Origin of the sequence: Desulfosporosinus sp. Sb-LF, from assembly GCF_004766055.1 — a bacterium.
Taxonomy (GTDB): Bacteria; Bacillota; Desulfitobacteriia; order Desulfitobacteriales; family Desulfitobacteriaceae; genus Desulfosporosinus.
Genome location: NZ_SPQR01000001.1, coordinates 1 through 57,671, shown reverse-complemented (window position 1 = coordinate 57,671; position 57,671 = coordinate 1). Strand labels below are relative to the sequence as shown.

Annotated in this window: 58 protein-coding genes, 1 rRNA gene and 1 pseudogene (1 of these 60 running past the window's edge); 6 read left to right on the top strand and 54 right to left on the bottom strand. The window is 44.3% G+C overall.

Annotation, left to right across the window (positions count from 1 at the left end; all coding sequences use genetic code 11):
• Window positions 1-965, top strand: the 3' portion of a protein-coding gene (locus E4K68_RS00300; RefSeq protein ID WP_135376767.1) for a cell wall-binding repeat-containing protein. It extends 904 nt beyond the left edge of the window; the window shows 965 of its 1,869 coding nt (coding positions 905-1,869); the start codon falls outside the window, past its left edge; its stop codon occupies window positions 963-965.
• A gap of 367 nt (window positions 966-1,332) precedes the next feature.
• On the opposite strand, the gene E4K68_RS00295 is transcribed toward E4K68_RS00300, so the two are convergent.
• From E4K68_RS00295 to E4K68_RS00215, 17 genes are all read right to left on the bottom strand, one after another.
• The gene (locus tag E4K68_RS00295; RefSeq protein ID WP_135376766.1) at window positions 1,333-1,587 is read right to left on the bottom strand and encodes a DUF4911 domain-containing protein; all 255 of its coding nucleotides are present in this window, start codon (window positions 1,585-1,587) and stop codon (window positions 1,333-1,335) included.
• A gap of 75 nt (window positions 1,588-1,662) precedes the next feature.
• Window positions 1,663-1,923 (bottom strand): DUF4911 domain-containing protein, encoded by a 261-nt coding sequence (locus E4K68_RS00290; protein WP_135376765.1) that lies wholly within the window; start codon window positions 1,921-1,923, stop codon window positions 1,663-1,665.
• Window positions 1,924-1,967: 44 nt separating this feature from the next.
• Window positions 1,968-3,230 carry a U32 family peptidase gene (locus tag E4K68_RS00285; protein WP_135376764.1) on the bottom strand — a complete coding sequence of 421 codons (1,263 nt, stop codon included), beginning with the start codon at window positions 3,228-3,230 and terminating at the stop codon, window positions 1,968-1,970.
• Window positions 3,231-3,309: 79 nt separating this feature from the next.
• Window positions 3,310-4,329: an endolytic transglycosylase MltG gene (gene mltG, locus E4K68_RS00280; RefSeq protein ID WP_243450192.1), complete on the bottom strand. Its 1,020-nt coding sequence runs from the start codon at window positions 4,327-4,329 to the stop codon at window positions 3,310-3,312.
• Between the two features lie 20 nt (window positions 4,330-4,349).
• The gene (locus tag E4K68_RS00275) at window positions 4,350-5,705 is read right to left on the bottom strand and encodes a VanW family protein (RefSeq protein ID WP_135377211.1); all 1,356 of its coding nucleotides are present in this window, start codon (window positions 5,703-5,705) and stop codon (window positions 4,350-4,352) included.
• A gap of 185 nt (window positions 5,706-5,890) precedes the next feature.
• Window positions 5,891-6,208 carry a DUF1292 domain-containing protein gene (locus E4K68_RS00270; protein ID WP_135376763.1) on the bottom strand — a complete coding sequence of 106 codons (318 nt, stop codon included), beginning with the start codon at window positions 6,206-6,208 and terminating at the stop codon, window positions 5,891-5,893.
• 62 nt (window positions 6,209-6,270) lie between these two features.
• Complete coding sequence (ruvX, locus tag E4K68_RS00265; RefSeq protein WP_135376762.1) at window positions 6,271-6,693, bottom strand: Holliday junction resolvase RuvX; 423 nt, start codon at window positions 6,691-6,693, stop codon at window positions 6,271-6,273.
• Window positions 6,694-6,855: 162 nt separating this feature from the next.
• Window positions 6,856-7,800, bottom strand: coding sequence for an aldo/keto reductase (locus E4K68_RS00260; RefSeq protein ID WP_135376761.1), 945 nt, complete (start codon window positions 7,798-7,800; stop codon window positions 6,856-6,858).
• 204 nt (window positions 7,801-8,004) lie between these two features.
• Complete coding sequence (locus tag E4K68_RS00255) at window positions 8,005-8,259, bottom strand: IreB family regulatory phosphoprotein (RefSeq protein ID WP_135376760.1); 255 nt, start codon at window positions 8,257-8,259, stop codon at window positions 8,005-8,007.
• Between the two features lie 77 nt (window positions 8,260-8,336).
• Entirely contained in the window at window positions 8,337-10,970 is a 2,634-nt protein-coding gene (gene alaS / locus E4K68_RS00250; RefSeq protein WP_135376759.1) for an alanine--tRNA ligase, read from the bottom strand.
• 228 nt (window positions 10,971-11,198) lie between these two features.
• On the bottom strand, window positions 11,199-12,230 hold the full coding sequence (locus E4K68_RS00245) for an AI-2E family transporter (protein ID WP_135376758.1): 1,032 nt from the start codon (window positions 12,228-12,230) through the stop codon (window positions 11,199-11,201).
• 174 nt (window positions 12,231-12,404) lie between these two features.
• A complete protein-coding gene (locus E4K68_RS00240; RefSeq protein WP_135376757.1) occupies window positions 12,405-12,599 on the bottom strand; it encodes a hypothetical protein in 195 nt (64 codons plus the stop codon).
• Complete coding sequence (locus tag E4K68_RS00235; protein WP_135376756.1) at window positions 12,596-13,090, bottom strand: PRC-barrel domain-containing protein; 495 nt, start codon at window positions 13,088-13,090, stop codon at window positions 12,596-12,598. Before E4K68_RS00235 ends, E4K68_RS00240 begins: the two co-directional genes overlap by 4 nt.
• Before the next feature lie 118 nt (window positions 13,091-13,208).
• On the bottom strand, window positions 13,209-14,318 hold the full coding sequence (gene mnmA / locus E4K68_RS00230; protein ID WP_135376755.1) for a tRNA 2-thiouridine(34) synthase MnmA: 1,110 nt from the start codon (window positions 14,316-14,318) through the stop codon (window positions 13,209-13,211).
• Window positions 14,319-14,325: 7 nt separating this feature from the next.
• On the bottom strand, window positions 14,326-14,703 hold the full coding sequence (gene nifU, locus E4K68_RS00225) for a Fe-S cluster assembly scaffold protein NifU (protein WP_135376754.1): 378 nt from the start codon (window positions 14,701-14,703) through the stop codon (window positions 14,326-14,328).
• A 13-nt stretch (window positions 14,704-14,716) separates the two neighbouring features.
• The gene (gene nifS, locus E4K68_RS00220) at window positions 14,717-15,904 is read right to left on the bottom strand and encodes a cysteine desulfurase NifS (protein WP_135376753.1); all 1,188 of its coding nucleotides are present in this window, start codon (window positions 15,902-15,904) and stop codon (window positions 14,717-14,719) included.
• Between the two features lie 48 nt (window positions 15,905-15,952).
• Window positions 15,953-16,405 carry an Rrf2 family transcriptional regulator gene (locus tag E4K68_RS00215; RefSeq protein WP_135377210.1) on the bottom strand — a complete coding sequence of 151 codons (453 nt, stop codon included), beginning with the start codon at window positions 16,403-16,405 and terminating at the stop codon, window positions 15,953-15,955.
• Window positions 16,406-16,806: 401 nt separating this feature from the next.
• Here E4K68_RS00215 and E4K68_RS00210 point away from each other — a divergent pair, with 401 nt between their 5' ends.
• On the top strand, window positions 16,807-18,153 hold the full coding sequence (locus E4K68_RS00210) for a replication-associated recombination protein A (protein ID WP_135376752.1): 1,347 nt from the start codon (window positions 16,807-16,809) through the stop codon (window positions 18,151-18,153).
• Here E4K68_RS00210 and ltaE read toward each other — a convergent pair.
• The 33 genes and pseudogenes from ltaE to hypF all read right to left on the bottom strand — a co-directional run bounded on the left by ltaE (window position 18,140) and on the right by hypF (window position 52,286).
• Window positions 18,140-19,189, bottom strand: a complete 1,050-nt coding sequence (ltaE, locus tag E4K68_RS00205) for a low-specificity L-threonine aldolase (protein ID WP_135376751.1) — start codon at window positions 19,187-19,189, stop codon at window positions 18,140-18,142. The two genes, E4K68_RS00210 and ltaE, sit on opposite strands and share 14 nt — an antisense overlap.
• A 180-nt stretch (window positions 19,190-19,369) precedes the next feature.
• Window positions 19,370-19,699: a thioredoxin gene (gene trxA / locus E4K68_RS00200; protein WP_135376750.1), complete on the bottom strand. Its 330-nt coding sequence runs from the start codon at window positions 19,697-19,699 to the stop codon at window positions 19,370-19,372.
• Between the two features lie 21 nt (window positions 19,700-19,720).
• Window positions 19,721-20,002 carry a metal-sensitive transcriptional regulator gene (locus tag E4K68_RS00195; protein ID WP_135377209.1) on the bottom strand — a complete coding sequence of 94 codons (282 nt, stop codon included), beginning with the start codon at window positions 20,000-20,002 and terminating at the stop codon, window positions 19,721-19,723.
• A gap of 177 nt (window positions 20,003-20,179) precedes the next feature.
• Window positions 20,180-21,961: an aspartate--tRNA ligase gene (aspS, locus tag E4K68_RS00190; RefSeq protein WP_135376749.1), complete on the bottom strand. Its 1,782-nt coding sequence runs from the start codon at window positions 21,959-21,961 to the stop codon at window positions 20,180-20,182.
• Between the two features lies 1 nt (window position 21,962).
• Window positions 21,963-23,234 carry a histidine--tRNA ligase gene (gene hisS, locus E4K68_RS00185; protein WP_135376748.1) on the bottom strand — a complete coding sequence of 424 codons (1,272 nt, stop codon included), beginning with the start codon at window positions 23,232-23,234 and terminating at the stop codon, window positions 21,963-21,965.
• Between the two features lie 432 nt (window positions 23,235-23,666).
• Window positions 23,667-24,287, bottom strand: a complete 621-nt coding sequence (locus E4K68_RS00180; protein WP_135376747.1) for an MBL fold metallo-hydrolase — start codon at window positions 24,285-24,287, stop codon at window positions 23,667-23,669.
• Window positions 24,288-24,302: 15 nt separating this feature from the next.
• Window positions 24,303-24,752, bottom strand: a complete 450-nt coding sequence (dtd, locus tag E4K68_RS00175; RefSeq protein WP_135376746.1) for a D-aminoacyl-tRNA deacylase — start codon at window positions 24,750-24,752, stop codon at window positions 24,303-24,305.
• 1 nt (window position 24,753) lies between these two features.
• Window positions 24,754-26,973, bottom strand: a complete 2,220-nt coding sequence (locus E4K68_RS00170) for a bifunctional (p)ppGpp synthetase/guanosine-3',5'-bis(diphosphate) 3'-pyrophosphohydrolase (protein ID WP_135376745.1) — start codon at window positions 26,971-26,973, stop codon at window positions 24,754-24,756.
• A 67-nt stretch (window positions 26,974-27,040) separates the two neighbouring features.
• Window positions 27,041-27,553 (bottom strand): adenine phosphoribosyltransferase, encoded by a 513-nt coding sequence (locus tag E4K68_RS00165; protein ID WP_135376744.1) that lies wholly within the window; start codon window positions 27,551-27,553, stop codon window positions 27,041-27,043.
• Between the two features lie 17 nt (window positions 27,554-27,570).
• Window positions 27,571-30,012, bottom strand: a complete 2,442-nt coding sequence (recJ, locus tag E4K68_RS00160; RefSeq protein ID WP_135376743.1) for a single-stranded-DNA-specific exonuclease RecJ — start codon at window positions 30,010-30,012, stop codon at window positions 27,571-27,573.
• 78 nt (window positions 30,013-30,090) lie between these two features.
• Window positions 30,091-31,047 (bottom strand): cation diffusion facilitator family transporter, encoded by a 957-nt coding sequence (locus E4K68_RS00155; protein WP_135376742.1) that lies wholly within the window; start codon window positions 31,045-31,047, stop codon window positions 30,091-30,093.
• A 192-nt stretch (window positions 31,048-31,239) separates the two neighbouring features.
• Window positions 31,240-31,686 (bottom strand): hypothetical protein, encoded by a 447-nt coding sequence (locus E4K68_RS00150; RefSeq protein ID WP_135376741.1) that lies wholly within the window; start codon window positions 31,684-31,686, stop codon window positions 31,240-31,242.
• A gap of 1,068 nt (window positions 31,687-32,754) precedes the next feature.
• A complete protein-coding gene (locus tag E4K68_RS21295; RefSeq protein WP_282432945.1) occupies window positions 32,755-32,883 on the bottom strand; it encodes a hypothetical protein in 129 nt (42 codons plus the stop codon).
• Between the two features lie 999 nt (window positions 32,884-33,882).
• Window positions 33,883-34,767 (bottom strand): polysaccharide deacetylase family protein, encoded by an 885-nt coding sequence (locus tag E4K68_RS00145; RefSeq protein ID WP_135376740.1) that lies wholly within the window; start codon window positions 34,765-34,767, stop codon window positions 33,883-33,885.
• 206 nt (window positions 34,768-34,973) lie between these two features.
• Complete coding sequence (secF, locus tag E4K68_RS00140) at window positions 34,974-35,924, bottom strand: protein translocase subunit SecF (RefSeq protein ID WP_135376739.1); 951 nt, start codon at window positions 35,922-35,924, stop codon at window positions 34,974-34,976.
• Window positions 35,924-37,156, bottom strand: a complete 1,233-nt coding sequence (gene secD / locus E4K68_RS00135) for a protein translocase subunit SecD (protein ID WP_135376738.1) — start codon at window positions 37,154-37,156, stop codon at window positions 35,924-35,926. Before secD ends, secF begins: the two co-directional genes overlap by 1 nt.
• A gap of 98 nt (window positions 37,157-37,254) precedes the next feature.
• On the bottom strand, window positions 37,255-37,917 hold the full coding sequence (locus tag E4K68_RS00130; RefSeq protein WP_135376737.1) for an HD domain-containing protein: 663 nt from the start codon (window positions 37,915-37,917) through the stop codon (window positions 37,255-37,257).
• Window positions 37,889-38,290 (bottom strand): annotated as a pseudogene (locus E4K68_RS00125) (EcsC family protein); the annotation flags it as partial. The pseudogene E4K68_RS00125 and the gene E4K68_RS00130, both read right to left, overlap by 29 nt.
• Window positions 38,291-38,440: 150 nt before the next feature.
• A complete protein-coding gene (gene yajC / locus E4K68_RS00120) occupies window positions 38,441-38,797 on the bottom strand; it encodes a preprotein translocase subunit YajC (RefSeq protein WP_135376736.1) in 357 nt (118 codons plus the stop codon).
• Window positions 38,798-38,887: 90 nt separating this feature from the next.
• Window positions 38,888-40,012, bottom strand: a complete 1,125-nt coding sequence (gene tgt, locus E4K68_RS00115) for a tRNA guanosine(34) transglycosylase Tgt (RefSeq protein ID WP_135376735.1) — start codon at window positions 40,010-40,012, stop codon at window positions 38,888-38,890.
• A 44-nt stretch (window positions 40,013-40,056) separates the two neighbouring features.
• Complete coding sequence (queA, locus tag E4K68_RS00110) at window positions 40,057-41,079, bottom strand: tRNA preQ1(34) S-adenosylmethionine ribosyltransferase-isomerase QueA (RefSeq protein ID WP_135376734.1); 1,023 nt, start codon at window positions 41,077-41,079, stop codon at window positions 40,057-40,059.
• Window positions 41,080-41,163: 84 nt separating this feature from the next.
• The gene (locus tag E4K68_RS00105; RefSeq protein ID WP_135376733.1) at window positions 41,164-42,498 is read right to left on the bottom strand and encodes a SpoIID/LytB domain-containing protein; all 1,335 of its coding nucleotides are present in this window, start codon (window positions 42,496-42,498) and stop codon (window positions 41,164-41,166) included.
• A gap of 173 nt (window positions 42,499-42,671) precedes the next feature.
• Window positions 42,672-43,706, bottom strand: coding sequence for a Holliday junction branch migration DNA helicase RuvB (gene ruvB, locus E4K68_RS00100; protein WP_135376732.1), 1,035 nt, complete (start codon window positions 43,704-43,706; stop codon window positions 42,672-42,674).
• A gap of 43 nt (window positions 43,707-43,749) precedes the next feature.
• On the bottom strand, window positions 43,750-44,349 hold the full coding sequence (ruvA, locus tag E4K68_RS00095) for a Holliday junction branch migration protein RuvA (RefSeq protein WP_135376731.1): 600 nt from the start codon (window positions 44,347-44,349) through the stop codon (window positions 43,750-43,752).
• On the bottom strand, window positions 44,346-44,843 hold the full coding sequence (gene ruvC / locus E4K68_RS00090; RefSeq protein ID WP_135377208.1) for a crossover junction endodeoxyribonuclease RuvC: 498 nt from the start codon (window positions 44,841-44,843) through the stop codon (window positions 44,346-44,348). Before ruvC ends, ruvA begins: the two co-directional genes overlap by 4 nt.
• Window positions 44,844-44,912: 69 nt before the next feature.
• On the bottom strand, window positions 44,913-45,275 hold the full coding sequence (locus E4K68_RS00085) for a hypothetical protein (protein WP_135376730.1): 363 nt from the start codon (window positions 45,273-45,275) through the stop codon (window positions 44,913-44,915).
• Window positions 45,276-45,371: 96 nt separating this feature from the next.
• Window positions 45,372-46,124, bottom strand: a complete 753-nt coding sequence (locus tag E4K68_RS00080) for a YebC/PmpR family DNA-binding transcriptional regulator (protein ID WP_135376729.1) — start codon at window positions 46,122-46,124, stop codon at window positions 45,372-45,374.
• A gap of 109 nt (window positions 46,125-46,233) precedes the next feature.
• A complete protein-coding gene (cysK, locus tag E4K68_RS00075) occupies window positions 46,234-47,160 on the bottom strand; it encodes a cysteine synthase A (protein ID WP_135376728.1) in 927 nt (308 codons plus the stop codon).
• Window positions 47,161-47,258: 98 nt separating this feature from the next.
• Complete coding sequence (locus tag E4K68_RS00070) at window positions 47,259-47,669, bottom strand: DUF3842 family protein (RefSeq protein ID WP_135376727.1); 411 nt, start codon at window positions 47,667-47,669, stop codon at window positions 47,259-47,261.
• 20 nt (window positions 47,670-47,689) lie between these two features.
• Complete coding sequence (gene hypE / locus E4K68_RS00065; RefSeq protein WP_135376726.1) at window positions 47,690-48,682, bottom strand: hydrogenase expression/formation protein HypE; 993 nt, start codon at window positions 48,680-48,682, stop codon at window positions 47,690-47,692.
• Window positions 48,682-49,779, bottom strand: a complete 1,098-nt coding sequence (gene hypD / locus E4K68_RS00060) for a hydrogenase formation protein HypD (RefSeq protein ID WP_199241654.1) — start codon at window positions 49,777-49,779, stop codon at window positions 48,682-48,684. Before hypD ends, hypE begins: the two co-directional genes overlap by 1 nt.
• A complete protein-coding gene (locus E4K68_RS00055) occupies window positions 49,757-49,987 on the bottom strand; it encodes a HypC/HybG/HupF family hydrogenase formation chaperone (RefSeq protein ID WP_135376725.1) in 231 nt (76 codons plus the stop codon). Before E4K68_RS00055 ends, hypD begins: the two co-directional genes overlap by 23 nt.
• A gap of 1 nt (window position 49,988) precedes the next feature.
• Window positions 49,989-52,286, bottom strand: a complete 2,298-nt coding sequence (gene hypF, locus E4K68_RS00050) for a carbamoyltransferase HypF (RefSeq protein ID WP_135376724.1) — start codon at window positions 52,284-52,286, stop codon at window positions 49,989-49,991.
• A 326-nt stretch (window positions 52,287-52,612) separates the two neighbouring features.
• On the opposite strand from hypF, the gene E4K68_RS00045 reads away from it, so the two are divergent.
• From E4K68_RS00045 to E4K68_RS00030, 4 genes are all read left to right on the top strand, one after another.
• Entirely contained in the window at window positions 52,613-53,110 is a 498-nt protein-coding gene (locus tag E4K68_RS00045) for a HyaD/HybD family hydrogenase maturation endopeptidase (RefSeq protein ID WP_135376723.1), read from the top strand.
• A 125-nt stretch (window positions 53,111-53,235) separates the two neighbouring features.
• Window positions 53,236-53,577 carry a hydrogenase maturation nickel metallochaperone HypA gene (hypA, locus tag E4K68_RS00040; RefSeq protein WP_135376722.1) on the top strand — a complete coding sequence of 114 codons (342 nt, stop codon included), beginning with the start codon at window positions 53,236-53,238 and terminating at the stop codon, window positions 53,575-53,577.
• Window positions 53,578-54,258 carry a hydrogenase nickel incorporation protein HypB gene (gene hypB, locus E4K68_RS00035; RefSeq protein WP_135376721.1) on the top strand — a complete coding sequence of 227 codons (681 nt, stop codon included), beginning with the start codon at window positions 53,578-53,580 and terminating at the stop codon, window positions 54,256-54,258.
• Window positions 54,259-54,382: 124 nt separating this feature from the next.
• Entirely contained in the window at window positions 54,383-54,604 is a 222-nt protein-coding gene (locus E4K68_RS00030; RefSeq protein WP_135376720.1) for an alpha/beta-type small acid-soluble spore protein, read from the top strand.
• 165 nt (window positions 54,605-54,769) lie between these two features.
• Here the strand turns inward: E4K68_RS00030 and larA are convergent, their stop codons facing one another.
• From larA to rrf, 4 genes are all read right to left on the bottom strand, one after another.
• Entirely contained in the window at window positions 54,770-56,032 is a 1,263-nt protein-coding gene (gene larA, locus E4K68_RS00025) for a nickel-dependent lactate racemase (protein ID WP_135376719.1), read from the bottom strand.
• An 82-nt stretch (window positions 56,033-56,114) separates the two neighbouring features.
• The gene (locus E4K68_RS21290) at window positions 56,115-56,978 is read right to left on the bottom strand and encodes a methyl-accepting chemotaxis protein (protein ID WP_135377206.1); all 864 of its coding nucleotides are present in this window, start codon (window positions 56,976-56,978) and stop codon (window positions 56,115-56,117) included.
• A gap of 123 nt (window positions 56,979-57,101) precedes the next feature.
• Window positions 57,102-57,332 (bottom strand): hypothetical protein, encoded by a 231-nt coding sequence (locus E4K68_RS00015; RefSeq protein ID WP_135376718.1) that lies wholly within the window; start codon window positions 57,330-57,332, stop codon window positions 57,102-57,104.
• Between the two features lie 40 nt (window positions 57,333-57,372).
• Window positions 57,373-57,489, bottom strand: a 5S ribosomal RNA gene (rrf, locus tag E4K68_RS00010).
• Window positions 57,490-57,671 lie beyond the last annotated feature (182 nt).

Below are 57,671 nucleotides of genomic sequence, written 5' to 3'. Positions count from 1 at the left end.
TTTACATCATGGGAGGCAACAGTGTTATCAGTGCTTTAACTGAATCATCACTCGTAACACAGCCCCCTCATATTGCCTCAGTTGCTGATATCATTGACAGTGTCCAAGAAGGAGACCAATACGTACCGCCAAAAACCGTCACTGTAACCACAACAAACGGGTTAACAGAGGAGGTTCCGGTAACTTGGAGTATGACCTCTATTTATTCATTAAGATCAGGAGTTTATGAATTTGAAGGAAAGATTAAGAACTATAGCACAATAGTTCACCTTAGTTTGACCGTTACTCCGGTTTGGAACAAAATTACAGCTGAAACCGTTCGAAATGGATACTTCAATTTTCCACAGACCGTTGAGGTACCTATGAGTAATAATACTGTCAAGTCGCTTCCCGTTACCTGGAATATTAATCTTATTAATATCAATAATATAGGTACTTACACCTTTGAAGGAACGGTTAAAGACTTAACCCAAACCGTTACCTTAACGCTTAAAGTTTCCGAAGACAGTCAAATCTATTTCCCAGATCTCGCTCTTAAAACTGCGGTTTGCCGGACATTAGGAAAACCCACAGACGCCACAATTTATAAGAGTGATGTCCTTAATATTAGTTCGTTATATTACAACAATTCTGGGATTACAGATTTAACCGGGTTAGAGTATTTTACGAATTTGAAAACTCTTTATCTTGGCGGTAATAACCTTACATTAACAACTCCACTGATAACGCTAACTAATCTAAAATGCTTAGAGTTAAGGAACTGTGGACTTAAGGATCTTAACTCTTTAACTGGATTAACCTCCCTAACCTATCTGGACGTAGCATCGAATAATATTAATGACTTTTCTCCTTTAAGACAATTAACTAATCTTACCTCGCTGTATCTAAGTAATAATAAAACGTTAGATTACAGCCCTGTCAGGTCATATTATAAGAACCTCATTGGAAGGGATTTCCTTCTCTAACCTATGACTCCCTTGATTTTACTCTACCCGATAAATTCCCGTTCGGTTAGCCTTCCTCCGCGTCCCAACAACGCTAAACTAGTCTGCAGATAATTAAAATGGAGTTCTACTGAGAAGTAGAGCTCCATTTTAATTAAGTCTATCGCTTCTTTCCGACAAGGCGATAATATTTCAATTAATAATTCTAGTTTCTAACCCTTTCATAACCGTACCAACTTCGTCACAACAATAGACTACAACGCTTGTATAAAATGTCGCCATTTTGTAAGAGTTGTAACCTTTATCCGATGGCCAAGACTAGATTTCATGTGAATTGTCATATGACACGAATAAAAGAGAAGGAACGCGAGGTTCCTTCTCTAGAGTATCATATAAATTCTATCTCAATCGGCATCTTCTCAATTAACTTTTTCAACTCCACCCAGCAATCCTTCGTCGTTTGAATCATCACTTCGCCCAACTCTTTGTTCGTCGTTGTCACAATGCCCAGATGGCCTAAACCTTCAACGAGTTTACATAACATTTGGATCTCAGACCGATCTATGCGGGCTTTGATAACAAGGTCAGTATTTGCATATATAGAATCTACATTAAGGTTCTTCTGTACTTCCGGAAAATTCATCAGCTATGCTCCCTTAATCTCAACTATTTCTTAGTTTTATCAGATGTAAAAGTTCAAAAGATAATTCCTCTAAATTCACCCAAAAAACTCTATCTCAAACGGCATGGCCTCTATGGCCATCTTTAAATCTGGCCAACAATGCTTTGTAGTTTGGATCATAACTTCTCCTAATGCCTTGTTAGTTGTTGTCACGATGCCTAGATGACCTAAGCCCTCGACAAGCTTATCTAACATTTGCATGTCCACCCGTTCTAAGCGCGCTTTAACGATAATATCGGCATCTGAAAACAGAGAGCTTGCTTGAGGTTCCCTCTTAACCATGGAAATAGAATCCATCCACTCGTCCACCTTCAATTTCAACAGTTTAGCTTTTATCCTGCCTATTTTTTCTCGTTTTTTGCCCGTCTCAAAATGCTATACGGGAGGATCTCCTCTGGTACCGTTAGCCTGATCTTTTGTTGTGCATGACGCGCAACGTCAAGAGGTTCTCCCTCAGCATCCCACATCTCCGCAACTTCGAATGACCAAGAAATCCCATGCGGAGTTAGAACTTCCAACACTTCTCCCCGTTTAAAGTGGTTTCGCTGCTCAATCCAAGTCGTTTTTTTATCTGTAGCGTCTGCGGAATAGTTTGCAGTTACCTCGTCATCCAAACTTACCCCTACGAAATCATAATCCCGGACATAATGGGAGGACTCTAAATTATGTGACTTTGCCCCTGGCTTTCCAAAGAGGAACCCTGCCGAATAATCCCGGTGGCTGACTTTATCCATCTCTTCCAACCACCGAGGGAGTTTTGCTTGAAAAGCTTTTTCTCCTTCATCCCACAGAGTATCGATCGCTTCCCGATACACCTTGACAGTGCTTGCGACGTATTGAACGCTTTTCATTCGCCCTTCAATCTTAAAGCTATCAAGGTTGATAGGCTTTAACAGGGGCAGATGCGGCAAAAGGCATAAATCATGCGAGTTAAAGACATAGGTCCCTCGCTCATCTTCTTCAATCGGAAAAACTTCCCCTGGCCGTTTCTCCTCAACTAGGGCATATCCCCAACGACAGGGCTGAGTACATTCTCCACGGTTGGCATCCCGCCCTGTCAAATAGTTACTCAGTAAACACCGCCCAGAATAGGACATGCACATCGCTCCGTGGATAAAGATTTCCAGCCCTCCCTCCACTTTGGAACGCATATCCCGTAGTTCCTCAAGCGTCAACTCCCGAGCAAGGACGACCCTTTCTATCCCTTGCTTTAGCCAAAAACGAACCGAATACGAATTCGTGTTATTAGCCTGGGTGCTTAAATGCAGGGGCAAACCGGGAGCCACTTCCATCGCTATTGCAATAACGCCCGGATCAGAGACAATAGCACCGTCCACACCTAGCTCTTCTAGCTGTTTAAGATAAGCTGGAAGTTCCTCAAAATCCGCTTCGTGGGCGAAGATATTCACAGTGATATAAATCTTTTTCCCCAGCCCATGTGTCCATGCAACCGCCTTCTCCATTTCCTCAAAGCCAAAATTCCCAGCATATGCCCTCAGACCAAAGGCCTGACCACCCATATAAACTGCATCCGCTCCATAAGCTAACGCATATCTTAACTTTTCCCAATCTCCAGCAGGAGCCAATAACTCAGGTTTTTTCATGACAATTCCCCTAACTTTTTAACTTTCGCAAACAACTTTATACTATCACAAACCTTGCTGTTCCCCAAAGCAGAGATGGTTACTGATAAAGTTTTACGTTTTTCAAATGTTCAGCATACGTTTTGGCGAATGCATGATAGCCGTCGCTTTTCGCTACAAAGTACAACAAATCCGTTTGGGCAGGGTGCAAGGCGGCTTGCAGTGAGGCATGTCCGGGATTTGCAATCGGCCCTGGCGGCAATCCTGGGTGAAGATAGGTATTATACGGGGACGGGATCTGAAGATCCTTATCATAGAGTTTTGACTTGGGTGTGCCGAGCAGGAACTGTATTGTTGCACATGATTGAAGAGGTTGTTTTATTTTTAATCGGTTCATAAACACTGAAGCAATTAGTGGTCGATCCGATTCCATCTTCGCTTCCTTTTCAACTAGTGAACCCAAGGTTACCCACTGTGAGACGGTAAGCTTCATAGTATCGAGGTTTTTCTGAACCTCCGGTGTAAGTTCTTTCGCGAATTGTTGTAGAAACAAATTAAGGGCTGCATGGGGGCTTGTTTTTGTATCAATGGCATAGGTACTCGGAAATAAAAACCCTTCCAAACGGTGAATGCCTGGGGGTGCGTTTTTGAGGAATTCGTACGGGAACTCATCTTCCTCAACAACTTTTTCAAGCTCTGCTTTGCTTCCAATTCCCTTCTGTACCAGAAGATCGATGATTTGTTCTGTGCTGTACCCTTCTGGAATGGTCACAAGATTATTGGCCATCGGCGTCGCACCTTTAATCAAACGACTAATCATTTCATTAGGAGTCATTTGTGGAGCTAACTGATAATCGCCAGCATATAGTTTAAAATTTGCCTGCAGTGAACGTGCTAAATACTTAAACATCCACGCGCTGCGTATAAGATGACGCTGTTGTAATTCCTCGGCCAGTTGAGTTGCCGTTGTTCCAGGGGAAATGGTGATTTTTTCACTAACGCCTGTAGAAGAGTAGGGCTTTGTCGCCCAAGTCCACCAGGACATAAATCCTAAGCCCCCGACTAAGAGAACAAGAATAATCTTTATTAGCATGCCCACGGTCTTTTTTTTCCTGGACACATTCACACTCTCTCTTTCCACTACGTTTCAGAAAGTCCTCGACTCCCTACACGTAAAATACGATTAGCTGGAGCATACAAATCACGACCCAGAAACTGCTTAGTCTCATTACCATTCCCATCACGAATGACTCTCCAGGTGTTGACGACAACTCCCTTCGATCCTTTTTGTTCTTGTACAATACGACCTGCAGGTAGCTTACGATCAGTACGTTTCTCAGTCTTGTAGTTCATTATTTTTTCAACTTGACGTTCAATGCGTACGGATTTGCCCAACTTTTTGCCCCAAATCTGAAGGGTTAAAACACCAGATTTTACATTTGACCGTAGATAAAGTAAGTTTGAGGTATCATTATTAAATTTAAAGTCAATATTAGGATAATTAACGGTTGCATCTTGACCGGGTAGAACATAACTCACGGCTACCGCATGTGGCATCCGTTCCACGATTTTTAGATTGCTCAGTAATACGGCATTATATAGGGTCGATGACACCTGGCAAACGCCCCCTCCAGTGCCTTTGACATACTCCCCATTAATAATCACGTAGGCCTCTTTGTACCCTGTCTCAGGCTCGCGTGGACCCACTGTATCGTTAAAGGAAAATGTTTCTCCCGGGCGAATGACTTTTCGATCTAAGGCTTTAGCAGCCGCTGTCAAATTCGCAGATCGATTTCCTTCGCTTACAGAAAACTTAGTCGTAGACTCACCAATGACCGTATCGAACGCTAAGGTATTAATAGACTCTGTGGTGACTGATGCAGGGACCTCTACCACTGGGATGTCTAAACGTTTCGGCACATCACTAAGAGAGATTTTTTGAATGTCTCTAATCAACCGATCGATCACAACTGTACGGCCGCTCTCTGCCGGATTGATGACAAATTTATCATTTTCTATCTTATATGACGCATCTTTGGCTGGTCGAGCAATTTTTACTAATTTTTCCTGAAGTGTTTGATTAGCTTTTAATGAATCTGCTTTAAGAACGCTGGGCAATGTCTGTCCGGGAGTATTCTCTACCTCTTCCATCGTCTTCTGATGATCCACATCAATACCTAGATCTTTTAACGTAATCGGAATCTCAGTATTATTGTACAACAGTACTCGCGTTTCTTCCAGCTTGTCCTTTGCCCATTCCTCTAGTTTCAGAGACGCTTCTGGGACTACCATACCGCTTAAATCCAAATCATCGACTTTTGTTCCTTCTGGTAGAACTCCACCTGAAGCCCCACCTTCATTCGCTAACGCTTGTGGAGGAAGATGATTTGGCTCAGGAGTACGGGTAGAAGGAGTGCATCCGCTAATCACTAATATTAGAAGGAGAAATGTAAAACATTTAAAAGTTAGCATAAATGTTTGTTCGTATTGCTTCATCATCACCTTCACCTCCACTTTTATAGCGTTAGTATTTCCTTAGTAATCGAGGTTTATCGCCAGATATTTTTAACTTGTAATCAAATTTGCTGGATAAAAAAACGTATACGTGCAAAAAGAAGAACTCGTTGAGTTGACCTCAACGAGTTCTTCTTAATTACCCATCCATAAATGTCAGGGTATTCTTATTCTTCTTCAGATTCTACTAAGTTCTCCCAAGCGTCAGCTACTTTTTCCCACTCTTCATCGTCTTCGATGTCAAGCAGCATTTCGCCTCCCTCAGCATCTTTACCTAGCTTAAGGATAATAGCCTCATCGGCATCCTCATCTTCGGAATCGTCTTCCGAAATAGGCATCAAGACAAAGTATGTCGAGCCATCAAGTTCCAAAGTATCTAGATGAAGAAACTCGTGGTCTTTGCCCTCATCATCTGTCAGAACAACTGTGTCAAATTCTTCAGCATCATGTTCATCATGGTTGTGATCATGTGGATGTTCAGTCATATAATTCACCTCTTATCAAGAATATTGTCATTGTACTATTGTAGGTAATGATTGTCAAATAATCAACCCGGAATAGTTTTCGTCTGCCGACGATCGAGATAACCCTGCAAGATAAAAACAGCCGCCATTTTATCAATCACAAGTTTACGTTTCGCGCGCGACACATCCGCTTCCAAAAGCGTTCGCTGTGCGGCCACCGTACTTAAACGCTCATCCCATAACTCTACTGGAAGTCCGAACTCCGAACGTAAAAGCTCGGCAAACTCGTCGGTCGACTCACAACGGGGTCCCAATGTTCCATTCATATTCTTTGGATAGCCAATAACAATTTCCATAACTTCATACTCGCGAATGAGTTCACGCAACTCATCGATCTCCTTCTTGGAACGCCTAATCGTCTTAACCCCCTGGGCCGTCCAAAATAAAGAATCACTTACAGCCACACCAATTGTTTTCGACCCGAAATCTAATCCCATAATCCGCATACTGTTTCCTCCAAACCAACCTTACCTAACTTATTACGATTAATAAAGCTCAGCAGTTAGAGAAGCCTAGGCCTTCTCCACTCAAACTAGAACGGAACAATTTTCCCTTTCCCCGACCTGCACACCCTCGTTCCATTCGCCCTCGGTCTTCCTCCTACTAAGCTACACAATTTTGAGGCAAAAATGCGGACAAACTCTCCCGCAATACCCGCAAAGCACACAAGCCTTAGCATCTACCATTGCCGAGTTTTCTTCAATATATAAGGCCTTTTGCTGGCAAGCTGCTATACAACGCCCACACCCCTGGCACCAATCAGCTATATATAATTTCCGTTCTCTGTGTTTAACTCTTCCCCGCAAGTCTTCGGGAATCTCCTTTCCAGACAGCAAAAGAAGATTGTAATCCACTTCGTCCTGGCTAGACATTCCTAAGGCCAAAGCCCCTACACCCGGAACATTCCTGACAAAAGTCAAAGCCTTCTCTGGGTCATGAGCTAAATGCCCACCCCCAAAAACCTTCATTGCATAAATCCCAATTCCCAATTCTGTGGCAAAGGAAATGGCTTCGAGCATATCCTCTAAAGTTCCATCGATAATCCCTAATCCTTGATAATTTAAGATAGGATGGATCACATCTAGCCCTGGTTGGAGTGCTCCAGCACGAACCCCCGCAGCAGCATGCGTCGAGATGCCAATCCAGCGCACAATACCCTTTTCCTTGGCCCGCAAAAGCTCTTCCCAAGCCCCTGCATGGCCACTTAGTGTTAAGGCACTTTCCTGTTCGTGAAGTAGGAAAAAATCAAGAGTCTCTCGATTAAGGGCAGATCGAGCCTTTTCTAGACTTTGGCGCATTTCTTCAGCGGTAACAGAGTAAGATTTGCTAACCAAACGAACGTCCGGATGATCCTTAATCGCTTGAGAAATTTGCGAGTAGTTATCATAAATTTCCGCAGTGTCAATCCAATTGACCCCTTGGTCGAGGGCATACCGCAGAACAGAAACCCCATCGGCTTCAGTTACACGCCCTTGTAATGGGGATATGGCTAAACTTCCAAAACAAACTTCTGAAACTTCAGGCCCCCATAAGCCAAGTTTAACCTGCCGCATACCTATTCTCCTTCCAAGGTTCGAAGTCCGAGCCTAAAAATATTATGTATCAAAATATCGCATATCACTCTTCGTTCATTTATCCTCACGATAATTCCAATTAAACTTACAGATGGAATTCTGTCAACTCACTAAGTCAGTTTCACATATCCAAAAAAGGCGAAACCCTCACCGCATGCCAGTGAGGGTTATAATATTGCACCCTTATTTCGCTTGTAGATAGTTCCGAACCAGTTCTTCGATCAGCTCAAAGCGTTCAAATTTACGAATCATCGCCCGCGCTTGATTGTGGCTGGTGATATATACGGGGTCGCCGGACATGAGATAACCCACCATCTGATTAATAGGGTCATAGCCTTTTTCCTGTAAAGCTGCATACACCTTCTGTAAAACATCGTGAGCAGAAACGTCTTCTTCTCCTACTGCCTTAAACATCATGGTTTCTTCCATGCGATCCATTTTCCTGTCCCCCTTCTGCCATCCACTTACATAGGCTTGATTAATGATATTATTCTTTATATCCCAGGAGTTTTCCTCTATTTTTTAAGAAATCCACGAAGAATGGTTGGGACACGATCAATAGCCTCTCCCAATTTGCTGGGATCTTTCCCGCCAGCTTGGGCCATATCCGGTCGACCGCCACCACCACCACCCGTTATTTTAGCCACTTCTTTTATAATCTGTCCGGCATGAAGTCCATTTAAACCCGTTGGACTGACAGCCGTTACGAAGTTGACCTTTCCTTCGCTCACTGCCCCCAAGACAATGACTCCGGATTTAATCTTCACCCTTAAAAGATCTGCCATTTGACGAAGGCCTTCCATATCAGCGGCATGCACTTGGGCTGCGATTACCTGAATTCCGTCGATCTCCACGACACGTTTTAGCAATCCCTCGACTTCATTCTTACCGAGTTTTGCCTGAAGTTGGCCTATTTCCCGTTCGAGGTCTTTCACTTGGGCCATCAACCCATTCACACGCTTACCCACATCTAAAGGTTGTGATTTAAGCATTTGGGCGACCTCCATCACCTGGTCATCAAGGGTGCGGAGATAAGCCAATGCTTCTAATCCGGCAACTGCTTCAATTCGGCGTAAGCCAGCCCCAATCCCACCCTCGCTGAGGATTTTAACCAACCCAATTTCTCCAGTGTCTTTGACATGGGTACCGCCACACAATTCTTGACTGAATGTTCCCATACGGACGACCCGTACAGTCTCTCCATATTTCTCACCAAAAAGTGCTGTAGCACCGCTGAGTTTGGCCTCATTTAACGACATTTCCGTTACTTGTATCGGCATATTCTTTAGCACAGCTTCGTTGATAAGACCCTCGACCGCTCTAAGTCCATCCGGCGTTAGCGGAGAAAAATGGGTGAAGTCAAAACGCAAGCGTTCTGGTGTCACCAAAGACCCTGCTTGCTGAACATGTTCCCCAAGTACAGAACGAAGAGCCGCCTGTAGAAGGTGAGTCGCACTATGATGACGAGTCGTTGCCTGACGGTCAGCGTTACTGATTTCTGCTTCCACCATTTCCCCGACATGGAATACCCCGGTCGTAACTTGAACACGGTGATAAAGGGTTCCCGTCACCCCTTTTTTCACTTCCAACACTCGTGCCTCTGCACGGGGCGTTTTGAGCACTCCCACATCTGAAACTTGACCTCCACTTTCAGCATAAAACGGAGTCTCAGAAAGGAAGACTATCACCTCTTCACCCTCACCCGCATCCTGAATCTCCGAACCATCCACAAACAGTCCTTCAATTCGAGCTGTTGCCGAGACCCGCTCATATCCCACAAAAGGTGTCACTCCTAGACTTTTTGCCTTTCCGATCAGTTCTGGGCTTTCAACCGTAGCACGCATTTGTTGAGAATGTTCTTTCGCCCGAAGACGGTGCTCTTCGGCCGCCGTTTGGAAAGACTCCATATCGACAGATAGCCCTTGTTCTTCAAGCATTTCTTCCGTCAGCTCTACAGGAAAGCCGTAAGTTTCATAGAGATAAAAAGCATCCGTTCCACTTAGAACCTTAACGCCTTGTTTTTGAAGTTCCTTAACTTTTTCCTGCAAAAGCTGTGTTCCTTGTTCAAGAGTTGCTTGGAAATTCTTTTCTTCCAAACTCAAGTGATTCAAAATGAAATTCTCATTTTCCTTAAGTTCCGGATAGGCATGGGCATAGTCCCTTTGAATAATCCGAAAGACGGATTCTAAGAATGGCTTGTCAATCCCCAAAAGTTTAGCATAACGGACAGCGCGGCGTAGAATCCGGCGAAGGACATATCCTCTACCTTCATTATTGGGACGAATTCCGTCTGCCAACATAAACGATACCGCCCGGACATGATCTGCCACCACTTTTAGTGCCAAATCACTTTTGGGGCTATCTTTATAGTTGATTCCTCCGAGTCCTGCCACATGATCAATAACAGGACGGAATAAATCGGTATCGAAATTAGTCTCCACCCCTTGCATAACCGAGGCAATTCGCTCTAAACCCATACCTGTATCAATGTTTTGCTTTGGCAATGGGGTCAATACTCCCGCTTCATCACGATTATACTGCATGAATACTAAATTCCAGATTTCTAAGAAACGATCACATTCACAACTACCCGCGCCACAGCCTGGCTCACCACACCCTCTAGCTTCTCCGAGATCAACATAAATCTCTGAACACGGACCACATGGACCAGTCGGACCAGCTGCCCAAAAATTTTCTGGGTCCCCTATAATACGCTCCGGTTTGACGCCGGCTTTCTCAATCCATAGGTTTTTCGCATCCACATCTTCTGGGTAAATCGTCACCCAGAGTTTTTCCTCAGGGATTTTTAAAACCTCTGTAATATACTCCCATGCCCAGGGAATCACTTCAGACTTAAAATAATCCCCAAACGAAAAGTTTCCCAACATTTCAAAATATGTATGGTGACGAGCCGTCTTCCCCACTACTTCAAGGTCAGGAGTTCGAACACATTTTTGCGCGGTCGTTGCTCGCGGAAAGGGAGGTTCAACCCGGCGCTGAAAATAAGGTTTGAAGGGGACCATACCCGCAACCGTTAATAAAAGAGTCGGATCATCTTTGGGAATAAGCGAAGCACTTGGCAAAATCTTGTGCCCTTTTGCCTCGAAATACTTAAGAAACATGTCCCTCAACTGATTGCCTGTATACATGCGAACACTCCTTTAATAGTATTAAAAAAAATAATCTCACCCTACATTAATTGTCAGGGACGAGATTTCTTGAGTACCACCCTGCATATCTAAAGGGCTAAAAAAACGTTTAATCAAAAACTCCGCCCAACCCCCAACCTCATTAGGGGTGTATGAGGGAGCTACTATCCTAGTCTAAGTTCTATGTTTATAAAGTATATACAGGGAATGTCTTCTTTGTCAACCGTATTACACCTTGGACGAAACTAACCTGAAATATATATGATTGAAAACAACTCGGATCACAGCAGCTAAAGGAACAGCCAAAAACATACCCCAAAATCCGGCAATTTCACCACATGCTAATAGGGCAAACACAACCCATAACGGATGCAGCCCCACACTTTCCCCCATGAGCTTGGGCGAGATGATATTTCCTTCCAGCTGTTGCACGATTAAAATGATCAAGGCGACCTTCAATGCCATAACTGGGGACTTCGTTAATGCTAGCAAAACTGCAGGCACTGCACCAATCACTGGGCCAAAGTACGGAATAAGGTCAAATACCCCGCAGATCAAACCAATCAGCAGAGCATACTCCATACCCACCAACTTTACGCCAATCCCGATCAGTGCCCCTACAATTACTGCAACTACTAAATCTCCACGTACAAATTGCCGGATCACATGGTTAACGTCTTGCCACAATCGTCGCCATTCCATCCGCCAGCGTTGGGGGATAATTCGAAAAAATCCATTCCCTAACCCTTTCCAATCGGCTAAAAAATAAATAGCAATCACAGGAGACAATATGTAAAGGGAGACTGAAGACAATGCCTTTGGTAAACTTTCTAAAAACAGATTAAGTTGCTCTGCGACAATCACTTCGCCCTGCCCTAAATGTTGATCAACGACCAGCGCAACACGGCTTGGCAAACCAGTAGCCTTAAACTGCTCGCGGAATCCCTCAATCCTTTCGGTGACAGACTGAATCGTATTCGGTAAAATTACCGCTAATTTGCTAAGTTCATTATAGATTATTGGAAGAACAAGAAAAACTGTGGTAGCCAGTATTGCAATAATCAAGATAAAAATTATCGCGATTGACCGATTCCGACTAATCCCATGTCGCTCCAATACTTCAACCAAGGGGTCCAAAAGATAGGCCAGTACAAAAGCAAGGAAAAAAGGGCCTAAAATCGTTCTCACTTTAAATAGAAGAAGCATTCCTAGGAGCAGACAAATTCCCACGAAAATCCATTTCCAATTTTTATGGTTCATCGTATCACCTTCCCGAGATTCCTAGTGTTAATGCGACGGATACTATTTGTTTGATCATCAAGAAAAGCGCGCAAGGCGCGCTTTTCTTGATGATCAATATTAAAGCATTCCGTTAATGTCATCCCTTACAAAGGAATACCACCTTTAACAAGTAACAAAATTTGAAAAAGGAAATTACTCCAGAGCAGCACAGGAAACACCTTCATCAAAGGTTGGCTCATCCCAAGCAACCAAAGAACCATCTTCTGCTAAATCATAAATAACAACTTTGTCAGTTTGAGTCGCGAATTCAACACAACAATCCCAACAATAGAATTGTTCCACTCCTACCTTACCAGTAGAACGACCTGAACATACTGGACAATTCATGATAGTAAACCCCCTTCATCTGTTTGATCCAAGGGGGATACTTGGTTATCAACAATTAAAATATCTTGCCCATCGATAATGACACGTGGTCTAAGTATAGTTCCCCGTCCGTGTAGAAGGTCAGCAAAGAGCCCGTCAGAAACCTCGAATCCTACCATTTTCTCAACAGAGTCATCGAGAAAAACATCCTTAATCGTGCCTCTAGCGTCTCCACCTTGGGTATAAACTTCATTCCCCACTTTATCAGACCATCTTGTCCCCTTAAGTTCTTCGACCGTTTTTTCATGAACGGTTATCGCATCCTTGCCAACCGTTGCCACGGCTTTTCGAGGAATTCCTTTAGTCGACTGGAAGAAATGTCCGCCTTCTAAGAGAATCCCAACAACCTCATCTTTGTCATTGTCCAGAACCAAATCCTGTACCCAACCAATCGAGTTTCCGCTTTTCAGATCCAAAACAGGTAATCCTACAATCTCTCGTGTGCGTCGCATTTCGTCTTCCACCTCGCTAAAAAAGAATTCTAACTATACTCTGCCCGACTACTCCAAAATTCATTCATGGTTTTAGCAGAATCATTCATACTTTCTGCCAATTGTTAATCAACTTGAATTAGCGGCGCCCTCGAGGATCCGAAATAATGATTCCCCCACCAACCACTAAGTTTCCCTGATAAAAAACAACGGCTTGTCCTGGGGTTACTGCACGCTGTGGTTCATCAAAACGAACCATTACTCCATAATCTGCCCCGATCTCACCAGGATAAACAGTTGCGGGCGCTCCTTGCGAGTTATACCGAATCTTCGCTTCCACTTTTAATGGCTGTTTCAAATCCGGAATAGCAATCCAGTTTAGATCAACTGCCCAAAGTGTATCCGTATACACATCTCGGTCTTCTCCCAAAACAACCTCATTGCGATCGGGATTAATACCTACGACAAACATCGGCTTTCCAAAAGTAACTCCAAGTCCCTTACGTTGTCCAACCGTAAAGTTAATAATCCCCTCATGCCTACCCAGACTATTTCCTGATAGATCAACAAAATTCCCGGGTTCTATCGGCACGGTTGATCGTTGCCGAACAAACGAAGCATAATCATCATCTGGTACAAAACAAATCTCCTGGCTTTCAGGTTTATTGGCTACCCCTAAACCTCGTGCTCTAGCCATTTCTCGTACATGCTCTTTTTGGTGATCTGCCAATGGAAAAAGAGTATGCGCAAGTTGCTCCTGAGTCAACATATAAAGCGCGTAGGTCTGATCTTTGCGACCATCTGCACTCTTACTCAAGAGAAATCGTTCACTGGCAGGATCCCGTACCACTTGTGCATAATGGCCCGTTGCTATGTACTCTGCTCCCAGTCCTCGTGCTTTACGCAACAGTTCTGAGAATTTGACATGCTTATTACAAGCCAAGCAAGGATTCGGAGTTTCCCCAGCTAAATAAGACTGCGTGAAATAATCCACCACAGTCTCCTCAAAATACGATCGGAAATTCATGACGTAATGGGGAATTCCCAACTGAAAGGCAACCCGCCTAGCATCATCGATGGCCGAGATGGAGCAGCAACCCCCTTCCACCTCTGGACCTGCGGAACTCCAAATCTGTAAGGTTATCCCAATAACATCATAACCTTCTTCTTTGAGCAAAGCGGCGGCCATGGAACTATCCACACCGCCGCTCATACCCACAACTACCTTAGTTTTCGTGGTTTGACCCATGCTTCATCTATTCCTTACTTTGCGGTTTTTCTTTGTAATTTTTAATCGCCGCATGAAGTGCATCCGCGGCCAAATTAGAACAATGCATTTTTGCCGGAGGAAGCCCTCCTAAGGCCTCCGCCACAGCCGCATTCGAGATCACCATAGCCTCATCAATCGTTTTCCCTTTGACCATTTCCGTGACCATGCTGCTAGTCGCGACTGCAGCGCCACAACCAAACGTTTTGAACTTCACATCTTTAATAATGTCTCCCTCAATATCTAAATAAATACGCATAATGTCTCCACATTTTGCATTTCCAACTTCACCAACACCAGCTGGGTTTTCAATTTCTCCAACATTACGCGGATTTGAAAAATGATCCATTACCTTTTCTGTATACATTTCTTAGTCCTCCTTATTGTGCCTGTTTACTACGAGTGACTTGATCATAAAGGGGAGACATCATACGTAAACGATCGACGATTTTTGGTAATTGTTCAAGGACATAATCGACCTCTTCTTCCGTGTTCTGGCGTCCCAAAGAGAAACGAAGAGAACCGTGAGCAATCTCATGAATAAGCCCCATTGCAAGCAACACGTGAGAAGGATCTAAAGAACCTGAGGTGCAAGCCGAACCACTTGATGCGGCAATTCCTAGCATATCTAGCGAGAGTAACAAAGCCTCTCCTTCGACGAACCTAATACTGACATTAACGTTATTCGGTAAACGTTTTTCTCCGATAGGCCCGTTAACTTTCACAAAGTCAATACGTTCCTGAATACCGTTCATGAGTTTATCACGTAAGTTTTTATGATGCTTTGCATCATCCGCCATCCGTTTCCCAGCAAGCTCACAAGCTTTACCAAATCCAATGATACCCGGTGTATTTTCTGTTCCCGAACGGCGCTTCTTTTCTTGACCTCCCCCGTGAACCAAAGGCACAACACGTACACCTTGACGAATATAGAGTGCTCCTACCCCTTTAGGACCGTATATTTTGTGACTAGATACCGTCAAAAGGTCTACATTCATGTCATTGACATTAACGGGAATCTTACCAAGAGATTGAACCGCATCGACATGGAACGTTATGCCATGTTCTTTCGCCAATGCACCAATTTCAGAAACTGGCTGAATCGCACCGACTTCGTTATTGGCATGCATCACGCTAATCAAAATCGTATCAGGCCGGATAGCCTTCTTCACGTCCTCGACAGAAAGGACTCCCTCTTCGTCCACAGGAATAACCGTTAAGTCAAATCCGTTCTTTTCTAAGTACTCACAGGTTTCTAGCACAGCGTGGTGTTCAATACAAGAGGTAATAATATGTTTACCTTTTTTGCGGAGTGCCTCTGCTGTACCTAGAATTGCTAGATTATCCGCTTCCGTTCCACCGCTGGTAAACGTCACTTCTTTAGGGTTAGCTCCAATCAACTCTGCTACTTGATTTCGGGCTTCCTCTAAAGCTTGTTTAGCCTCTCTACCAAAACTGTGAACACTTGACGGGTTACCATATTTCTCAGTGTAATACGTCATCATTAAGGCAGCCACTTCCGGATCAACCGGGGTCGTAGCACTATGGTCTAAATAAACTCGCCGCATGGGGGCTCCCTCCCTTATATAAGAATTTCTTTGAAGCGAAGTATTTGATTAAATATAATACATGTATAAACTTCGCTCTGATTCAAGTTTCTTAGCATCTTCTAGCATCGTTTCAAGCGTGATGGAATCGAGTACATCAGCAATGGAATCTCGCACTTTCTCCCAAATTGTCCGGGTAACGCAATATTCCGCCTTAGCGCAACATTCCGGATCCTCCTCGGAAACACAATCAGCAGGAGCAATTGGCCCTTCCAACACGCGAATGATATCCCCAATTTTTATTTTACCAGGTTCTCTTCCCAATAAATAACCACCCTGCGCCCCACGAACGCTCTTTACAAGTCCCGCTTTACGCAAACCCGAAACGAGTTGCTCCAAATAATGTTCGGAAATGCCCTGTCTCTCTGCGATGCTTTTCAAAGAAGTCGGGCCTTCACCCATATGTTGAGCTAAGTCAAACATGGCCTTTACACCATACCGACCTTTGGTCGAGAGTTTCAACACCCTCACCTCTTTTCCAAGAGTTAAATCCTTCTTGAACTCTATTTTATCTTTCGAACATATCTTATAAAAACACTCGGGATTTGTCAAGAGTATATCCAACTCATTTACTTCTCTTTTTTCTATACTAGTATTTTGTTTCTCTATGTCTAATTCTGCTGTCGAAGCTCGAAAGTACTCTTAATCGCACAGGCATATTCCCCTAACGTCCGTTCTTCGCAGTAGTGCTTTTTGCGGTAAGGTCATGTATTATTATCACTAACAGGATCAAGTTGTACGAGCAAAATTGTATGCAAGCTGGGGACCTTTTTCTCAGGCATAAGTGAAGGGGCCACGACCAACTTCACAAGGAGCGATTGCGAACGTGCTAAGACACTTCCTCTCCAGAAAGGAACATCAACATGGATCTTTTTTCCGCCTCATTTGATCAGCATCAGGTCGCGCCTCTTGCTGAACGTATGCGCCCTAGAACACTCGACGAATACATCGGCCAGAGTCATATACTTGGACCTGGAAAACTCCTGAGACGGGCTATTGACGCTGACCGTGTTTCTTCACTAATCCTCTATGGCCCACCTGGAACAGGCAAAACCTCTCTAGCACAGGTCATCGCGGCCAAGACAACGTCAAGTTTTATTCGCATCAATGCGGTCACCTCTGGTGTCAAAGACATCCGCGCAATCATCACACAAGCTACTGATGACCTACACCTTTACGGGAAACGCACCTTAGTTTTCTGTGATGAAGTTCACCGCTTTAATAAGGGGCAACAAGATGCCCTTCTTCCTGCCGTCGAAGACGGCACCATCACCTTCATCGGGGCCACGACAGAAAACCCCTTCTTTGAACTTAACTCCGCACTCCTTAGCCGATCCACGCTTTTCCGTTTAGAGCTTCTTAGCCCTCCAGAAATCCGTCTTGGACTTGAAAACGCTTTAACGGATACAGAACGAGGCCTAGGACAGTATAAGGTGGAAATCCTCCCTCCAGCCTGGGAACACTGGGTCAATTATGCCAACGGGGATTTACGAAGGGCTCTTAATGCCTTAGAATTGGCCGTTCTCACCACTCCACTTGAAAACGGGATTCGCCTTATCTCCCTCGCCATAGCAGAAGAATCGATACAGCAAAGAGCCATCCGTTTTGACAAAGCAGGAGACAATCATTATGACATCATTTCCGCATTTATCAAAAGTATGCGTGGCTCAGACCCGGATGCCGCGCTCTACTGGCTAGCCGTTTTACTAGAGGCTGGTGAGGACCCACGTTTCATCATGCGTCGTATAATAGTCCACGCGTCTGAGGACGTTGGGCTCGCAGATCCATTGGCCATGCTCCAGGCTCATGCAGCCGCCAATGCTCTCGAATGGCTTGGACTGCCTGAGGCACGGATCCCCATGGCTCAAGCTGTACTGGCTATCGCGACCGCTCCAAAAAGCAACAGCGCCGTCCAAAGCATGGACCTCGCCCTTTCTTATGTAAAAAACTACCCCACTGGGGAAGTGCCTGCCCATCTTAAATCCAGCCACTACCCTGATGCGACAAAATTGGGGAATGGTCAAGGATATCTTTACCCACATTCCTACCCCAATCACTGGGTCGACCAGACCTACCTCCCCCCCCATGTTCAAGGTCAAACTTTTTATAACCCCTCTGACATGGGAAAGGAGTCAGACCGATCCCTTAAAAAACCTAACAACACTAAAGAAACCGAAAAAACGTTTAAATTTCAGGTTAACCTTCCATAATCTGCTTAACTGTCTCAATCAACTTTGCAGCGTCATGTTCCCCAACATCCTTATGAGTTACAAATCGGACAGTCTGCGGTCCGAAATCCGCGGCTAAAATCTCTCCCGAGGCTTCTAAAGCCTGGACAAGTTCTTCAGCCGAACCCCAAGCCGGATCGATCTCGGCTAGTACAATGTTAGTCTTTAACCGTTCCAAATCAACACTTACATTCGGGATGTCAGAAAGTGCTTGTCCAATTTTCAAGGCCAACGAATGATCATCGCCTAATCTTTCAGTCATGCTTTCCAAAGCTACGATCCCAGCAGCAGCCAAAATCCCAGCTTGGCGCATCCCTCCGCCCAGCATTTTACGCATTTTCCTTGCACGATTAATAAACTCTGCACTTCCAGCAAGCATGGACCCCACCGGTGCCCCTAGTCCTTTGGAAAGGCAAAACATCACCGAATCAACTGGAGCCACCAGGTCTGAAGCCTCACAGTTCTGAGCGATAGCCGCATTAAACAAGCGAGCGCCATCTACGTGCACATGAAGCCCTCGTTCTTGGGCGACCTCAGCAACCGATTTTACTTGATTGGGGGTCCAAATCGCCCCTCCAGCTCGGTTATGAGAGTTTTCAAGGCAAAGCAACGAAGCGCTAGGAAAATGGATATTTTCTCCCCGCAACGCTTTTTTCAGAGCTTCTGGAGTGATTATCCCAGCTTCTCCCTCGATGAGACGAGGAATCACACCACCTAAAGCAGCCATCCCACCAACTTCATAATAATAAATATGAGCCTCTGATTCCAGAATTACTTCATCCCCGCGTTTAGTATGGGTTAGAACCGCGACAAGGTTCCCCTGCGTCCCACTCGTCACAAAAAGTGCAGCTTCTTTGCCCACTTTATCAGCCGCTAAGCGTTCCAATCGTTGAATGGTCGGATCCTCTCCTAAGACATCATCCCCCACTTCAGCCTTGTACATCGCTTCGCGCATCACCTGAGTCGGCACGGTCACCGTGTCACTACGAAAATCGAACCTTTTGTAGAAATGCTCCATTTGCCCTACTCCCCTTCTTATCAATCTTCTAAGTTAAATACTCCCAAAGGCAGGATACTTGTGAACTCCCAGGAAATTAAAACTAGTTAATTAAGAAAGCGATGCCCAGTTTAAGGGGCATCGCTTCTGTCTGTATTTATTAAGAGCTATACGAAAGAGCTAGATAAGCCCAGATAAAACTTAGATCTGTGCGTCAAGCATTTTGACAAGATCAGCTTTTCCACGGAAGCCAACGATTTTGTCAACCATCTTGCCCCCTTTGAAAATACCGAGTGTTGGAATACTCATGACCCCATATTGACCGGCAATTGGGCCATTCTCGTCTACATTGACTTTTCCAATAACAATTCTGCCAACATATTCATCCGCAAGTTCTTCTACAATCGGAGCAACCATGCGGCATGGACTACACCAAGGAGCCCAAAAATCCACCAAAACTGCTTTTTCAGACTTCAAAACATCTGACTCAAAGTTCTCAGTAGTAAAGGTTTTAACATTTGCACCTGCCATAACTATTCCTCCCTAACTAACTTATTTAATGAATTTAGTAAGCACTCCGATAAGTTCTTCAATCGCGGCTTCGTGATCCTTGCTTTCAACAGCGTTTCGCATACATCCACGTGAATGGTGTTCAAAGACAATGGTACCAACTCTGTTAATCGCGGCACGAACTGCGGCCACTTGAATTAACACGTCAACACAATACTTGTCATTTTCCACCATACGTTGAATCCCTTTGACTTGGCCTTCAATCTTTTTCAGCCTGCGAATGAGATCCTCTTTGGATTCCAAATATGGGGTCGAATTCATCATCTTATGCTTCCTCCGATACCCCGAGGGGGTAGATACAATGCTATTATAGCCAATACCCTCTCCTCTGTCAACTCCCCTTCGAGATGAACCAAAAATAATAATACCCAACTCACCAAGTAAGGACATATCAAAAATTCCATAGCCTGCTGCACTTAAACGAATGGCGAGGCAAGTCGGCTAAGACACCGACTCTCCTAAATCCGTCTTAATATGCAATTCCTTTAATTGTTTATCTGCTACTGTCGAAGGAGCCTGTGCCATTAAATCTGACGCGCTTTGTGTTTTTGGGAAGGCAATCACGTCTCGTATATTATCCTTTCCTGATAAAAGCATAATCATCCGGTCAAGCCCAAAAGCAACTCCACCATGAGGTGGTGTACCGTATTCAAAAGCTTCCAGGAGAAAACCGAACTTCGCTACCGCCTCTTCCTCAGTGAATCCCAGCAAGCTAAATAACCGTTCCTGAACTCCTCGTCGATGAATCCGTATACTTCCGCCTCCAAGTTCGGTTCCATTAAGTACCATGTCGTAAGCTTTGGCCCGAACTTTAAGCGGTTCGGTCTCCAAAAGTTGAAGATCTTCATCCATGGGTGCTGTGAATGGATGGTGTATAGCGATATGCCGTTGTTGTTCCTCATCATATTCTAAAAGTGGGAATTCCGTAACCCATAAGAAATTAAGTGCATCTTCCTGAATCAGTCCTAATCGTTTACCCAACTCCAAACGAAGATGTCCCAGTGCATCGCAGACAATGGGGTAGGTATCAGCGACGAAGAACAAAATATCTCCTGTCTCAGCAGCCATACGTTCAATTAAGGCCTTCATTTCCTCTTCTGTGAAGAATTTGGCAATAGGAGATTTTATCCCTTCCTCGGCCAAAACAATCCAAGCCAAGCCCTTCGCTCGATAAGTACTCACGAACTTGCCTAAGTCATCAATCTCGCGACGTGGTAACCCTGCGCATCCTTTGGCACAAATGCATTTCACACTCCCGCCGTTAGCCACTGCATTAGCAAACACCTTAAATCCAGCCTTGCCCACAAGGTCCCCCACATCGATGAGTTCCATTCCGAAGCGTGTATCCGGTTTATCGGACCCAAAACGTTCCATGGCTTCCTTATAGGTTAAACGAAGGAAAGGCGTCTTTATAGATTTTCCAATAGTATCGGAGAAAATCCGCACCATCAATTGTTCCATCATAGGAAGAATATCTTCCACCTCAACAAAGGACATCTCAACATCAAGCTGTGTGAACTCCGGCTGGCGATCCGCTCTTAGATCTTCGTCTCGGAAACAGCGAGCGATTTGGAAATACTTTTCCATACCTCCTACCATGAGGAGTTGCTTATATATTTGGGGTGATTGGGGTAATGCATAAAATTCCCCGGGGCGAACACGACTTGGAACAAGGTAGTCTCGAGCCCCTTCCGGGGTAGATTTAGTGAGCATCGGGGTTTCGATTTCATAAAAGCCCCGACTGTCAAAGTAATTCCGCATAATCTGCATGACTTGATGTCGGATTTTGAACACAGCCTGCATCTCTGGGCGACGCAAATCCAGATAGCGGTATTTTAATCGCACTGTTTCATCCACATCGACATTATCGACAAGATAGTAAGGAGGAGTTTTAGCTCCGTTTAATATCTCCAAGGACCTTGCCACGATCTCGATTTCTCCCGTCGCTAAGTTCGGATTGATCATCCCCTCTGGTCGGGCGATCACGAGGCCTTGGATAGAGACTACAAACTCAGAACGAAGGCTTTCCGCAAGAACAAAACCATCGCCCATCTTCTCTGGGTCAAAGACAACTTGAACAATACCCGAACGATCCCGCAGATCGACAAAAATCAGTCCTCCATGGTCACGACGGCGCTGAACCCATCCCAGCAAACGAACGACTTCTCCTACTTTTCCTAACCCTAATTCTTCATTTTCAACACGCTCTGAAAACATCGTCATGCTAAACACCTCTCTGATAATTCTTGTTTATTTCCTCGACCGCGTCCACCAGTGGAATCTCACTTTGTTCCCCTAACGTTAGATCTCGAATAAGGATCACGTTTTTCTCCAGCTCTTCTTCCCCAAGAATGAGGGCATAGTGAGCTCCTTGGCGATTAGCGGCTTTAAGTTGAGCTTTTAAATTACGCCCCTGCAGATCCATACTCACAGAGATACCCTGAGTTCTTAAGGCACTTAGTAACGCAAAACCCTCGTTCTGTGCCTTCTCGCCTAGGGCAATCAGCATAGCGAACAACCTGGGTTTTTCTTCAGGAAGTTTGTTTTGAACTTGAAGTGCTGTTAAGACGCGCTCGATTCCCATGGCAAATCCGATACCTGGGGTTGGTGATCCACCGATTTCTTCGACCAGCTTGTCATACCGACCCCCTCCACAAATGGCACTTTGAGCTCCGATTTCTTCCACCATAACTTCAAAAGCAGTTTTTGTGTAATAATCAAGTCCTCGAACCAAGCGCGGATTAACTCGATAGGCCACTCCTGCTACACCTAATAAAGCAAGAACTCTCTCAAAGTGGGTACTACACTCCTCACAAAGAGTATCCTTTGTTGTCGGAGCTCCTGCAGTAAGTGTTTGACAGGACGGATTCTTGCAATCGAGAATACGTAAGGGATTGCGTTCATAACGATCTTGACAATCCTTACAAAGTTCATTACGCCGCGTGGCCAGAAATTCCTGGAGTTGTTCACGATGTTTCGCTCGACAAATCGGACAGCCGACCGAGTTAACATGGACTTCAAGTCCACTCAGTCCGAGACGTTGGAATAAATTCCAGACTAAGCTGATCACCTCTGCATCAACAAGCGGTTGTTCAGCACCTAACACTTCAACTCCGAATTGATGAAACTGACGAAAACGTCCACTTTGTGGTCGTTCATAGCGAAACATAGGGCCCATATAGTAGAGCTTAACTGGTTGGGGTTGTCCAAAAAGCTTGTCCTCAACATAAGCACGGCAAACGGAAGCCGTCATTTCCGGACGCAAAGTCATCGAACGATCCCCTTTGTCCAAGAAGGTATACATTTCCTTCTGGACAATATCAGTCGTTTGTCCAACCCCCCGCTGAAAAAGTTCGGTCGCTTCGAACATCGGTGTCCGAATTTCATCATACCCAAATTCGCGGCAAACTGAGCGAATTGTTTCTTCGAGATATTGCCATTGTTCCACCGTACCCGGCAAAAGATCCTGAGTCCCTTTTGGCCGCTGAATTCCCATAGTAAATTCCTCCTTGATCCATTAATGTTACTCCAAGCAAGCTTGACCAGCTTCCTTATGTCTCCAGAAGTGTTTTTTCACTTCGTTAAAAAAAGTTCTCGTTCCTTGCTTTGCGCAAGGGACGAGAACTTCTCGTGGTGCCACCCTAATTGACGGAATTATTTCCGCCCACTTTCCAGTCGTTAACGAGACCATCCGTAACAAAATACCCCTTTTAGAGTGTCCAACCGAGAGTCTCACAGGCTAGTTCCAGTCTTGCTAGCCCTCCCTGAAGAAAGAGTAACGCGGAATTTTTCCAAAAGATGTTGTGGGTATTTAGATATCTTTTTATGTTTAGCTACTATTCTATCAAAGTTAATCATCATTTGTCAACTGTTCTGAGGTCTTGAAGACGAGTGTCATAATATAGGGTTTTAGCTTACTCATATATCTTTATACCAAGAAAGGATTATCTCGCTTCTCTTCTCCAATGCTAGTCTCTTCTCCATGCCCAGGGAAAACCCGGGTATCCTCAGGAAGGATTAGAAGCTTTTTCTTGACTCCCTCAAGAAGTTGTTCCATAGATCCTCCTGGAAAATCGGTGCGGCCAATCGACCCGGCAAAAAGCGTATCCCCGCTAAACAACCCTTCAGAACTCAAAAAACACACGCCTCCTGGAGAGTGTCCAGGCGTAGAAATTACTTTCATAACTTCTTTTCCGACGGTTAGTTCTTGCCCATCTTGTAGTAGAAAGTCTGCTTTTTCAAGGGCGAGACCTGGACCAAAATAACTTGAAAGGTTCTTCTTGCCATCTGTAAGCATCCCCGCATCACCCGCATGAATCCCTACTGTAACATTCTCTATGAGGCCTCTGAGTTCATCCACCGCACCGATATGATCCACATGTCCATGGGTCAACAGAATGTAATCTACTTTGAGACCCTTCTCCAAAATCCAGCGATAAATCCTTTTCCCGTCAGCTCCAGGATCGATAACTACTGCCTTTTTAGTCTCCATACAGGCGTACAAGTAACAATTTGCCGCCATTGCGCCCATAGCTCGCCCCTCAATCACGAACAATACCCCCCCTTAGAATTTTTTCTCACTGTCCAAGAGTAACGTGACAGGCCCATCGTTAATCAACTCAACGTCCATCTCCGCTTGAAAGACCCCAGTTTCCACCCTCAGGCCACGGCTACGAATCGTTTCCACACAACGATCAAACATGCCCTTAGCCAGTTCAGGAGATGCGGCGGTCGAAAAGCTAGGTCGTTTTCCCTTTCGGCAATCACCATAGAGGGTAAACTGAGAAACCAAGAGGATTTCTCCGCCTACATCTAAGACAGAACAGTTCATTTTTCCCCCTTCATCTTCAAAGACACGCAAACCTACGAGTTTATCAACCATCCAGGTTATATCGTCAACTTCATCCTTCTGCCCAACAGCCAACAGGACCAAGAGTCCGGCGGATATGTTCCCCACAGTTTCTCCATTAACAGTCACCGATGCGCGTTTAACGCGCTGGACAACACTGCGCATATCAACTTCCTCCTGAGTGAATCCGCTTGACCTCTGTTATATCCTTGACCTTACGAATTTTATTCATCACCATTTTGAGTTGTTCCAGGTTTCGTATCTCGATACGCAATTGTATATGTGCAATACTATCTTTTCCCACCCGAGCATTAATACCTAAAATATGTGTACGTGTATCCAAAACCGTATTCATGACCTCGGTAACCAAACGCGGCTTGTCCACTCCGTAAATTTGAATATCCACATGATAAGTGGAATCCATCTGTTCTGCCCACTTGACCTCCACGACCCGCTCACGTTCTTCTTGAGAGTGACTGATGAGATTGACACAATCCCCGCGATGAATGGAAACTCCACGGCCACGGGTAATATAGCCAATAATCGCATCTCCCGGAAGTGGATTACAGCACTGTGCAAAACGGATCAATACATTATCAACGCCTTTAACCTGTACCCCGTGGGAGGCTTTGCCATATGCGCTCGATGTTGGTGTTTTCCCTTCCGTTTGTTGCAGTGCGGCAAGTTGCAGCTTTTCACGTTCATCTTTCGATAAATCCTCACGTAAGCGCATGAGGACTTTATTGGCAGTCAGTACACCATCCCCTATGGCGGCATACAAATCATCAAGCCCTACGAAGTTGTGACTCTTGCCGATCGCAAAGAGACTTTCCGGTTTGAGGACGCTGGCAGGGTCAAGACCAAGTTTACGAACCTCGCGTTCCAAACTTTCACGTCCACGGACGATGTTATCCTCTCGTTGCTCCTTCTTGAACCATTGGCGAATCCTACTCTTAGCTTGCGAAGTTTTAACAAAAGCTAACCAATCCCGGCTAGGTGCGCCACCTTGCTTGGACGTCAAAATTTCGATAATATCCCCATTAACTAGTTTTGTCTCAAGCGGAACGATCCGTCCATTAATCTTTGCGCCGATACAGCGGTGTCCTACATCGGTATGAACCCGGTAGGCAAAATCAATCGGACATGAATCTGCCGGTAATTCTACGACATCCCCTTTGGGGGTAAATACAAAAACTGTATCCGCAAATAAGTCGATCTTTAAAGATTCCATAAACTCTCCGGCATCCCGGGAATCATGTTGCCATTCCAACAATTGACGCAACCAAGAAAGCTTTTGCTCAAAGTTTACGCTCTCTACCTTGTTACCGTTTTCTTTGTTGGTGCTTTCTTTATGACCGCCTTCTTTGTACTTCCAATGTGCCGCAATACCATATTCTGATGTACGATGCATTTCGCAAGTCCGAATCTGTATCTCAAAGGGTTCTCCGTGAGCTCCGATCAAAGTAGTATGTAGAGATTGATACATATTGGGCTTAGGCATGGCGATATAATCTTTAAAACGCCCCGGTATCGGCTTCCATAAAGTGTGGATAATTCCCAGTGCCCCATAACAATCATTCACAGATTCGACAACCACTCGAATCGCAATCAGATCATAAATTTCACTCAGTTCTTTGTGCTGAGTGATCATTTTACGATAAATACTGTAAAAATGTTTAGGACGGCCCGCAATATCCGCATAGATTTCTACTTCATCCAATCGTTCGCGCATTTGCACGATGACTTCTTTGATATAGGCTTCTCGTTCCCGACGTTTCAGAGCAATTCTTTCCACTAAATCATAGTATTCCTGAGGCTTAAGATACCGAAACGAAAGATCTTCCAACTCCCATTTGATCCGAAAAATCCCAAGACGGTTCGCTAGAGGTGCAAAGATCTCAAGGGTTTCCTTGGCAATTTCTTTTTGTTTTTCGACTGAATGATATTTCAAAGTTCGCATATTATGGAGGCGATCAGCAAGTTTAATAAGAATTACACGGATGTCCTTAGCCATAGCCAAGAACATCTTGCGCAAATTCTCCACTTGCTGCTCCATCTTACTCTTGTACTCGATCCGTCCGAGCTTGGTCACCCCATCGACCAGCAAAGCCACTTCTGGCCCAAATTCCTTCTCAATAACCGCAATGGTAAACGCCGTATCTTCCACAACATCGTGGAGCAGAGCGGCCGCAATGGTTGCTTCATCCATTTCCAGTTCAACCAAAATCTGCGCAACTTCTAGAGGATGAAGAATATAGTCCTCCCCGGAGTTGCGAAGTTGGTTACGATGGGCAACTTCAGCGAATTGATAGGCCTTGTCCACAATGGCTAGCCGTGACGGTGTAGATGTCTTTTGCAGTTTTATCCTTAATTCCGCGAAGGACATTGGCGAACTCCTCTCATCAGCGATATAACGCTCTATCGATCATTTGCCCGAACAAGCTTGCAGCATTCTAATACTCGGCCAAGGAAAAAACGGGATAATTGGCTAATTTTTCTCTTCCGTTCAAGAATGACAACTCGATCAAAAAACCCATTCCGATCACGTCTGCCCCAACTTTTTTCATGAGATTTGCAGTTGCGAGCATAGTTCCACCCGTTGCCAAAAGATCATCAACGACAACGACTCTTTGACCGGGTGCAATAGCGTCTGCATGGACTTCTAACGTATCAAACCCATACTCTAAAGCGTATGTTTCATTAATAGTTTTTGAAGGCAACTTGCCAGGCTTTCGCACGGGAACAAAACCAATTCCTAAGGCGTAGGCAACGGGGGCACCGAATAAAAAACCACGGGCTTCTGGACCGACGATCACGTCGGGCTTCCACGGTTTAATCTTTTCGACAAGCGCATCAATAGCAGCCCTATACATTTCGCCGTTTTTGAGCAAAGTCGTTATGTCCTTATACGAAATTCCCTCTTTGGGAAAGTCAGAAATAACGCGAATATGATCCCTAAAATCCATGATCTTATCCCCACTTCCTATAAACTATTCCAATTAGTACTAGTTTTATCCAACTTAGCTTTCAATAGTCCATACTGAAATTTCTTAGCCCTATTGAACCAATCGTTCGCGAACCGATAGCGTAAAGAAGAATCGAGATCTAACTTGCTCTGGGCTGGAACCCACTCTAACGAGATCTCTTCAGTTCCCCCCTGACAACGGATGAGCCCTAATTCTTCGAAAATCTTAAAGGCCACTCGAACATTACTCGAGATTTCCGGGTTAAACCGATAGTGAAAAGGATTGCCTTCTTTTGCCTTGGCTAACAAATCCCGATAGATTCTAATGAGTTCTTCGCGTGTCAAAGATCCACACCGCAGTCGAATCCTTTCCTCATTAACGCTTTGAAATCCTGCAAGGGCTATGCGATTGATACCTAATCGTCGTAGTTTTTCTACCCCTTCGCTAAAATCTTCTTCCGTAAGCGGGAGGCCATGAATCAAACCAAGATCCCCATCCTCACCCTGTTTCAGATTCGAAGGCTTACCTAGAGGGTCTTCTTGAGTATGGCTGTCATCACTAAAATCGTTACATTGCCGAAGCGTCGGCTCGCTCCCAGTCGTGTCCCAAACCCATAGTCGTTCTTTAGCTCTGGGTAAAGGCCACTCGTCTCGAGTTAAGTTCCGCCAGTCCAGCCACTCGACTTCTGCGTCATCTTGTGCAATCGCAACCTCACGATATGCATTTAAACAATCCCCTATTAGAGACGATTGCTCGCGCCAATCTGCTTCCGCTCGAATATCTTTGATCATTAATTGAACATCCTCTCGCCCTCGAAAGGTATTCCAATCTAAACTGAACGCAACATCTAATCTTTTTTCTCGATTCAGTTCATTCAAATGTTCTCCTAGTCGAAAAGCGATTCCTTCTTTTTCCCCCTGAGAACCAAACCGAAATTTAAGATGACTTCGTTCTTTGCCGACCGCACTAACTGAATGCACTGGAATCTCTCGGCAGGCAAGGATCGGCCCGGGGTTTCCGAAGCCAAACGGAGCCATTTTTTCGAGGTCGCGGAGCAAATCTCCCGTGATCGTATCCAAGGAAACTTGACGATCAATTCTTAAGACTTCTTGATAAAGGCTTTCCTCAAAAACCAACGCTTCCTCATTCAGACCTGCTCTCAATCGTTCGATATCTTCTGTCAGGAGCGAGAATCCCGCAGCCTGGCTATGCCCCCCAAACTTTGTTAAAAGATGAGCTTGAGTGGTCAACTGCTCTAACACAGGGTAACCAGAAATTCCACGTGCCGAGCCCTTGGCCTCTTCCCCATCCTCGGCAATCATAAATACTGGACGATAATAACGTTCTACTAAACGAGAAGCCACAATCCCAATAACCCCGTGGTGCCAGTGATTTGAGGAAAGCACAAGCACCCTCGGTAGGGGTCCCCGCTCCACTAAAGCAATTGCTTCCTCGAGAATTTCTTTCTCAGTTTCTTGGCGCGACAGATTTTCCTCAGTCAAGAGGCGAGCAAGCTCACTCGCTCGTGCAGGATCCTCCGTTAAAAGAAGTTCTAAGCCAGCTTTAGCACTGTCCATTCGTCCCGCAGCGTTAATGCGTGGCGCAACCATAAAACCAATTTGACCGGCTTTAAGAGTTTTTTGCCTTAACCCGCACTCCTCGAGTAAAGCTTCTAATCCAGTATGACGAGTTTTTTCCATTTGCAAAAGTCCATAATGGACAAAAATTCGGTTTTCTCCTGTTAAAGGGACTAGATCCGCAATTGTCCCTAAAGCAACTAAATCTAACATTTCTATTTCCGAGTGTATACCCATTTCACGAGTTCCCAGAGATTGCAATAAGGCCTGGGCCAATTTAAACGCTACGCCAACTCCAGCCAAATCACGAAAGGGATAGCCTGAATCCTCCATTTTGGGATTTACGATAGCGAAAGCCTTCGGTAAAATCTCGGGTGGTTCATGGTGATCTGTGATAATGACATCGATCCCTAGCGTTCGGGCAAGATCCACTTCGGAAACCGCAGTGATCCCACAGTCAACCGTAATAAGAACACTCACACCCGATTTAGCGGCACGTTCAATCGATTCAGAATGTAAACCATACCCCTCATCTTGGCGATGTGGAATATAGGCCACAGCCTTAAAGCCCAGATCAGTCAGGATTTTATATAGCAAAGTAGTACTAGTCACACCATCCACATCATAATCACCATAGACAAGCACCTTTTCTTTTTGCTCTAAGGCCAGGGACAATCGATCAACGGCACTTAACATATCTCGAAAACAAAAGGGCGAGAACAGATTCAAGAGTGTTGGGCGCAAAAATTCAATAGCCTCTTCAGGTCGGCGAAAACCCCTTTGAGCTAAAATATCCGCTACGACCGGAGAAATTCCCAGGGAGTCGCAAAGTGTTGCTGACGTACGTTCAAAAGGCTGCTGAATTGACCATGTTTTTTTCATGTTTATACTCCTCCCAGACCTTCATTATAAAACAGAGCGAAAACAGCAGCAACGTTTATTATTTGGAATTCGAAAATCTTACGGTTCTTGTTTTGGATTCCTTATCTCACAACCCTGACACGAGGAAGCTAGGCCTTCCTCAGCTGGACATGCCGTATCCCTACTACTACATGGTTCGGCGTGAATTAGAATATGGGTTCCATGCAATTTCTCATTAATCTCCTGCTCAATCATGTCGCACAGTTCATGAACGTCAACAACTGAAGTGTACTTGGCAACGACGAGATGTAAATCAACATGCCTTTCCGCTCCAGCCTTACGAGTCCGAAGTTTGTGGAATTCGACAAATTCATCCGCATGGACTAGAAGGACTTCGGCAATAATTTCACGCTCCTCATCAGGTAAGCTAACATCAACGAGTGGCGAGAAAGCTTCCTTTGTCAAGTCAAAAGAGGCCTTGAGGATCATTAAGGCTACACCAAGCGCGATAATCGGATCTAAGATAGCCCAACCCGTCAGCTTAATCAAGAGAAGGCCGCTAAAAACACCCAATGAGGTATATACGTCTGTCCTTAAATGTAACGCATCGGCTTCGAGTGCTACAGAATCGGTAAGTTTCGCGACCTTCATAAGTCGTGTCGAAACAATCAAGTTCATGATTGCAGATACTCCCATGATGACCATGCCTAATCCTAGGTCTCCGACATGGCCTCCCTCTCCCTCAATAATATTATAAACCTTCTGAATTGCTTCAAAGATAATCATAATAGCGGCGACAAATATCAAAACAGCCTCAATTGTGCCTGAAACATTTTCTATTTTTCCATGTCCGTAAGCATGGCGCGTATCTGCTGGTTTTCCTGACTCTCTCACCGCAAAAAGTGCAATAAAGGATGCCACCAAGTCAATACCGGAATGGATTCCCTCGGACAGTATACTCACCGAACCATTGGCTAACCCGATTACGACTTTCGCTAAGGTCAAAAACGTATTTGAAATGACGGATAATGAGGCCACCTGCGTCTTCTCATCCACGATTCAACTCTCCTCACCTTCCATAAAACTAGTTGCTAAAGTACACAAAAATAGGACTCCTCTAATAAAAGGAAGTCCCGCGGATTCCTCCGCTGCCCCATGTTCTGAAGCCCAGCCATACTGCCTGACAATGATAGTTTATGTATAAGATACCAAATACTGCACCTGAAAGCAAGATTTATTTTGCTTTGGCTATAAAGTTAAGAAATTTCCGTAAATAATCCATCCAAGGCCCAAGATCAACCGTGAAATTGTCGGGGCAAAGCTCCACAAAACCTCACTTCGTTTGTATCTAGGGATAATACCTGTTCCGAATACCAAACCCCATAAGATAATGGCTATGATGGGTGTGAAAAAGGCACCAAAAAGAACTAAACTGATCACCCCTCCGACCAAACCACTCACCACTTTACCCCTATTGGCAATTCTACCGACTATAAGTAATAGTGACATTCCTACCACGCCTCCAAGCAGAAGGGGGATTTCCCAGCGCCAAAACTGAACCGGATCATGAACTAATAAGTTAATTCCGCTCAAAGCAACAGTTGCTGCAACTGTTCCCCGAATCCCGCCGAAGAAAATCATGCCTGCTGAAAGAAGGAGCAGTCCCTCCAGTAATACTAATTGAATGAATCCCAAGCAACCTCTCTCCCCTACCCATACTTTTCTGCTATTATAGCCCAATAATCTATAATCTAACCTTTTTGAAGATTGCTTTCTTCGCGCATAAATAAAAAACCCATTATTTTCTAATTATAGAACATCTATCCTTTAGCGTTCATATTCTATATTAGGTAGCAGAAATCACACAGCTACAGACCTATGTGTTAGCAAAGATGATAATTTAAGGAGGTTTTGTCTATGTGGTGGGGTCGTTTTGGTTGGGGTCTTCCTTGGTGGGGGGGCTTCGGCGGTTTTGGATTTGGCCCATGGTGGGGCTTTCGTCGCTGGTGGTGGTAGGCCTTTACGGCTTTAAATCTGATCCTCAATAAACGTGATTTTTCTTATGATCACCATTCTAAGATATTGGCTTTTATTTCAATAGCACTGCCAAAAAGGGGCGCTGGATTCATAATGCCAGCACCCTTTTTCGTTTAAGCGCACGGCCTTAAATCTTTTACTTGGTAATCGATACCACACAAATGAAATCGGATATTTTTAAGCAACTACATCACACTGTATCCTGCAAAGCAAAATGACACTAATAAACTCAAAACGTTAAAAGGATCCCTAATTTAGGGATCCTCAACAAGATGAATTTTGGTTTTCTTTTAGAAGATTACCCCTAAGGCAATCAGAATCAATACTGCAATAGCAATAATCCCTACACCTGCACATCCACCAACGCCCATGCCTACACCATAACCGTACATAAAATCACCCCCGTAATTCCATAATCATGGTTTCAAGTTAGAATACGATTCCCATTGCGATAAGCAAAAGAATAATCACAACAACCACTGCGATACCTGCACCAACACCAGTTCTACATGCTCCAAACATTATTTTGACCCCCTTTAATCTTTTAGTCTATTTTCTGACTTATTTTGTTTAGAAGATAACTCCAAGAGCAATTAAAATCAGAATTGCGATGGCAATGATGCCAACTCCTACGCCACGGCCTATACCTACTGGTGCACCACAACCTACTCCATAACCGTACATGGTATACCCTCCTTATTTCTCAAATATAAGAATCGTAAATGTTTAGAATACTATTCCCATTGCGATTAACAGAAGAATTATTACAACTACGACTGCAATTCCTGGTAAGAAATTTTGCTTGCATCCGCATCCAACGCCTTCGACACCGTCCACACCTACGCCATATGCCATATCAAACAACCTCCTGTTTCCATGTTCTGTATTTCTTTGGGCTTACTTTAAGATATTCAGGAGATTTATATATGTTAATATTTTCCATTATATTTTCGAGCTAATCTGAGTTCTTTTTTGCAATAGTACTGTTTGTCTATTTAGCACCAAGTACGTAAAGAGGATCCCATTACATGGGATCCTCAGAAGTTACTTTGCCAACTATTTTAGAATATTACTCCCAAGGCGATTAGAATCAAAACTGCAACAGCAATAATTCCGATTCCTGCACATCCACCGACACCCATGCCTGCACCGTACCCGTACATAAGATCACCTCCAATTACTGTATAACCTGTTTCCAAGTTAGAATACGATTCCCATTGCGATGAGCAAAAGAATAATCACGACAACCACAGCAATCCCTGCACCAACTCCGGTTCCGCCTGCTCCAAACATTGTTTTAACCCCCTTTAATCTTTTTAGTTTTTCGCTGTTTCGAGGTTAAAATATAACTCCCAAGGCAATTAAGATTAAAATTGCGATAACAATAATGCCAACTCCCACGCCACGACCTACACCTACTGGCATACCACACCCTGCTCCGTATCCGTACATGAAATGCCCTCCCTTCATAAACCTTTAGTTTATCAAAATTGTTACTCTTATTTGGTTTAGAACACTATTCCCATTGCGATTAACAGTAGGATAATCACAACCACAACTGCAATTCCAGGTAAAAAGTTTTTACATCCAACGCCTTCAACACCGTCCACACCTACGCCATATGCCATATCAAACAACCTCCTATTTATCAAAACTCTGTATTTTTCTGGGCTCACTTTAAGATATGTTAAATCTCTATAAATGTTAAATTTTACCATAAACTATTTTCCGCTAGAAATAGCACTTTTCCTGAACTAGATCTCCTCGCTATAACTAGCGGAGGATTAAAATGAGTGAACCATATTGGACAATAGAAAACTCTCCGAATTAATTCAGAGAGCAATCAGGTGAATTCTAGTAGTTTGAGTTCTGAATGCGTCGTGAAAATTCATTCAGACCCATAGAGGCAAAGCAATATACACGTTGTAGATGCCATGCATTTGCTCTTGGATCGGCCCATCCTCTTTCTGTGGTAAAAGCCATCACATACCCTGAGTTTTTAACCGCCAGGGCAACACGATCATTGACGTCTCCGTAGGGGTAGGCGAAAAAATTAACCGTATGACCTAGACCCTTTTCTAAGAAATCCTTAGAACTTTTAAGTTCGTTTAACATTGTAACGGCGTCCAGTTTTGACAAATATGGATGATTAACTGTATGGCCTTCAATTTTCCATCCATTGGAATCTAGTTCTCTGAGTTGAGACCAGGACATAAATCCCTCTCCATTTATATAACTCGAAACCATAAAAATTGTTGCAGTAAACCCGTATTTTTTCAAGATAGGATAAGCAATCGTATAATTATCTAAGTAACCGTCATCAAAGGTGATTACAAAAGGTTTTGCTGGAAGAATATCTTCCTGAGCAGAGGTCTGGTATAACTGATCTAAGGTAATACATTGATACCCCTGTGCCAGCAGGTAAGCCATCTGAGCATCGAACTGGTCCGGAGGCATTCTTACTTCGTTTCCAGTTTCTTGCATGACCGAATGATAATACAAAACGGGAACCGCTTGGGCTCTTGACACGTTTGAAGTTCCGGGCGTGTTGTTCGCCGAAACACGATTTGTCTCATCTGCAGAATTCGTTGCAGCAAATTGATTTTCAGATATAAGGTGTGATGACATTGATGGTAAAGAATCCTCTGGGACTTTTTCTGGAGATTTTGTCCCAGTACAACCGCTGGCTCCCATGATAAGCAAGCAGATAATAAGAAGAGAAACTATTTTCTTCAGCATCGTAAACTCCTTCACGCTTGAAAGTCTGTCAATTTATGGTAATTGTTCATGCTCTATTACCTTATTTTTAGCCCTATCTTACCATATAATTCATTCCTTTCAATAATTAAGTGAGCCAAAGCCATTTATACGATTCTGAAAACGCCAAAAGAGACCTCAAGAATAATTCTCGAGATCTCTTTAAGTTAATGAGGTCTATTTAAAAATTAAGTGCGAACAACCTTGCCGCCTTTACGGTGCTTCGGCTTCAGATGAGTCTTGATTTCCACAAGGATTTGGCTGGCATTAAAAATTGAAGAATAGGCTCCACTGAATACTCCTATCAACATGGCCAACGAAAATACCTTAGTTGATTCCCCACCTAAGATATACACCGAAAATAGGGCGATTAGTACCGTAACGACGGTATTGATCGAGCGACGCATGGTTTGCCAAACGGATTTATCCACCATGTCTTCAAAGCTATCTCCACGCTTCATCTTGGCTTCATTTTCTCGAATCCGGTCAAATATCACGACGGTATCATTAATGGAGTAGCCGAAGATGGTCAAGACTGCTGCCACAAACGTCGAATCAATTTCCCATCTAAACAGCGAGAAAAGACCTACGACCACTAAAACATCGTGCAATAGGGCGATAATCCCGGAGATTGCAAAGACAAACTGGAAACGAATCGTGATATAGGCAATCATCAAACCCATGGCAATGATTAATGCATAAAATGCATTTCGGGTTAGCTCTTGCCCCATCGCTGGACCTACTTTATCCTCTTTAAGAGTCGTTTTATCATACTCTCCGACCTTGGTTTGCAAGGCTGTCAGTAATTCATTTCGTTTTGTTTCTTCAAGTGCCGCAGTTCGAATCAACGCGGTTGTGTTTCCATTAGACAATTGCACAGGTCCTTCAAGCCCCACTGATTTCATCGTATCCGTGATAGCAGTTTGCGTCACTGCCTTCTTGAAGGTCATGTCAAGCATTGTTCCACCTTTGAAATCAATCCCTAAATTCAGGCCCTGCATGAAGAGGGAGATGATTCCCGGAATAATAATCAGTAACGAAATAGCAAACCACCAATACCGTTTCTTCACAATATTAAAATAAAGTGGGTGTAATTTTTGCACTTCAACGTAAGTCGCTGGATGCCCGGTTTTTTCCATTATACATCCCTCCTAACGCCAAACCATGTTGTCTTCATTTTTGGGTTAATTCCCACAGTCAATCGTAACACGAGCCGAGTAAACGTAATCGCGGTGAACAAGCTAGCAACAATCCCCACACCTAACGTCAGCGCAAATCCTCTAATGGAACCAGTTCCAAAGAAGTAAAGAGTCATCGCAGCAATGAACGTCGTCACGTGGGCATCGATAACTGTAATAAAGGCTCGGCTAAACCCAGATTCTACCCCAGCCCGCAACGATTTTCCAGCACGAATTTCCTCTTTAACCCGTTCATAAATAATAATATTAAAGTCCACGGCCATCCCAATGGAAAGAATAAAACCAGCGATGCCCGGAAGTGTGAGTACGACTCGGAACATCCAGAAAACCCAAAGCACAACAAGGGAGTATACGACCAATGAGAAATCAGCCACAACCCCAGGTAAATGGTAAAAAACAAGCATAAAGAGAAATATAAAGATGAGACCGTAAATTCCGGCCTGAATGCTTTTGTGTAAAGAGTCAATCCCCAACGATGCACCCACCTGACGTTTCTCAGAGATGCTCATGCTCACGGGTAACGATCCCGAACGCATGAGAACGGCATTACTTGCTGCTTCCTCTAGAGTCGCGTATCCGGTGATCTCCGCTTGTCCGTTGAGAATCGGGGTATTAACCGTTGGATTTGTCAAGAGTTTGTCATCGAGATAAACTCCAATTCTTTGACCAATAAATTTGGTCGTTAAATCACCGAATTTTTTGGCGCCGTCAGCCGAAAATGTTAAGTTAACGACAAATCCTTGATTTTGGCCTTGCCCTCCCTTGGCATCCTTCAATTCATCTCCCTGGAGCACAACATTACCTTGCGGATCCCTGAACGTTAACTTGGCAGTTGTCTTTAGAATATCCACTGCTTTATCAGGGTCGGTGACACCCGCTAAATCAATGACCATCCGTTTCTTATCATAATCTGCTTGCACTATGGGTTCAGACACTCCCAGATCATTAACCCGCTTAGAAATAATCGCTTTAGCTTTGTCCATATCATCTCTTGTAATTGGAGTGCCATTCTTATCAGGCTCGGCCTGTAGCACCAAATGCACTCCACCGCGTAGGTCAAGCCCCAACGGGATGCCCTTCGCGGGATCCACGAGGGGTTTAATCGATAACGCTACAGCTACAGCTACAAGTATCACAAGCGTTACCAGTTTGATGATGTTTCCCCGTCTCATCTGCTTTCCTCCCTTTCAATATGCTGGGACTTGCCCATGCCAACAATCATTATAAAACTTTAAGGATTGCAATGTCAATCCGAGGGAAAACAATGGAATTAGAGCAGCTTGACCTCATTGATCTTCAATTCAAATTTAGTAAGCAGAAATTGGGCTGCCTTGCGGCATAAAAGCATCCGCGCCAGAAATATCTCAAAGTACTCCATTACAGGGCAAATTTCGGTATCAATTGTGAGTTCCAAAGCAATGCGTTCCTTCGGATAAACACGCAGAAAGGAACGTTTAACGGCATAGTTAACCCGGTCATGTATGTCGAACGTCGCAAGGTCGGAATTTCGGACACGAGAACGATGCACATCCGATTTATCTGCAAGGATCAAGGCGGCAGATATGTTATTGACCGGGTTCCCATCCATCTCATCATGGTTTCCAATCGCACCAATGATGCTTGCAATTTCTTCTGGTATCATAGCATGCCGTTCCAAAATTCCAGCAGCGAGAATCGCTCCTGTCTGAGCATGAGAAACGCGGTTAACAGCGTTCCCTATGTCATGTAAGTAACCTGCAATAGCTGCTAGTTCGCACTCCCTTTCAGGATGTTCCATCTTCTCCAGAATATTCGAGGCAATATGGGAAACCAGACCCACATGCCTGAGCCCATGTTCTGTATACCCAATTGCTGCCAGATGTCGGTTTCCGGCATCAATTAGCCCTTGAACATAAGTATCTGCTTTAATATCTTGCAGAGTGACCTTTGTCAAAACAATCCCCTCCTGCAATTCGTAATCGATAGCAATTCATTCCGACTGTCCCTAAATCATCCACAAGTCCGTAATTTGCCCATGCACCCACAACCGTACCCAAACCCGGTATTAGCTAAAGTGTCTTTCGAAAATCAATAGCATCCCGATATTCACGTTGAAACTGATCCCAATCAACTTGCTGTAAATACCCTTCCTCTGTTGGCCAATTCTCTCTGTTTCTCTCCCATTCTATAATGATCTTATATAAATCCGGACGTTTCTCTTGACTGGAAAAGGCCAATTGGAAAACATACAGCAAAAACAGTCGCTCCCGATAATTACTGGTGGAAAACCCATAAAGATGTGCTAGCTCAAAGATGAGGAACAGTTGTTCACCCCCAGTGTTTCTTTCGTCTCACATTAAGCTTAAAAGCAAGTGGATTACCACTTGCTTTTAAGAATGCCCTTACATATCCGTTATGTATCCGCTTGATCCACTAAGAGCCTAGATTAAAACTTAATCTATCACATAGCCCCTAGTTTAAGACTCCGATTTAACGTCAGTTTCTTCTTTAGCAAGCTTTATTCCTTTATCATTCTTGTCGTTCTTTTTGTCCTTTTCGGCATTGATATCGCGATTTTCCACGCTTGTAATTCCGGATTTGGCGACTTCAATCTCTACTTTATCTGCAATTTGCAGAATAACGGAATTGTCCTTCACTTTCATGATTTTACCATAAATTCCTCCGGCAGTAATTACCCGATCCTTGACATGGAGACTACTGAGCAACGTCTGACGTTGTTTGGCCTGTTTTTGTTGAGGACGAATCATGAGAAAATACATAATACCAAAAAAGACCACAAAGTACAGGACTAAAGACATTGTCGATTGAGTCATATTAAGATCCTCCTTTATTTCATCTCTAAACTATTCCCCATATCATGGCAAAATCCTTCTCTTATTGAGAGAAAACCTTGCAGACCCAGACTAGTTCTGCTCGTAGCCATAATCTGCAAAACATGTTTGACGGTACTCAGGCAAACGATCTTCCTTAATTGCCTCCCTAATTTCACGCATTAAGTTCTGAAGATAACGCAAATTATGAATGGTCATTAATCGAAGACCTAAGATCTCGTCTGCTTTGATTAAATGCCGCACATAGGCTCGAGAATAATTCCGGCACGTATAGCAGTCGCAGGTGGGATCGATCGGTCCAAAATCATGAGCGACTCCCGCATTGCGAACAATTACTTTTCCGTAGCGAGTCATCGCGGTTCCATTCCGCGCAATTCTAGTTGGAAGAACACAATCGAACATGTCAATCCCCCGCATAACCCCTTCGATGATGGCATCAGGAGAACCAACTCCCATCAGATAACGAGGTTTTTCTTTAGGTAGTAAGGGGACCGTATAATCTAAAACATCATACATCATTTCCTTTGGTTCCCCGACACTTAATCCCCCTATAGCATAGCCAGGTAAATCCAATTCGATAATTTCAGCGGCACTTTGACGGCGAAGGTCTTCATACATGCCTCCCTGTACAATCCCAAATAAGGCTTGAGTGTCCGTTGTCGTCAACGTTTCCTTACATCGTTTAAGCCAACGTGTAGTCCGTTCCAAAGAATCTTTGGCATACTCATGAGTGCAGGGATACGGTGCACACTCATCAAACGCCATCACAACGTCAGACCCCAGAGCCATCTGAACTTGAGTTGCAATTTCCGGACTTAAAAATTGGCGTGAGCCGTCAATGTGCGATCTGAATTCTACGCCTTCTTCCTTGATTTTTCGCAGATCTCCCAAGCTAAACACTTGGAAGCCACCACTGTCTGTCAAAATGGCTCCATCCCAGTTCATAAAACGATGAAGGCCACCCGCTTCCCGAATTAACTCCTGCCCAGGACGCAAAAAGAGATGATAGGTGTTACTCAAGATCATACCTGCTCCGAGCTCCTTGATCTCCTCTGGGGTTATTGTTTTTACAGTCCCTTGCGTCCCAACTGGCATGAACACCGGCGTATCCATTATACCGTGTGGAGTATGTAATTTCCCTAAGCGTGCCCTAGTCCGGGAATCTTCTTTAAGTATTTCCAAATGAACCGCGGTCAAACCCTTCACTTCTTTCTATAAATAACTTTAGTGATTTATTATGATTAGACGATGAGCATAGCATCTCCAAAACTATAGAACCGATATCGTTCTAAAACAGCCACTTCATAGGCTTTTAAAATGAGTTCACGCCCCGCCAAAGCACTAACTAGCATGACCAGTGTTGACTTTGGAAAGTGAAAATTCGTCAAGAGGGCATCCACAACCTGAAAAGAATAGCCTGGGTAGATGAAAATATCCGTCCATCCTTCACCAGGTACCACCCTTCCTTTATTACCGACAGATTCCAAGGTACGAGCCGCTGTTGTCCCCACTGCGATGACTCGACGTCCCTCTAGTTTTGCTCGATTAATTCGTTCTGCTGCCTCCGTATCCACACGGTAATACTCCGAATGCATAGTGTGTTCACGAATATCGTCTACTTTAACGGGACGAAAGGTACCTAAACCTACATGAAGAAGGATCTCCACAATTTCTATGCCCTTTTCCTGTAGTCTACTCAAAAGTTCAGGTGTGAAATGCAGTCCTGCCGTAGGGGCGGCCACGGACCCTCGCTCCTTTGAGTACACTGTCTGATACCGTTCTTGGTTTTCCAATTGAGCTGTAATATACGGTGGAAGGGGCATCTCCCCCAGCTGGTCTAAAATCCCCTCAAAAACTCCTGAGTACGTAAATTGAATCCTACGGTTTCCATTTGCTAAAATATCCTGAAGTTCTGCTATCAATAGTCCATTACCGAAGCGAACCTTCTGCCCCACCTTAAGGCGTTTTCCTGGTTTAACCAAGGCTTCCCAAACATCAAGTTCAAGCCTTCTTAGAAGTAGGACTTCGATTTTGGCCTCAGTGCCCTCTTTTTCCCCTATCAAACGCGCGGGAATAACGCGGGTGTTATTTAGCACAAGTACATCGCCCGTTTTCAAAAGGGACACAAGATCCCGAAACGTATGATGTTCAATCCCTTCACTGTCTCGATTGACTACCATCAAACGGGAAGCATCCCGAGGCTCTACAGGATGTTGCGCAATTAACGTTTCCGGTAAATTAAAATCAAAATCCGAAACGTTCAATCCTTCATTCTCCTTTTTAAATCACACAATTTAATCTAACGGGCACAAAGCTTGACCCGATTCGAGGTCATTTCCGTATAATAATCATTCGGAAATGATCGTATTGTGATAATAGTACGTTAATATTTGTTGATAATTATACCCCATTTGGGCCATATGATATGCTCCCCATTGGGACATTCCCACTCCATGACCCCAACCCCGTCCCTCAAATAGAAAGACGCCAAACGGCTGAGAAACAGGACTCGTTCCAAGCGAAGAACTGAGAACTTTGGAGAGTAAAGGCCCCTGCTCTTTTGGATAAGAAAATCCAGAGAAATCTTGTGATCCGCGAAACATGGTTGGGCCGGGTTTTCCGAACGAATCTAGGTTTGGAGCGAACGGCTTAACCTCAAATAAATTCCCCAAAAAAGCGGCCGTCCGAATCGGCTGCCCAAACGGGTAAAACGCTTTGACAAATGCCCGTCCTGTTACAGTCTTAGAATGCCCGATCCCATCTTCCATCCTTACACTTTTTACCCTACCTGAGGGGAATTTGTCAAGTTCAACGCTGCGCACTGGCCCCAAGCCAAAGGTTGTGCCCAGGATCGGGGCAGAGACAATAAACCTCCAATGATTTACTGCACCCCCAACTCCTTGTGAATAAGGGTCAGGATGAGACACGTTGTTGGTATCTGCATTTCCCCAAACATTTTTAGCATCTTCTGTGAAGCCACCACTATGCGAAGAATAAAGCGCTTCGATCGGCAACTTACTCTGGGCATCCACCAGAATTTCTCCTCGAGTTGCTTCAACTGCAACTGAAGCTTCCCCCTCAGCATTTTTACCTCCGTAGGCCTGATCAATATCGGGAGAGTCCGTGATCGTCTTTCGGCCATTCTCCGTATGTTTAATAAGAAAGGTTCGAGCTGCAACTGTTTGAGCCTTGAGCCCTTCCATTCCACCTTTAGCCCACTCATTACTCATTTCGATCGGTACAACCCCTTTAAGATAGTCTTCACTGTCTACACGATTAATAAACCGCCAATGACTATCCTGCCAACTAAGTTGTAGTCCTCCACGATATACGACATCTTGGCCCTCAGGCGTTTTAACGCGCAGCCCTCCCGGATTGATCCCCTTCAATTCCAAAAGAGACCCGTCAAAAACTTGGAATTCTCCATGATTAATTCTTAACACTGGGGTCCACCCTCCCCAGCTCACTTGAAGAGTAGAACCCGTCGGGAAATGGAGAGATGTTTTATTCACGATGAGCTGATATTCCCCTTTATCAACATTTATTTCGGCCCACCCCGCCTGGCCTAATTTCCATAAAAGCTCAACTGATATCTCTTTTGCTTGACACGGCGTAGCCAGAATCACCACGAGCACAAATAATGCCATACATAAAAAGGATAACCGATACACAAACCGAAGCATAGCCTGCACACCTACTTTCTCGTATGCTTATGCTCGAAGAACGCACTTGAAATCAGAAGTTCTCGACACACCTATGAACTCTTCTGAGTGCAACTTTGCACGCCATCCTAGCTTTCTTTCTTTATGCTCAGAGTGCCCTTTTTTCTCGGCTTATATGCTGTTGATTTTTCTTCTTACGTACGTTCCTCCGTGAAAAGTCCGCATTCCGCCCGATTCTGGGGAAGCGAATATCCTAAATGTTGATAGGCCCTTGCTGTCGCCATTCGTCCGCGGGGAGTACGTTGCAGAAAACCCATTTGAAGCAAGTACGGTTCCACAACATCTTCCAAGGTCTCTGATTCTTCTCCGATGGTTGCTGCTAGTGTTTCCAAGCCCACAGGTCCTCCTGCAAACGTTAAGATAATAGTTCTCAGGGTTTTCTGGTCAATATTATCCAAGCCCACCGGATCCACTTCCAGCCGATTTAACGCTTCACGTGCAATTGTTTGCGTAACGACACCGTCTCCCCATACTAAGGCAAAATCCCTAACTCGTTTTAGCAAACGATTGCCAATTCTTGGCGTTCCACGGGAACGGCGGGCAATTTCTTCCGCACCTTCGTCAGTGATACCCAAGCGCAAAATACCAGCTGCCCGTAAAACAATTTCCTTTAAATCCTCAACCTCGTAGAATTCTAAGCGGCTAATAACTCCAAAACGATCCCGCAAAGGAGACGTTAACTGTCCAGCCCGTGTTGTGGCCCCCACTAATGTAAACGGAGGAAGGGACAGACGAATTGAACGGGCACTTGGCCCTTTTCCGATCACAATATCTAGACATCCATCTTCCATAGCCGAATAGAGAATTTCTTCTGTCGTTGAGTTCAAACGGTGTATTTCATCGATGAAAAGAACATCCCTAGGCTCTAGGCCAGTAAGTATGGCAGCTAGGTCCCCAGGTCGTTCAATCGCTGGACCAGAAGAAGTGCGAATACTCACGCCCATTTCCGCAGCAATAATATTGGCAAGCGTTGTTTTTCCCAAACCAGGTGGTCCATATAATAAGACGTGATCCAAAGCCTCTCCACGCGTCGATGCAGCTTGAATAAAGATTCCTAAATTTTCTTTGACTTTTCTCTGACCAATATAGTCGTTCATGCGATGAGGACGAAGTACTTCCCCTTCATGATCTGTTAGTTGTTCTTGTGGAGCAACTAAACGTTCTTCCATTTTCTAGCCCTCCCTCATCCGCATTTCGTGATTTAACCCTGAATTAGCCGCCGGCAAGTAACCGCAAAGCCTTTTTCACTTGCACTTCGGTCGATAATTCCCCACCGTCTTTAAGAACATGACCTAGTGCTTGCCTTGCTTCGTCTATACCAAACCCCAGAGCCAGTAGTGTTTGCAAAGCTTCAGAGTGCGTGAGTGGAGTGGATTCAGAAAATGCTCCCTCACGCGTGGACAAAGTACTATGTCCTTTGAATTTTTCTTTTAATTCTAAAATAAGACGTTGAGCTGTTTTCTTGCCAATACCCGGTACTTTGGTCAATAAATTAAGATTTTCACTAACAATGGCACTTTCAATCTGAACTGCCCCAAAGGTTGAAAGTATCGATATAGCTGCCTTAGGTCCAATGCCAGAAACACTCAACATTTCCAGAAATAGTTGTTTTTCTTCTAAGGACGAAAAACCGTAAAGAGACAAATCATCTTCACGCATAACTACATGAGTATATACGACAAGTTCTTGCCCAGGGACAGCCTTCGCGAGAAGTCCATAAGGCACGGTAAGAAGATACCCAACCCCTTGAACATCGATCACTAAACGCTCTGATTGGATTTCCCAAACCTTACCTCTCAGCATTCCAATCAACGGAATTCCCCCATTCTCCGGTCCAATGTATAGCTGTGCGCATGACAGATCGCAATGGCTAAGGCATCTGCGGTATCGTCTGGCTTAGGGATTTCCTCCAGTCTCAACAACCCTCTGACCATTTGCTGAACCTGCCTCTTTTCGGCCCTTCCATACCCAACGACGGCTTGTTTGACCTGCAAAGGGGTATATTCATAGACCGGAATTCCCTGTTGGGCGCTCGCCAACAAAACCACCCCTCGCGCGTGCCCGACGGCTAAGGCGGTCGTAGTATTACGGCTAAAAAACAGTTCTTCAACCGCAATATGATCGGGAGTGTAATCCCGGAGAAAAGGGTTAATCTGTTCATATAACATTAATAAGCGTTCTGCCAGTGGGGTATGAGCCGGAGTTCGCCAGCAAGAATAAGCGATCGCGCTTAAATGATTCCCTTTTTGTTCAATAAGTCCATAGCCCATAATCGCCGTCCCGGGGTCAATTCCTAAAATAATCAAACGCATCTTCCTTTCTGCTAATTAGAATTCGACAGAAGGCGGATGATTCCTTTTCTCCATCACTCACTTCTACTCTTGCCAAAGAGGTTCGTTCGCAGTGTCGATAAACGACTGAACTTCATCTAGTGAATAAAACTCGACCTTCGGCGCCATGTCCACCATCTCCTTTGGCCAAGTCTGAACATTTAAGCCCGTTACGATGACTCTACCACTTGATCCAAGGTTTCCTTCGATAACAGATAATACCCCTTGCTCCATCTTAAAATGATAGATTACCTTGGCAGGCGCTTCCTTTGCTATAGCAGTCTCTGCATTTATATCAGTGCTTCCGATACGATTTTTAGCGTACCACCAAGACGTTGTAGCTGGCACGATGCCGCCAATCCCCAATCCAATCATAAGAACTATACTCATTACTTTCCATCTGGACATAATGAAAAACCCTCCTGACATTGTCTTCTTTGTTCTAGTCTTGCCAGGAGGGCTTACTTTAATCGTCATGCAATTTTGAAAAGCTTTTAGTTTGTTTTAGAAATCTTCACTTGCCAAGGCGTCTGCTAATTCAAAATTGGAATATACGCCTTGTGAATCATCATGCTCCTCCAGGATATCCATCAAATGAACAATCTTCCGAGCCTGGTCTGCATCCGTTATTTCGATTGTGTTTTGGGGAATCGGACTGACAACAGATTCAACAACAGAGATTTTTTGATCTGCAAGAGCTTGACGAACACCCTCTAAAGCTTCAGGAGCCGTGTATACAACAAACCCCTCTTCATCCACTTCGAAATCCTCAGCTCCTGCTTCTAAGGTCATCATCATTAAATCATCTTCGCTTAACCTAAGCCCTTCACGCAGGATTCTCAATTGGCCCTTTTCTTGAAACATCCAACTAACGCATCCAGTTTCACCCATGTTCCCACCATTTTTGGAGAAGATATGGCGAACTTCACCGGCCGTGCGGTTACGGTTATCGGTCAAGATGTCGATCATAACGGCAACCCCACCTGGGCCATACCCCTCATAACGCAGCTCTTCATAAACTGCACCTTCTGCGCCGCCACTCCCTTTAAGAATAGCCCGTTGAATATTTTCATTGGGCACATTTTCTGCTTTGGCGTTTTCAATGGCAATCTTTAACCGAAAGTCATTAACGTCTCCACCACAGGCACGGGAAGCAACAACCAATTCTCGGCCCAGTTTAGTAAACATTTTCCCCTTTTGGGCATCCGCCTTACCTTTTTTATGTTTAATGTTTGCCCATTTTGAATGTCCTGACACGACAAACTCCTCCTTATGCTAGTCCACTATTAAATAGTTTAGCATAAGGCAATTTCTCTTGTAAAGCAATATCGAACTTCTAGATCAATTTCGCCTCTTAAAGCACCTATCATTTTTCTTTATTGGCAAAAACTTCAGTGCTTAAATAACGCTCTCCGGTATCTGGGGCAACAACAACAACGTTCTTCCCATCTCCCAAGGCTGCGGCCACCTTAAGTGCTGCGCTTACAGCCGCTCCGGAAGAAATGCCTACTAAAAGCCCTTCCTCCCGTGCTAAACGTCGAGTTATCTCCATGGCGTCATCATTACTCACTTGAATAATCTCATCTACTACCATTCGATTTAAAACTGCAGGGACAAACCCTGCACCAATTCCTTGAATTTTATGCGACCCAGGTTTTCCACCGGAAATAACTGGAGACGAAGCTGGTTCCACCCCTATAACCTTGACTTCAGGTTGACGGGCTTTCAGGATCTCTCCTACTCCAGTTATCGTTCCTCCGGTACCGATCCCCGCAACAAAAGCATCGATAACACTTAATTGTTCGAGAAGCTCCAAGGCCGTGCTCCGGCGATGCGCTTCTGGGTTAGAGGGGTTTTCAAATTGCTGAGGCATGAAATAGTCAGGATTTTCAGCAACCAAACGTTTGGCCTCTTCAATTGCTCCATTCATCCCTGCTGCTCCAGGGGTTAACACAAATTCAGCCCCATAAGCTGCCATAAGCATTCGCCGTTCAACACTCATAGTTTCCGGCAACACAACAATTAATCGATAACCTCGAGCAGCCGCGATCATAGCTAGCCCAATACCCGTGTTCCCGCTTGTCGGCTCGACGATAGTTCCCCCAGGGCGAAGTGCCCCACGTTCCTCAGCATCCCGTATCATACCTAGGGCTATTCGATCTTTTATGCTTCCACCAGGATTAAACGATTCGACTTTGACATAAACATTAGCCATTCCGGGCTTAACCAATCGATTTAATCGAACCAATGGAGTCTGCCCAATCAAATCTGTAATCGAATCAACAACTCTCATTTTTTAATTCCCCCAATTCATATCATTTTAGTATGGTATAATATTATCAAGCACTAGGCCGTTTGTCAAACAAAACCTTAGCAATTGACAAGAATGTATTACGTTCTAATACGTTCCTCTACTTCGATGACCAGGGCTTCAATCTGGTGGGGCAGAGGGGTTCGTGGAACACCCACTAGTAGAATATTCCCGCGTTGTATAGGAAGAAGCAATTTTTCCGCTTTACTGGAAGCAATAGCAATAGCCATCCCCGACGTGATCTCCCCCAGCAGCCCATAGACCATCATAACAGCAACCGAGCCCACAATGATATCTACTCGATCGACATTGTAACAAATCGCGGACTCTCCTGAAGCTCCCTCTGTGGCCCCGGCTCGCAACATTGCTCCTGTAGCAAGGGCATTCGTGCCCAGTGCAAGAATATTCAGCTCGGGAATCCGCTTGCGTAACTGTTCTACAATATGTTTACCAATGCCGCCACCCTGCCCATCTATGACTGCAATTCGCATACTACTCTCCTCACTCCTTCTCAGCATATACGGGGAAGATGTTCACCTTCAAGCATTCCCACGATACGCTTCCCCCCCAATGGTGTCTCTAAAAGCACTAGCCCCGCCTTTCCTCGTTGAACTCGCCCAATACGAGCCGCATGGAATCCCAAAGGATGGGCCTTCATCGTTAGGAGGACTTCCTCCGCGACTTCTGGTGCCACAATAACCAGTGCTTTTCCTTCATTCGCCAAATAAAGGGGATCAAGTCCTAACATCTCACATGCTCCACCCACGCTAGGAGAGAGTGGAAAACATTCTTCTTTCAAGAGCATACTCACTCCCGCTTGTTGCGCCAATTCATTTAACGTCGTCGCCACGCCACCACGGGTAGGGTCCCTCATGCATCTGACGCCAGACACATAAAAAGCATCTATAAGTCCATTTAAAGGCGCACAGTCACTCATAACCGGGGTTTGAAATTCGAGCCCTTCCCGCTCAGACAAAATAGCAATCCCATGATCTCCAATCGTTCCTGTAATGAGGATCTCATCTCCTGGCCGAATCTGCTCTGGACCCACTGAACGATCCGTAATATACCCAATTCCTGTTGTATTTATAAAAATTTTATCCGCACTTCCTCGTTCGACGACTTTCGTATCTCCGCAAACGATCATTATGCCTGCTTCGGCTGCAGTTACGGCAACACTCTTAATAATCCGTTCCAATTCTTCTATGGGAAAGCCTTCTTCCAATATAAGCGCAAGTGTTAAAAACTGCGGAACAGCTCCACTAACCGCAAGGTCATTGACAGTACCACATACCGCAAGCTTACCGATATTTCCCCCACGAAAAAACAAAGGTGAGACAACAAACGAGTCGGTTGTTACAGCAATATGCTCTCTGCCCGGCAAAGCCGTTGCATCACTCATCTGATCTAAGTAATCATTTCCTAAGTATCTCTGAAAAAGAGTACGAATTAGCTCGTGGCTCAACCGCCCACCACTTCCGTGGGCTAACATAACGCGTTCCATTAAGTCACGCTCCTTTGTACGTACCTATGATAAGCAGCACAAGACCCTTCGTTAGACACCATACAGGGTCCAACAGGCTTCATCGGCGTACAACGCTTGCCAAACAACGGACATTGGGTCGGATTAATTAGTCCTTTTAAGACTTCTCCACACCGGCACCCAGGGGGTTCTTTCGAATGAAAAACTGGTAGAGCGAATTTCCGAGCCGCATCCCAAGCACTGTATTCCTTACGAATACCCAAGCCACTCTGATGGATCATCCCCATACCCCGCCATGAGACATCTACTAGTTCAAAGACCTGTTCGATGAACATTCTAGCACGCAGGTTTCCCTCTGCTTTAACGACACGTTTATATTGGATTTCAAGTTCTGAACGACCTTCTGCACGTTGCCGAAGGAGCATAACAATCGCTTCCAAAATATCCAAAGCTCCGAACCCTGTCACAACCCCTGGTTTGCCATACTCCTTAGCCATAAACTCAATTGGCCCAATTCCAATAATGGAGCAAACATGCCCTGGATCAAGGAAGGCATCGACTCTTATTTCATCATCCTCAGCTAATAATCTTAAGACCGGGGGAACGACCTTGTGCATAGATAAAACGCTGTAATTCTCTATTCCTTCATGTTTTGCTGTTTCTAAACTTACTGCGACCGTAGGGACGGTCGTTTCAAACCCAATTCCCAAAAACACAACCTCTTTAGTAGGATTTTTACGTGCTAACTCTAATGCATCCAGGGTTGAATAAACTATTCGCACGTCCGCCCCTTCTGCTCTTAATTCCTGTAAATTTTTCTCCGTCCCCGGCACCCGAATCATGTCTCCGAAGGTAGCCGTTATAACCTTTGGTTGGGCAGCTAAATAGAGATAGCGGTCAATATCATGGCTATCTGTCACACACACAGGACAACCAGGACCCGAAATTAAGCGAACCGTCTCTGGCAGCAACTCTCGAATTGCGTTTTTAGCGATGGCCACAGTATGCGTTCCACAAACCTCCATGATTGTAAACGGTCTTTGGGCCAAACCCTCAATTTCTAAACAATAGCTCGCCGCCTTGTCCAAACGATCCTTACTCTCCTTCGTCATAGGCATGGGCTACCTCCAGCAGGAGTTCTTCAGTTTCTTTGGCACTCTCGTCGTCTATAATGCTAATGGCAAATCCTGCATGAACTAAAACGTATTCACCAATTTTGACCTCAGGTACCAAGTTGATACTAACAACACGTTCATTCCCCATCATATCAACTTTAGAAGTCCATCCATCCATCGTAACAACTTTAGCCGGAATGGCTAAACACATTTTATAACACCTCATTCGCAATTAATAGTTGTCCGAAGGCGAGCCCACCGTCTCCTGGTGGGAGCGTTCGGGAACGTAAGACTTTAATCCCCTTGTCTTGACAGATTTTAAGGACGGCTTCGGTCAAAAGCTTATTTTGGAAGACTCCCCCATTTAATACCAAAGGATCATTTTCTATATGTACTCGTATTGCTAAATCCACCATAGCCTGAGCAATCGTCATATGGAACCGATACGCTATTTCTCCTCGACTTACGCCGAGAAAAACGTCTTGTGTTAGTTCATTCAATAACGGACCGACTCCGAGGATGTGGACCGCGTCCTCCATTCTCACTTCATAAGGATAGAGAGATTGTCCATTTCCGTTCCCCCGATCTCCCCCTTCTACGTGCTGTTTCCTCAAAAACCTTGTAGCGATACTTTCCAACTCAATCGCAGCTTGCCCTTCATAGGTTACCTTTGTACAAACACCAAGCAATCCACTCACCGCGTCAAAGAGCCTGCCAGCACTCGAAGTTCGAAAGACCTGAACTCCTGTATCAAGTTGTCGTTCTATAATCTGACGTTCATTGACAGAAAGCGCTGTCCAGAGAGGCTCAGTCTTTTTCCACGCCTCACTATCTAAAAGAGTTTTGATATAAGCATAAGCAATTCGCAAAGGATGTTTTGCACCAGTATCTCCCGCAGGAAGTGGTAGGTACTCAAGATGTCCCTTTCGTTCATAGCCTGAGGCATTACCATATAAAACTTCAAATCCCCAAATATGATGATCTTCTCCGAATCCAGTTCCATCGCAGATAATTCCTAAAGTTGGCCCTGTTCGATTCCATTCCCCCAACACACTGACTAGATGGGCATGATGATGTTGAACAGAAAGCTTAGCCAAGGGCTGCTCTTGGGCAAATCGTGTCAAATGGTAGTTTGGGTGGCTATCGTAAGCAATAGCTCTCGGCATGATATTGATAACTCGTTGAAAAGATTCCAGTTCCTGGTGAAAACGTTGGAGGTTTTCATACCCTTCCATATTTCCTATGTATTGACTGACAAAAGCCTTCTGCCCAAACGCAAGACAAAAAGCATTTTTTAGTTCACCACCTACACCAAGAAGTGGGGTCTTGACCTGTATGGTCGATAACGAAATCGGCAACGGAACATATCCGCGGGCTCGACGAAGAAAAACCGCTTCGTCTCCAATCACTTGAACAACCGAGTCGTCGCAAGGATGATAAATGTCTCGGTTATGCATTAAAAAGTAATCAGCAATTCCCTGTAATGCCACCAAAGCCTCTTCATTTGTATAAATTAGAGGACGCCCACTGAGGTTGGCACTTGTCATAACCAAAAAATCATAGGGTCCTTCAAACAAAAGATGATGAAGCGGTGTGTAAGGAAGTATGATTCCTAGCGTATATATACCGGGCGCAATATCCTCTGGTAAAGAATCCCCTATTACACGCTGTCGTTCAAGAACGACAATAGGTGCAGACGGGCTAAGTAACAAATCCTCTTCTTTCGCGCCAATAACCACCTCTTTAGAGGCTAATTCAATAGATCTTGCCATTAAGGCAAACGGCTTGGACCCACGTTCTTTTCGTCCCCGCAAGCGGTGGACAGCCTCTGTGTTTCGTGCATCGCAAACGAGATGGAACCCCCCTAGCCCTTTCACTGCTATTATCCCACCTTGGGCCAGTTGATCAACGCCGATACCAGGGAGAAGGTTGCCCATTGCATCCCTCAATTGAACCTCCGGTCCGCAATCCTCACAGGCAACAGGCTGTGCATGAAAACGACGATCCCAAGGATTCTTATATTCAGTAGCGCAGGATTCACACATTGGGAAATCTGACATGGTCGTTTGTGCTCGATCATAAGGAACATCACGTATGATCGTATAGCGTGGCCCACAATTCGTACAATTAGCGAAAGGAAATCGATAGCGCCGATTATTGGAATCAGCCATATCCTTAAGACAATCTCCGCATGTTGCAACATCCGGAGAAATTAATACGTCCGCACCTTGTTCCGTTTCACTCTGAACTATTTCGAACGTTGCATAATTCATGGGCTCTACCCCAGCAGATCGTGCCGTCAAGATGTTGGCCAAAGGCGGCGCTTCAGTTTGCAAACGATGATAGAACAGTTCGAGATTATCTCCTTCTGCATGAATCGTTACACCATGGCTTGAGTTCTTCACCCACCCTTTAATATCCAGTTCTGCTGCTAGTTTAAACACAAAAGGCCGAAAGCCTACCCCTTGAACAATCCCATTGAAGTAAAATACCATTGCTTGTAGATTCATTTTAAACGTTCAGCCCTCAAAAGCTTCCTCATATTAAATCTTATAACCCTTATTGTACACGCCACGCTCTAAGTTCATCAAGTAGATGAGGGTATTATTTCCAGTAATATTAATTAATTTTCAAATTATTATAACAAAATTTATAAATTTTAATATCCCAAACTTTTTTCTTAATAAACTTTAAAAATATGTTTCTACTTTTCTTTTTTTGGCAAGTATAAGAATAATAATGTCTTTTTACTCCATCTCACGATATTTTCGAGAACATCCCCACTGGCCAATGCCTATTCAAGACCAACCTTTAAGAAGGGAATGGAACTATAATCATGCTTTTACCAAGAATTATGGTGATGGGGGTTGGAAACATCCTCTTATCTGACGAGGGTTTAGGCGTTCGCTTTTTGGACCAACTTGCGAAGAAGTCCCTTCCTGAGAGTGTAGAACTTCTTGAGGGAGGCACGGCAGGACTTGACCTTATTCATCTAATTCGAGAAGTCGATTTTCTGATTATTGTTGATGCCCTCAATGCTAACGCTGAGCCTGGCACATTGTTTCGCTTGCAACCGGGTGATCTTCACGCACTTTCTGAACATCGCGAAGTTTCGTTTCATGAAATAGGGATTATCGAGGTACTCGCTATTGCTAACCTATTGGACAAGAGCCCGAAAACCTTAATTTTTGGTGTTCAACCCAAAAGTTTAGAATGGGGAGTGGACATCAGTCCAGAGATCGAAGCCCAGTTTCCTCGTCTTACGGAATTAATTCTCGAAGAGATCGATACTATCCAGCTTAAAGGGACTTTCACTTCGGTTTTATCGGCTTAATCAAAGTACTACAAGTGTTTTTAACGTTTGGATTATAAGATACTTGCACCCTGTGAATTCCTCGAATCAGAACACTAAATTCTTCATATTTGGGATAATAGTTTCATATACGGAGGAGAGATGGTGTGCACGAAATGTCTTTGATGGGAGGAGTATTTGAAGTCATTGAAAAGACCCTCTCTCTGCATGAAGTAAAGCGAGTCCTTCAGGTTAAGCTAAAAGTTGGAGAACTTACGAATGCGGATCCGGATGCCTTACAGATGGTGTTTGAGGCTTATAGCAAAGATACCCTCTGCGAAGGTGCCGAGCTAATTGTGGAGTGCGTTTCAGTGCGTGGTCATTGCCGAAATTGTCATTACGAGTTTACCGTGGAAACAATGTTTTTCCTTTGTCCTAACTGTCAACATGCCGGTATTGAAGTGATTCAGGGACAGGAGCTTTTACTCGAAAGTCTGGAGGTTGAATAAGTGGAACCAAGTCGTCGTGAAATTGAAGTAATGGCGAATTTGCTCAGTTCAAATGATATGCAAGCCGAAGTAAATCGCGCTCATTTTCGCAAGCATAATTGTTTAACCATTAATCTGATAGGTTCGCCTGGCGCAGGAAAAACATCACTATTGGAAAAAATGTTGCCCCAATTAACCGCGAACCTGCATGTTGGAATTATTGAGGGAGATATCGTTACCAGTAAAGACGCGGATCGTATAGCCGCTCACAAGATTCCGGTCATTCAGATTAATACAGGCGGTGGATGTCATTTAGACAGTAAAATGGTAAATAAGGTTTTGCCTGAATTCGATTGGAATTCTACGGAACTTATGGTTATTGAAAATGTGGGGAATCTCGTTTGCCCAGCTGATTTTGATCTTGGAGAAGCGTTTAAAGTCATTGTGTTAAGTATTGTCGAAGGAGACGACAAACCTTCGAAATACCCCGTGATCTTCCGCAGCGCCAAGGCGGTTGTACTCAATAAAATGGACCTTGAGCCGTACACGGATGTGAATATGGAGATTATGAAACAAGATATTTGGTCCATTAATCCAGACATTCAGATCTTCGAGGTTTCTTGTCGCAACGGAAATGGCTTGAAGGCGTGGACGAATTGGCTTAGTCAAGAGGTCGTGAGCTATCGGAAAGACGTAGGCTGAGAGCCTTCTTACGTCTTATAATTGAATGATTACTATCTAGTGATTTTAAATTCTGTATAGAGTCTCTTTGGATGGATAAGATAATATCGACTTCGTTCAATAACTAAAATTGGAGGTATGTCATATGAGCCGCAATACACCTGAAGTACCTGAATCCGAAGGACAATTGGACAAACTGAAATGGGAAGTAGCTGAAGAATTGGAATTAGACGATGATATTCAAGAGAAAGGGTTTGCCAATATGACAACACGCGAAGTTGGTCAAATCGGCGGAAACATGGTCAAGAAAATGATCACCTTTGCAGAAAAAGAAATGGCTGAACAAGGTTCGGATATTATTGACTAAATTTAGATCTTCGACCTAAAATTTTGTAGATAATGTGACGGCCAACGCAGATGTCTACAAATATAGTATCCAAATTTACCATAGAAATAAGGAAAGGACGATCGATAATAGACGACGTCCTTTCCTTATTTCTATGGTAACACCTACTTTGTAATAGTTGCCTATTTATTCTTCTACATAAGGAATTGTCAGAGGTCCAAGTGGCAATACAGCAATACTCATCTCATCACCGTATTTAGCCTTCAAATCATCGAGCGTTTGTTCAATATTCTGAGATGGAGTGAGCATTGCTGTTCTAACTGATTCCTCTGGTAACAAGGAATACAAATAAACATCTGCCCATTCCTGTATCATTGCCAGTCTTTGTGCTTCCCACTGATCAAACATGTGAAAGGAAGGGTCATTAATCATTTCTAAAAGATCTTTTGGAGACTGGCGCATCTGTAGTATCTTAACAAAGTTACCGTGATCAGGCATACCTTCGATGCATTCTGCTGCACAAATAATTGTACCCCCTTGTTTGACAATCTTATGAGCAGCATTCATACCTTTAACGGCCTGATATAAGTTCTGATCAAGAGGGTAACCAGCGTTCGTCGTAATTACCACATCAAATCGCTTTTCGCATTTTATCATGGCATGCTCTTTAACAAAAGCACATCCAATAGCATGAGCTTCAACCAATTCTCCTGTAAAGACGTTAGTTATTTCCCTTTCTCCATTCAGTGCCACATTAAGAAGAAAATCCGGTTTACAAAAAGTGTTGACTTCCCTAGTCATTTCTTGTAGAGGATTCTTGTCCAAAACACCCCAGGTGGCCAACGGATGCCCGATCATCTTAGCATTATGAAAGGTTAGAATAGTTTCAATACCCGCGATACCAGGCATAATTCCCTTAGGTCCTCCAGAAAATCCCGCAAAGAAATGTGGTTCAATAAACCCTGTCACAATCCTAAAGTCGGCTTCCACATATTCCTTATTTAAGTATACTTCACAGCCGAAGCTGCTTTTTCCAAGGTGCGTTAGCTCTGATTTCTCGTGACAGTGATGATTAATAATTCGAACGGTGTTTACAATCGTTTCCCCTAGCATCTCAATAAACTCTTCTCTAGTTTGGTCACGGTGGGTCCCGAGGCCGTTGATAATTGTAACGTTTTCTATTGGTACATGGGTAAGTTCCTCAAGTAGCCAAGGAACTAATTTATGGTTTGGTGTTGGCCTAGTAATATCGCTAATTACAATGACAACCCTGTCAGTCGACTTAACCATTTCTCTAAGCGGTTTTGTGCCTTTTGGATTACGCAGAGCTTGTAATACAAGTTCATGATCATCCTCTGGTAACTCCAAATGATTAGGTGCAACAATTCTCGTATGCTCGGGAACTATAACGTTCAGACCATTTTTTCCATACGCTAAGCTAACTTCCATAGATACATCCCCTTTTACAGTACAACCTTATACCTATTACCATGATTTCTATAGTATAAGCCGAAAGAAGATGAGTTATCCATTATAGATTAGAGGCTAGCGACTTCAATTCCTTACTCACTTGTTGTACCCCTTCTACTAAGTGAGCGATTTCCTGATTGGCCTGTGCTTGCTGCTGGGTAATGGCGCTGTTATGCTGAACACTTTCTACGATCTTTTCAATAATAGATTGAAAGTCCAAAATAATCTTACTTATTTCACTGGCTGAACGATTGCTTTCCTCGGCTAATTTGCGTACTTCACTCGCTACTACTGAAAAACCTCGCCCTTTTTCGCCTGCCCGTGCGGCCTCAATTGCTGCATTCAGCCCTAAAAGATTGGTTTGTTTGGCCACACGCTGAATAAATTCCAAAATACTGGAGGTAGAATGAAGCTGATTTTTTCCTTCTAGGGCCACTTCAGCTATAGTTTGGCTGATTGAAGCGACTTCTTGGGCAGAAGCGGCAGTTTGTTCTACAGCACTAGCAGCCTGTTCCACCGATGTGCTCAGAACCTGTACTTGATTACGAATGATAGCCTTTAATTCCTCATCCCTTAACAGCATAACTACCATACCAGCCGCGATAGTGGCAACTGGCTGTACAATTTCTAGTGGTCCAGCAATGCCAAACGTGCCGATTTTATGTCCCTCCACTACAATGGCTAGGCTAAAGCCCTCTTTATAAAGACCCCCAGAAGTTTCTGCTTCCGAGGCTGTAACACAAGCTGAATCACACGAAGTCGTTAATATTTTCGTACTCCCTATATGCTGAATTCCTATTCTTGTTTGAGCCGAATCCGCAATGATTGTCCCTGTCTCATCACAGACTATTACAGCGAACCCGCTCTTTTCATAGATGAATTTCACTATTTTCTGAGCAATAAAATCACTGAGTTTCGCGACCATCATTCTAGATCTCCTTTACAGCCTAATATATCTCTACATTATAGCATATTTTTGTCTGATGGTCTGACCAATGGTATCATATATTCACCACATAATCATCTAATGAGTCCGTATGAATAATGGTTACTTTAGTACGCCCATCGTACTTTGTACCTGAAGGCTTCCCCTTCTGGTACACGTTAGCCACGATAGTCTCCAGTGGAGAGTAAACCATCCAAGAGGAACACTTCGTGGCGAAGGCGAGACTTTCGCCACATTGCGGCTTGTAACGCATTCTCCGGCAATGTGGACCCGAACGGGTGGAACTCCGACCCCATAGACGTTTAAATGCTTGAAAATCGTTCGTTCTAACACAAAAAGACTACCTCGTTAGAGATAGTCCTTTTGCTGGTTTACCTGGCGATGACCTACGTTCCCAGGGGCCTGCGCCCCAAGTATTCTTGGCCCTGAAGGTCTTAACTTCCGTGTTCGGTATGGGAACGGGTGGAACCCCTTCGGCATGATCACCAGATGTCTGAGATTTCATCATTCTTGCGAACGCTGTTCTCTCAAAACTGCACAGAGTCTAATATCTAGTCTTTGTCGATTGAATTTGAGCCACTTACCTAGAGCGCTCATGTTAGGTCAAGCCCTCGACCGATTAGTACCAGTCAGCTCCACACGTCACCGTGCTTCCACACCTGGCCTATCAAC

What these genes read in the sequence shown, in the direction of transcription:
- E4K68_RS00295 (WP_135376766.1), bottom strand. Translation starts at nt 1,587, where the DNA reads ATGAATTTTCCGGAAGTACAGAAGAACCTTAATGTAGATTCTATATAT.
- E4K68_RS00290 (WP_135376765.1), bottom strand. Translation starts at nt 1,923, where the DNA reads ATGGATTCTATTTCCATGGTTAAGAGGGAACCTCAAGCAAGCTCTCTG.
- E4K68_RS00285 (WP_135376764.1), bottom strand. Translation starts at nt 3,230, where the DNA reads ATGAAAAAACCTGAGTTATTGGCTCCTGCTGGAGATTGGGAAAAGTTA.
- E4K68_RS00275 (WP_135377211.1), bottom strand. Translation starts at nt 5,705, where the DNA reads ATGAAGCAATACGAACAAACATTTATGCTAACTTTTAAATGTTTTACA.
- E4K68_RS00270 (WP_135376763.1), bottom strand. Translation starts at nt 6,208, where the DNA reads ATGACTGAACATCCACATGATCACAACCATGATGAACATGATGCTGAA.
- ruvX (WP_135376762.1), bottom strand. Translation starts at nt 6,693, where the DNA reads ATGCGGATTATGGGATTAGATTTCGGGTCGAAAACAATTGGTGTGGCT.
- E4K68_RS00260 (WP_135376761.1), bottom strand. Translation starts at nt 7,800, where the DNA reads ATGCGGCAGGTTAAACTTGGCTTATGGGGGCCTGAAGTTTCAGAAGTT.
- E4K68_RS00255 (WP_135376760.1), bottom strand. Translation starts at nt 8,259, where the DNA reads ATGGATCGCATGGAAGAAACCATGATGTTTAAGGCAGTAGGAGAAGAA.
- alaS (WP_135376759.1), bottom strand. Translation starts at nt 10,970, where the DNA reads ATGTATACAGGCAATCAGTTGAGGGACATGTTTCTTAAGTATTTCGAG.
- E4K68_RS00245 (WP_135376758.1), bottom strand. Translation starts at nt 12,230, where the DNA reads ATGAACCATAAAAATTGGAAATGGATTTTCGTGGGAATTTGTCTGCTC.
- E4K68_RS00240 (WP_135376757.1), bottom strand. Translation starts at nt 12,599, where the DNA reads ATGAATTGTCCAGTATGTTCAGGTCGTTCTACTGGTAAGGTAGGAGTG.
- E4K68_RS00235 (WP_135376756.1), bottom strand. Translation starts at nt 13,090, where the DNA reads ATGCGACGCACACGAGAGATTGTAGGATTACCTGTTTTGGATCTGAAA.
- mnmA (WP_135376755.1), bottom strand. Translation starts at nt 14,318, where the DNA reads ATGGGTCAAACCACGAAAACTAAGGTAGTTGTGGGTATGAGCGGCGGT.
- nifU (WP_135376754.1), bottom strand. Translation starts at nt 14,703, where the DNA reads ATGTATACAGAAAAGGTAATGGATCATTTTTCAAATCCGCGTAATGTT.
- nifS (WP_135376753.1), bottom strand. Translation starts at nt 15,904, where the DNA reads ATGCGGCGAGTTTATTTAGACCATAGTGCTACGACCCCGGTTGATCCG.
- E4K68_RS00210 (WP_135376752.1), top strand. Translation starts at nt 16,807, where the DNA reads ATGGATCTTTTTTCCGCCTCATTTGATCAGCATCAGGTCGCGCCTCTT.
- ltaE (WP_135376751.1), bottom strand. Translation starts at nt 19,189, where the DNA reads ATGGAGCATTTCTACAAAAGGTTCGATTTTCGTAGTGACACGGTGACC.
- trxA (WP_135376750.1), bottom strand. Translation starts at nt 19,699, where the DNA reads ATGGCAGGTGCAAATGTTAAAACCTTTACTACTGAGAACTTTGAGTCA.
- E4K68_RS00195 (WP_135377209.1), bottom strand. Translation starts at nt 20,002, where the DNA reads ATGATGAATTCGACCCCATATTTGGAATCCAAAGAGGATCTCATTCGC.
- aspS (WP_135376749.1), bottom strand. Translation starts at nt 21,961, where the DNA reads ATGACGATGTTTTCAGAGCGTGTTGAAAATGAAGAATTAGGGTTAGGA.
- hisS (WP_135376748.1), bottom strand. Translation starts at nt 23,234, where the DNA reads ATGGGAATTCAGCGGCCAAAAGGGACTCAGGATCTTTTGCCGGGTACG.
- dtd (WP_135376746.1), bottom strand. Translation starts at nt 24,752, where the DNA reads ATGCGCAGTGTTGTCCAGCGCGTTAAACGCGCATCGGTGACTGTTAAT.
- E4K68_RS00170 (WP_135376745.1), bottom strand. Translation starts at nt 26,973, where the DNA reads ATGTCCTTCGCGGAATTAAGGATAAAACTGCAAAAGACATCTACACCG.
- E4K68_RS00165 (WP_135376744.1), bottom strand. Translation starts at nt 27,553, where the DNA reads ATGGATTTTAGGGATCATATTCGCGTTATTTCTGACTTTCCCAAAGAG.
- recJ (WP_135376743.1), bottom strand. Translation starts at nt 30,012, where the DNA reads ATGAAAAAAACATGGTCAATTCAGCAGCCTTTTGAACGTACGTCAGCA.
- E4K68_RS21295 (WP_282432945.1), bottom strand. Translation starts at nt 32,883, where the DNA reads ATGGCATATGGCGTAGGTGTGGACGGTGTCGAAGGCGTTGGATGCGGA.
- E4K68_RS00145 (WP_135376740.1), bottom strand. Translation starts at nt 34,767, where the DNA reads ATGCTGAAGAAAATAGTTTCTCTTCTTATTATCTGCTTGCTTATCATG.
- secF (WP_135376739.1), bottom strand. Translation starts at nt 35,924, where the DNA reads ATGGAAAAAACCGGGCATCCAGCGACTTACGTTGAAGTGCAAAAATTA.
- secD (WP_135376738.1), bottom strand. Translation starts at nt 37,156, where the DNA reads ATGAGACGGGGAAACATCATCAAACTGGTAACGCTTGTGATACTTGTA.
- yajC (WP_135376736.1), bottom strand. Translation starts at nt 38,797, where the DNA reads ATGACTCAATCGACAATGTCTTTAGTCCTGTACTTTGTGGTCTTTTTT.
- E4K68_RS00105 (WP_135376733.1), bottom strand. Translation starts at nt 42,498, where the DNA reads ATGCTTCGGTTTGTGTATCGGTTATCCTTTTTATGTATGGCATTATTT.
- ruvB (WP_135376732.1), bottom strand. Translation starts at nt 43,706, where the DNA reads ATGGAAGAACGTTTAGTTGCTCCACAAGAACAACTAACAGATCATGAA.
- E4K68_RS00085 (WP_135376730.1), bottom strand. Translation starts at nt 45,275, where the DNA reads ATGTCCAGATGGAAAGTAATGAGTATAGTTCTTATGATTGGATTGGGG.
- cysK (WP_135376728.1), bottom strand. Translation starts at nt 47,160, where the DNA reads ATGAGAGTTGTTGATTCGATTACAGATTTGATTGGGCAGACTCCATTG.
- E4K68_RS00070 (WP_135376727.1), bottom strand. Translation starts at nt 47,669, where the DNA reads ATGCGAATTGCAGTCATAGATGGGCAGGGTGGCGGCATTGGTAAACAT.
- hypE (WP_135376726.1), bottom strand. Translation starts at nt 48,682, where the DNA reads ATGGAACGCGTTATGTTAGCCCACGGAAGTGGTGGGCGGTTGAGCCAC.
- hypD (WP_199241654.1), bottom strand. Translation starts at nt 49,779, where the DNA reads ATGCCTATGACGAAGGAGAGTAAGGATCGTTTGGACAAGGCGGCGAGC.
- E4K68_RS00055 (WP_135376725.1), bottom strand. Translation starts at nt 49,987, where the DNA reads ATGTGTTTAGCCATTCCGGCTAAAGTTGTTACGATGGATGGATGGACT.
- hypF (WP_135376724.1), bottom strand. Translation starts at nt 52,286, where the DNA reads ATGAATCTACAAGCAATGGTATTTTACTTCAATGGGATTGTTCAAGGG.
- E4K68_RS00045 (WP_135376723.1), top strand. Translation starts at nt 52,613, where the DNA reads ATGCTTTTACCAAGAATTATGGTGATGGGGGTTGGAAACATCCTCTTA.
- E4K68_RS00030 (WP_135376720.1), top strand. Translation starts at nt 54,383, where the DNA reads ATGAGCCGCAATACACCTGAAGTACCTGAATCCGAAGGACAATTGGAC.
- larA (WP_135376719.1), bottom strand. Translation starts at nt 56,032, where the DNA reads ATGGAAGTTAGCTTAGCGTATGGAAAAAATGGTCTGAACGTTATAGTT.
- E4K68_RS21290 (WP_135377206.1), bottom strand. Translation starts at nt 56,978, where the DNA reads ATGGTCGCGAAACTCAGTGATTTTATTGCTCAGAAAATAGTGAAATTC.